General features: G+C 56.7%; 49 protein-coding genes and 1 pseudogene (2 of these 50 only partly in view). 29 read left to right on the forward strand and 21 right to left on the reverse strand.

Features of this window, described 5'->3' with window-relative positions:
- Together dacB and VFX97_08905 are read right to left on the reverse strand one after the other, a co-directional pair.
- On the reverse strand, positions 1–609 hold the 5' portion of the coding sequence (dacB, locus tag VFX97_08900) for a D-alanyl-D-alanine carboxypeptidase/D-alanyl-D-alanine-endopeptidase (protein HEX5703300.1). 987 nt of this gene lie to the left of the window's left edge; only the first 609 of its 1,596 coding nucleotides appear in the window; the start codon lies at positions 607–609; its stop codon lies off the left edge, out of view.
- A gap of 32 nt (positions 610–641) precedes the next feature.
- On the reverse strand, positions 642–1,673 hold the full coding sequence (locus VFX97_08905) for a glycosyltransferase family 9 protein (GenBank protein HEX5703301.1): 1,032 nt from the start codon (positions 1,671–1,673) through the stop codon (positions 642–644).
- 380 nt (positions 1,674–2,053) lie between these two features.
- Here VFX97_08905 and VFX97_08910 point away from each other — a divergent pair, with 380 nt between their 5' ends.
- The 3 genes from VFX97_08910 (at position 2,054) to VFX97_08920 (ending at position 5,210) form a co-directional block, all read left to right on the forward strand.
- Positions 2,054–3,007: a cation diffusion facilitator family transporter gene (locus VFX97_08910; protein ID HEX5703302.1), complete on the forward strand. Its 954-nt coding sequence runs from the start codon at positions 2,054–2,056 to the stop codon at positions 3,005–3,007.
- A gap of 169 nt (positions 3,008–3,176) precedes the next feature.
- Positions 3,177–4,454, forward strand: coding sequence for a nickel-dependent lactate racemase (gene larA / locus VFX97_08915; protein ID HEX5703303.1), 1,278 nt, complete (start codon positions 3,177–3,179; stop codon positions 4,452–4,454).
- 69 nt (positions 4,455–4,523) lie between these two features.
- Positions 4,524–5,210, forward strand: a complete 687-nt coding sequence (locus VFX97_08920; protein ID HEX5703304.1) for a hypothetical protein — start codon at positions 4,524–4,526, stop codon at positions 5,208–5,210.
- 40 nt (positions 5,211–5,250) lie between these two features.
- On the opposite strand, the gene VFX97_08925 is transcribed toward VFX97_08920, so the two are convergent.
- The 3 genes from VFX97_08925 to VFX97_08935 all read right to left on the reverse strand — a co-directional run bounded on the left by VFX97_08925 (position 5,251) and on the right by VFX97_08935 (position 7,624).
- Complete coding sequence (locus tag VFX97_08925; protein ID HEX5703305.1) at positions 5,251–5,835, reverse strand: hypothetical protein; 585 nt, start codon at positions 5,833–5,835, stop codon at positions 5,251–5,253.
- Positions 5,836–5,959: 124 nt separating this feature from the next.
- Complete coding sequence (locus tag VFX97_08930; protein ID HEX5703306.1) at positions 5,960–6,565, reverse strand: DUF3558 family protein; 606 nt, start codon at positions 6,563–6,565, stop codon at positions 5,960–5,962.
- Between the two features lie 33 nt (positions 6,566–6,598).
- Complete coding sequence (locus VFX97_08935) at positions 6,599–7,624, reverse strand: GGDEF domain-containing protein (protein HEX5703307.1); 1,026 nt, start codon at positions 7,622–7,624, stop codon at positions 6,599–6,601.
- A gap of 167 nt (positions 7,625–7,791) precedes the next feature.
- On the opposite strand from VFX97_08935, the gene ribA reads away from it, so the two are divergent.
- A complete protein-coding gene (gene ribA, locus VFX97_08940) occupies positions 7,792–8,454 on the forward strand; it encodes a GTP cyclohydrolase II (protein ID HEX5703308.1) in 663 nt (220 codons plus the stop codon).
- 5 nt (positions 8,455–8,459) lie between these two features.
- Here the strand turns inward: ribA and VFX97_08945 are convergent, their stop codons facing one another.
- The 4 genes from VFX97_08945 to VFX97_08960 form a co-directional block, all read right to left on the reverse strand.
- Entirely contained in the window at positions 8,460–10,223 is a 1,764-nt protein-coding gene (locus VFX97_08945; GenBank protein HEX5703309.1) for a VWA domain-containing protein, read from the reverse strand.
- A gap of 9 nt (positions 10,224–10,232) precedes the next feature.
- On the reverse strand, positions 10,233–11,279 hold the full coding sequence (locus VFX97_08950) for a tetratricopeptide repeat protein (GenBank protein HEX5703310.1): 1,047 nt from the start codon (positions 11,277–11,279) through the stop codon (positions 10,233–10,235).
- A 123-nt stretch (positions 11,280–11,402) separates the two neighbouring features.
- Positions 11,403–12,482, reverse strand: coding sequence for a tetratricopeptide repeat protein (locus tag VFX97_08955; GenBank protein HEX5703311.1), 1,080 nt, complete (start codon positions 12,480–12,482; stop codon positions 11,403–11,405).
- A gap of 173 nt (positions 12,483–12,655) precedes the next feature.
- Positions 12,656–15,793, reverse strand: a complete 3,138-nt coding sequence (locus tag VFX97_08960; GenBank protein HEX5703312.1) for a TonB-dependent receptor — start codon at positions 15,791–15,793, stop codon at positions 12,656–12,658.
- Positions 15,794–16,202: 409 nt separating this feature from the next.
- Between VFX97_08960 and VFX97_08965 the strand changes: the two genes are divergently transcribed.
- The 10 genes from VFX97_08965 (at position 16,203) to VFX97_09010 (ending at position 29,948) form a co-directional block, all read left to right on the forward strand.
- Positions 16,203–17,516 carry an HD domain-containing protein gene (locus VFX97_08965; GenBank protein HEX5703313.1) on the forward strand — a complete coding sequence of 438 codons (1,314 nt, stop codon included), beginning with the start codon at positions 16,203–16,205 and terminating at the stop codon, positions 17,514–17,516.
- Positions 17,497–18,405 carry an energy transducer TonB gene (locus VFX97_08970; protein HEX5703314.1) on the forward strand — a complete coding sequence of 303 codons (909 nt, stop codon included), beginning with the start codon at positions 17,497–17,499 and terminating at the stop codon, positions 18,403–18,405. Before VFX97_08965 ends, VFX97_08970 begins: the two co-directional genes overlap by 20 nt.
- 75 nt (positions 18,406–18,480) lie before the next feature.
- Positions 18,481–19,719: a CBS domain-containing protein gene (locus VFX97_08975; GenBank protein ID HEX5703315.1), complete on the forward strand. Its 1,239-nt coding sequence runs from the start codon at positions 18,481–18,483 to the stop codon at positions 19,717–19,719.
- Positions 19,720–19,840: 121 nt separating this feature from the next.
- Positions 19,841–21,154, forward strand: a complete 1,314-nt coding sequence (locus VFX97_08980; protein ID HEX5703316.1) for an Nramp family divalent metal transporter — start codon at positions 19,841–19,843, stop codon at positions 21,152–21,154.
- Positions 21,155–21,255: 101 nt separating this feature from the next.
- The gene (locus tag VFX97_08985; protein HEX5703317.1) at positions 21,256–22,683 is read left to right on the forward strand and encodes a mechanosensitive ion channel family protein; all 1,428 of its coding nucleotides are present in this window, start codon (positions 21,256–21,258) and stop codon (positions 22,681–22,683) included.
- A gap of 182 nt (positions 22,684–22,865) precedes the next feature.
- Complete coding sequence (locus VFX97_08990; protein ID HEX5703318.1) at positions 22,866–23,366, forward strand: Hsp20/alpha crystallin family protein; 501 nt, start codon at positions 22,866–22,868, stop codon at positions 23,364–23,366.
- A gap of 103 nt (positions 23,367–23,469) precedes the next feature.
- Positions 23,470–26,064, forward strand: a complete 2,595-nt coding sequence (clpB, locus tag VFX97_08995) for an ATP-dependent chaperone ClpB (protein ID HEX5703319.1) — start codon at positions 23,470–23,472, stop codon at positions 26,062–26,064.
- Positions 26,065–26,247: 183 nt separating this feature from the next.
- Positions 26,248–28,536: an ATP-dependent Clp protease ATP-binding subunit gene (locus VFX97_09000; protein ID HEX5703320.1), complete on the forward strand. Its 2,289-nt coding sequence runs from the start codon at positions 26,248–26,250 to the stop codon at positions 28,534–28,536.
- Positions 28,537–28,645: 109 nt separating this feature from the next.
- A complete protein-coding gene (locus VFX97_09005; GenBank protein HEX5703321.1) occupies positions 28,646–29,452 on the forward strand; it encodes a hypothetical protein in 807 nt (268 codons plus the stop codon).
- 64 nt (positions 29,453–29,516) lie between these two features.
- Positions 29,517–29,948: a hypothetical protein gene (locus VFX97_09010; protein ID HEX5703322.1), complete on the forward strand. Its 432-nt coding sequence runs from the start codon at positions 29,517–29,519 to the stop codon at positions 29,946–29,948.
- Here VFX97_09010 and VFX97_09015 read toward each other — a convergent pair whose 3' ends face one another.
- On the reverse strand, positions 29,949–31,880 hold the full coding sequence (locus VFX97_09015) for a response regulator (protein ID HEX5703323.1): 1,932 nt from the start codon (positions 31,878–31,880) through the stop codon (positions 29,949–29,951). It abuts the gene before it with no gap.
- Positions 31,881–32,033: 153 nt separating this feature from the next.
- Between VFX97_09015 and VFX97_09020 the strand changes: the two genes are divergently transcribed.
- Positions 32,034–32,279 (forward strand): hypothetical protein, encoded by a 246-nt coding sequence (locus VFX97_09020; protein ID HEX5703324.1) that lies wholly within the window; start codon positions 32,034–32,036, stop codon positions 32,277–32,279.
- A gap of 293 nt (positions 32,280–32,572) precedes the next feature.
- Here VFX97_09020 and VFX97_09025 read toward each other — a convergent pair whose 3' ends face one another.
- The 8 genes and pseudogenes from VFX97_09025 to ffh form a co-directional block, all read right to left on the reverse strand.
- Positions 32,573–33,745 (reverse strand): glycosyltransferase, encoded by a 1,173-nt coding sequence (locus VFX97_09025; protein HEX5703325.1) that lies wholly within the window; start codon positions 33,743–33,745, stop codon positions 32,573–32,575.
- Between the two features lie 108 nt (positions 33,746–33,853).
- Entirely contained in the window at positions 33,854–34,978 is a 1,125-nt protein-coding gene (locus VFX97_09030; GenBank protein HEX5703326.1) for a glycosyltransferase family 1 protein, read from the reverse strand.
- 185 nt (positions 34,979–35,163) lie between these two features.
- Positions 35,164–35,499: pseudogene (gene rplS / locus VFX97_09035) on the reverse strand (50S ribosomal protein L19).
- 107 nt (positions 35,500–35,606) lie between these two features.
- Positions 35,607–36,311, reverse strand: coding sequence for a tRNA (guanosine(37)-N1)-methyltransferase TrmD (gene trmD, locus VFX97_09040; protein HEX5703327.1), 705 nt, complete (start codon positions 36,309–36,311; stop codon positions 35,607–35,609).
- Between the two features lie 64 nt (positions 36,312–36,375).
- Entirely contained in the window at positions 36,376–36,930 is a 555-nt protein-coding gene (gene rimM / locus VFX97_09045; protein ID HEX5703328.1) for a ribosome maturation factor RimM, read from the reverse strand.
- 30 nt (positions 36,931–36,960) lie between these two features.
- Entirely contained in the window at positions 36,961–37,191 is a 231-nt protein-coding gene (locus tag VFX97_09050; GenBank protein HEX5703329.1) for a KH domain-containing protein, read from the reverse strand.
- A gap of 79 nt (positions 37,192–37,270) precedes the next feature.
- A complete protein-coding gene (gene rpsP, locus VFX97_09055) occupies positions 37,271–37,546 on the reverse strand; it encodes a 30S ribosomal protein S16 (protein ID HEX5703330.1) in 276 nt (91 codons plus the stop codon).
- Positions 37,547–37,605: 59 nt separating this feature from the next.
- A complete protein-coding gene (gene ffh / locus VFX97_09060; protein HEX5703331.1) occupies positions 37,606–39,066 on the reverse strand; it encodes a signal recognition particle protein in 1,461 nt (486 codons plus the stop codon).
- Positions 39,067–39,376: 310 nt separating this feature from the next.
- Here ffh and VFX97_09065 point away from each other — a divergent pair, with 310 nt between their 5' ends.
- The 7 genes from VFX97_09065 to VFX97_09095 all read left to right on the forward strand — a co-directional run bounded on the left by VFX97_09065 (position 39,377) and on the right by VFX97_09095 (position 49,136).
- Positions 39,377–42,418 carry a sigma 54-interacting transcriptional regulator gene (locus VFX97_09065; protein HEX5703332.1) on the forward strand — a complete coding sequence of 1,014 codons (3,042 nt, stop codon included), beginning with the start codon at positions 39,377–39,379 and terminating at the stop codon, positions 42,416–42,418.
- A 364-nt stretch (positions 42,419–42,782) separates the two neighbouring features.
- The gene (locus tag VFX97_09070) at positions 42,783–44,897 is read left to right on the forward strand and encodes a S8 family serine peptidase (GenBank protein HEX5703333.1); all 2,115 of its coding nucleotides are present in this window, start codon (positions 42,783–42,785) and stop codon (positions 44,895–44,897) included.
- Positions 44,898–45,136: 239 nt separating this feature from the next.
- Positions 45,137–45,775 carry a PilN domain-containing protein gene (locus VFX97_09075; GenBank protein ID HEX5703334.1) on the forward strand — a complete coding sequence of 213 codons (639 nt, stop codon included), beginning with the start codon at positions 45,137–45,139 and terminating at the stop codon, positions 45,773–45,775.
- Entirely contained in the window at positions 45,772–46,542 is a 771-nt protein-coding gene (locus VFX97_09080; GenBank protein HEX5703335.1) for a GspMb/PilO family protein, read from the forward strand. The genes VFX97_09075 and VFX97_09080 overlap by 4 nt, the downstream gene beginning before the upstream one ends.
- A 41-nt stretch (positions 46,543–46,583) precedes the next feature.
- Positions 46,584–47,465 carry a hypothetical protein gene (locus VFX97_09085; GenBank protein HEX5703336.1) on the forward strand — a complete coding sequence of 294 codons (882 nt, stop codon included), beginning with the start codon at positions 46,584–46,586 and terminating at the stop codon, positions 47,463–47,465.
- A 2-nt stretch (positions 47,466–47,467) separates the two neighbouring features.
- Positions 47,468–48,115, forward strand: a complete 648-nt coding sequence (locus VFX97_09090) for a hypothetical protein (protein HEX5703337.1) — start codon at positions 47,468–47,470, stop codon at positions 48,113–48,115.
- A 547-nt stretch (positions 48,116–48,662) separates the two neighbouring features.
- The gene (locus VFX97_09095) at positions 48,663–49,136 is read left to right on the forward strand and encodes a tRNA (cytidine(34)-2'-O)-methyltransferase (GenBank protein HEX5703338.1); all 474 of its coding nucleotides are present in this window, start codon (positions 48,663–48,665) and stop codon (positions 49,134–49,136) included.
- Here the strand turns inward: VFX97_09095 and VFX97_09100 are convergent, their stop codons facing one another.
- Positions 49,137–49,325, reverse strand: a complete 189-nt coding sequence (locus VFX97_09100) for a hypothetical protein (GenBank protein ID HEX5703339.1) — start codon at positions 49,323–49,325, stop codon at positions 49,137–49,139.
- On the opposite strand from VFX97_09100, the gene thiE reads away from it, so the two are divergent.
- From thiE to VFX97_09115, 3 genes are all read left to right on the forward strand, one after another.
- Positions 49,324–49,953: a thiamine phosphate synthase gene (thiE, locus tag VFX97_09105; protein ID HEX5703340.1), complete on the forward strand. Its 630-nt coding sequence runs from the start codon at positions 49,324–49,326 to the stop codon at positions 49,951–49,953. The genes VFX97_09100 and thiE overlap by 2 nt on opposite strands.
- 143 nt (positions 49,954–50,096) lie before the next feature.
- On the forward strand, positions 50,097–51,281 hold the full coding sequence (locus VFX97_09110) for a PilT/PilU family type 4a pilus ATPase (protein HEX5703341.1): 1,185 nt from the start codon (positions 50,097–50,099) through the stop codon (positions 51,279–51,281).
- Between the two features lie 16 nt (positions 51,282–51,297).
- Positions 51,298–52,080, forward strand: a complete 783-nt coding sequence (locus VFX97_09115) for a zinc-ribbon domain-containing protein (protein HEX5703342.1) — start codon at positions 51,298–51,300, stop codon at positions 52,078–52,080.
- On the opposite strand, the gene VFX97_09120 is transcribed toward VFX97_09115, so the two are convergent.
- Entirely contained in the window at positions 52,081–53,763 is a 1,683-nt protein-coding gene (locus VFX97_09120; GenBank protein ID HEX5703343.1) for a hypothetical protein, read from the reverse strand.
- A 73-nt stretch (positions 53,764–53,836) separates the two neighbouring features.
- Here VFX97_09120 and VFX97_09125 point away from each other — a divergent pair, with 73 nt between their 5' ends.
- Entirely contained in the window at positions 53,837–54,364 is a 528-nt protein-coding gene (locus VFX97_09125) for a hypothetical protein (protein ID HEX5703344.1), read from the forward strand.
- Here VFX97_09125 and VFX97_09130 read toward each other — a convergent pair.
- Positions 54,345–55,376 carry a hypothetical protein gene (locus tag VFX97_09130; protein ID HEX5703345.1) on the reverse strand — a complete coding sequence of 344 codons (1,032 nt, stop codon included), beginning with the start codon at positions 55,374–55,376 and terminating at the stop codon, positions 54,345–54,347. The two genes, VFX97_09125 and VFX97_09130, sit on opposite strands and share 20 nt — an antisense overlap.
- A gap of 305 nt (positions 55,377–55,681) precedes the next feature.
- Between VFX97_09130 and VFX97_09135 the strand changes: the two genes are divergently transcribed.
- The 3 genes in view from VFX97_09135 to VFX97_09145 are tightly spaced (at most 6 nt apart) and all read left to right on the forward strand, a layout consistent with a single transcriptional unit that may run on beyond the window.
- Positions 55,682–56,716 (forward strand): sulfate ABC transporter substrate-binding protein, encoded by a 1,035-nt coding sequence (locus tag VFX97_09135; GenBank protein ID HEX5703346.1) that lies wholly within the window; start codon positions 55,682–55,684, stop codon positions 56,714–56,716.
- Positions 56,717–56,722: 6 nt separating this feature from the next.
- Positions 56,723–57,580, forward strand: a complete 858-nt coding sequence (locus VFX97_09140) for an ABC transporter permease (protein ID HEX5703347.1) — start codon at positions 56,723–56,725, stop codon at positions 57,578–57,580.
- A protein-coding gene (locus VFX97_09145) for an ABC transporter ATP-binding protein (protein ID HEX5703348.1) crosses the window boundary here: on the forward strand, positions 57,577–57,671 show its beginning. Its footprint extends 1,135 nt past the window's final position; 95 of the gene's 1,230 nt are visible here — the first part of the coding sequence; its start codon is at positions 57,577–57,579; its stop codon lies off the right edge, out of view. Before VFX97_09140 ends, VFX97_09145 begins: the two co-directional genes overlap by 4 nt.

Raw genomic sequence — 57,671 nt, forward strand, 5'->3', positions numbered from 1 at the left:
GCCGTAATACCACTGGAGATCATTCCACTGCCAACCGACGGCATAATTCTCAGCGCGAAAATAGCTCTCGTCCCCGATGACACCGCCGCGCACACGACGCAGACCGCGTTCGTAAAGTTGATCGACCAGCGCCGGCAAGCCGCCTTTCGCTTTTGAATCAAAATCGGGCGCGCCGCGGCCATACAACGTCAAATCGCCATCGACTACACCATTCGCATCCATTGGCCGCACGGAGTAGACCGAGGTGCGCCAGCGATAGTCCGCGCCGAGCACGTCGAGCGCCACCGCTGTGGTAAAAATCTTCATGTTCGAAGCCGGCGTGAACCGTCGGTCGCCATCGCGCGAACTTAATACGCGACCATCCCTTGTTGACGCGATGAACACACCCCAGCGCGCTTGCGCTGAATCGCTTTCCTCAATAATGCGTTCGATTTCCTTTGTGAGGACGGAATCTGACGTTGAGACGGACGTGTTGCTTGCGGAGCCGCTTATTGCTGGTTCCGTTTTGGCAGGTTGCGGGTCGTTCGACGCCCTGGTCGCCAGCAGCCAGCCGCCGATCAGTACGGCAGTCGCCGTCAGCATCACCAGAAAACGTCGAGCGCTAATCATTCTCAAATAAATTCGAAAAGGCTGCGGTTACTTTAACTGGCGAACAAGGTCGCCATGCGGCCCGCGGAAAACAGTTCGCGCGTTGCCCCGTAAACTTCCTCGACGCCGATCGTGTGCACCCCTGAGCTGAAAATGAGGCGTTCCGCCGTCGCCAGGGGAATGTAAGCATGCCGCGTCGTTCTGCCGATCAAAACCACGATGGGAGCGCCGACCGCCGCCGCAATATGGACCGGCCCCGTATCATTCGAAACAAAAACAGCCAAGCGCGACTGGGCGGCAGCTAGTTCCCCAATGGAAAGCTTTTCGAGGAAAACACTGGTCGATGGAAATTGACGCCGCATGTCCTGAGCCACCGCGCGCTCTTCCGGCCCAATAAAGACGAGCGGCCGCACACCATCGTTTCGGATTAGAAAATCGGCCAGCCCGGCCCATCGATCGAGCGGCCAGGCTCTGCTTGGATGGCCCGCGCCGGGAAACAGTCCCACCAATGGCGTCCCCGATTCGGCCTTCGCTTTCCGCAGTAAGGTATCGATTGCAGCATAGTCCTGGGACCGCGGTTTGATTTTCGGAATGCGCGGCGTATCCGTGATTCCGAGCGGCTTCAGCACGTCCAAATATCGATCGACCAGGTGCTGATCCGGATCGTTGCGATCGATGGGTGGCTTCGGCTTGAAATTCGCGAGAAAGTCCCATGACCGCCCCGGCCGCCGTGCGAACAGCCGCTTCGACGCGCCGGAAAGAAATCCCATTAAGTTAGTTTCGGAAAAGCTGTGGAGGTCGATGACAAAGTCGAATTGTCGCCGGCGCACATCACCCACGACCTGAAAGATGCGCAAGATCGAAAGCGGCTTGAAGCCATCGCGCAGCGCCACGCGATCGACGGTGATGATTTCATCGGCATAGCCCGACAGCTCAACGATCTCTGAGCTGGGCTTGCCGGCTGCAACGGTAATTCGCGCCTCGGGAAAACGTGTGCGGATGGCACTCAACGCCGGCAGGCTCATGACGACGTCGCCGAGCTGGCCGAAATCAATGACTAGAATGCTGCGAGGATTGAAACTCATGAACGCACTTCAGATTACGGTCGTAAAACTTGATGACTCGCAAGGCTGAGGATTCTAGCATCCTGAAGGTTTTCCACGGTAAGCACGCCCGAAGCCGTATCAACATCGTAGGTCCTACTGTGTCTTTCCGTCTTAGACCCTTTGCGAAAATCAACCTGTTCTCAAAAAAGATAGTTTCACGCCAGGAGGCAAAGTCGCAAAGGATCGCACAGGGCTGACCACGAGACCCACCAACACATCGGCGTTTGCCGCTGCAAATCGATCTGCTAATCTTGTCCAGAAATGGGTGCGCTTCTAAGATACGCACGCGTCCCGCGTGCTTCTTGCTCTTGCCAAACCAACAAGCATGCCAGAGGCATGCGTACCGGGGGCTCGCTGCGGTGACTGCTCATCACCATCATCACGCTGATCATGCGCATCGTCATGGCCGCGCGCAGACAAGCCGCCGGCGACTCGCCTCGGTGACGCTGCTCACGGCGGTGTACATGGTCGCTGAAGCGGTGGGTGGCTGGTGGACCGGTTCGCTCGCTTTGATGGCCGACGCAGGCCACATGCTTGCCGACGTCGCGGCGCTGTCGCTTGCGTTGATGGCCGTGTGGTTTGGCTCGCGTCCGGCGACGCCCGTAAAGACTTTTGGATATCACCGGCTTGAAATTCTTGCGGCACTCATCAATGGCGTCGTCCTGATTCTCATTGCGCTGTTCATTTTTTACGAAGCCTACCTGCGGTGGTTTGCGCCGACCCCGGTGCAGAGCGGAGTGATGACTGCGGTCGCGGCCGGCGGCCTCGCGATCAATCTGATCTGCGCGCGGCTGCTGCATAGCGAACGTCACGATGATTTGAACATGCGGGGCGCCTGGCTCCACATCATGAGCGACGCGCTGGGTTCAGTCGGCGCAATTGTCGCCGGTGTGATCATTACTCTGTCAGGGTGGTACGCGGCGGATGCGCTCATCGGCATGCTGATTGGGCTGCTCATCGTGTGGAGTTCGTGGCACTTGATCCGCGAAGCCACGAATATCCTGCTGGAAGGAACGCCCGCGCACATTAGTCTCGCCGCTGTCGAAGACGCGATCCTGGAAACGGACGGAGTCTCAGACGTTCACGATCTGCACATCTGGACCATAACTTCCGGTCGCGAGGCGTTGAGTGCCCATGTCATTCACGCCGAGGCGATTTCACAGCCGGTGCTGTTAAAAGAGCTGCGGACCAAACTACACGATCGTTTCGGCGTCGATCACTTAACGTTGCAGATGGAAACGCCCGACTTCGAAGACGACACCTTTCACTTCTGTCACGCCGGCACCGCCTGCTTTAGATCGGAACGAGAGTGAAAAGTCCCGCGAGCGGAGCGAGCTTTGGAGCGCGGTGGCAAGCACCGGGGTCCCCACCGCGGCGGCCGCGCTGGCGTGGTCGGGGCGCGACACCGCTTTGGAATTTATGCGTCGGCCATAGGAACTGAAAGCGCCGTCGTCGCTTCGCTCTGCCGGCGCACTCCAAATTATGCCCACCATTGAATTCGGTTACGGCCGCAATGCAATCAGCTTCGACTACGACCCGGCGCGATTCGAGGTTCTCGCTCCCAAGGTTCACGCTGCGCCACTGACTGACGGCGAGATCGGCGACGCAATCGACAATCCGATTGACTCACCACCGCTCGCGGAACTAATCGACGCCGGCGACACGGTGCTAATTGTCGCGTCCGATGCCACGCGCGCCACCGGCAGCGCCCAGATAATCAATCTGCTCGTTCGGCGTCTGATTCAATTCGGAGTTTTCCCTTCCGATATCGCGGTCATTTTCGCCACCGGGATTCACCGGGCGGTGCGCGACCACGAGAAGGCCGAGTTGCTAACGCCTTTCATTGCGCAGCGCATCCGCACGATCCATCACGACGCCCAGGATCACAGGAACCTCGTTCAAATCGGATTGACGGACCACGGAACGCCTATCGAAGTGAATAGCGCACTGAAGGAGTTCTCGAAAGTGATCCTCACCGGCGCGGTTGGGTTTCACTACTTCGCGGGATTTACTGGCGGCCGCAAATCCATCTGTCCCGGCCTCGCGTCGGCGCGCACAATCGAAGCGACGCACATGCTGGCGTTGGACTTTGAACGCGGTGGGCGCCGGGCCGGGGTCGGCTCGGGTTTGTTGAAAGGCAATGCGGTGAGCGAGGAATGCGAGCGAGTCGCGGCCCTGATCAATCCAGCCTTTCTCGTTAACACCATCGTTGATGAGCGCGGCCGGCCCGAGCAAGTCTTCGCGGGAGATTGGCGAACCGCGCACGAGCGCGCGTGCGAGGCTTACACGGCGACTCACTCGCAAACGATTGCCGAGAAGCGTGATTTAGTTATCGTCAGTTGCGGCGGCGCGCCTTACGACATCAACATGATTCAGGCGCACAAAGCCCTCGACATGGCTGCCCACGCGTGCGTTGATGGCGGCACGATAGTCTTGCTGGCGGAATGTAGCGATGGATTGGGCCGGCCGGACTTTCTGAAATGGTTTGAAGCTGAAGATTCGCGCGCGCTGGAGACGCGTCTGCGCGAGCACTACGAAGTAAACGGCCAGACCGCCTGGGCTTTGCTGACGAAGACGGAACGCTTTCGCATTCATATCGTCACGGAGCTGCCGGAACCAGACGTGCGACGCATGCGCATGGTTCCCGCATCATCGATCGAGTCAGTTCTGGCTGAGATTCCCCAAACCGCGACGGGTTACCTCATGCCGCGCGGCGCTGCGCTGTTGCCGCTGGCGAATCAATCAGTGGAAAAACCTTGATGAAGTTACCCGCAAAGAGGGAGAATGCGCGAAACCTCGGGCGTGAACGCAATTTGAAAGGAGCATTTGATGAAAACTCTTTGCCTGCTTCCACTGCTCTCGATGCTGGTTCTTCCGTTTCAGAATCCGCCAACGCCGCCGCCGGACGGAAGCCCGATCGCGGTGCTCAGTTTCAAATGGTCCAGGAGCCGACAGGCTGGCGCGTCGGGCTCTGACAAGCCAGTTCCATCACGGGCGGTAACTTCAAGCGACAAGAATCTTGAACGCAATGCGCGCGCTAACGATCCCGCCGGCAAGCGCGATCCAAACGCGGACACGCTCGATGCCCGAGGGCAGGCATTGGAAGCGATCACCCAATCGGCACAGAAGAAAGAGAAAACGATTGACGGCTTTACTTATTACGTCAAACTCCATAACACCGGCAAGCAAACGGTGGACGTCGTTTTCTGGGAATATCAATTCATCGATGGGAGCAATCCCGGTAACGTCACGCGGCGCCAGTTTCTTTGCGGGGCCAAGATCAAACCTGGCAAAGACAAAGAGCTACAGGCTTTTGAAATGTCGGGCCCGGGAGAGACGGTAAGCGCTGCAAGTTCGGCAACTTCGCTTCAAGAAAAGGTGATCATCAATCGGTTAGAGTTCGACGATGGGAAAAGCTGGATGCGCAAGGATTGGAATGCCAACGAAATAAAAGCGGCCTATCAACGAGCGATGGCCACACCGTGGTCACCCAACGAGATGTGCCGGGCGCTTTGATTAAGCCCGAAGTCACGCCCTTCCGAACATCAATCCTGGGTTACGGAATCGGTTTGAGCACTATTCGCCGTTCGCGATTGCCCATCTGCAAGACGATTGGATTGTTCAGCTGGATCGGATGTTCTTCGCCATCGATGCTGATGACGAAGTTCGCCGGCGCCTGCCTTTCACCTTCGCTTGATGAGGTTGATTCGCCCGGTTTCGCGATATCGCCGGTTCGCGTCAGCAGGTTTGTCGCCACTATTCGCCAAGTGGAAGGTGAGCAACGGAGACGCAATCCAGGCGCGTCTGTCGCGGCCGATTCGCCCACTGCCAACGCATCAACTTTGAACAGCCCTTCGCCGCAGCGCACGCCTGCCGAATCGTAGAACGTCGCCCACCCCGTCAAGTAAGTGTAGAAAACGCCGCCAACGTTCTTTACGACCAGTCTGATATTTGTGACCGGCGAGTCATCTGCGCCGTTGAGCACCTGCGTCGTCAGGATTGCTTCAATCGCAGGAGTGCCGCCAGTGTCCGTAGCGGTCGCTGGTTGGTTTAGAGCCACGCGCGATTCGGCTTGCTGCGCAGCGACCGGGATTGAAATGACCAAAACGAGGGTCAGCAATAAGAGTTTTGATTTGCGCACGTAGATCTCCTTCACGATTGTGTCGCCCGCTTCGCGGGCTGAGACTTGGTCTTGGCAATCCAGGGTTGTCGCGCTTCGCGCTTACCCCGGGATACCTTCTTTCACACCTTCGGCGTGCTAAAGCCTAAAACCGTGCGAGGGCTTTCTGCGCGAGCGTCTTCGATTTCTCCAACTTGGTTTTAATGTCACTTGCGCCGCCCACGCTGATGCGCAGGATCACGTCCTTCTTGAGCACATACAGGGCGCCGGCCATTCCGCTGGCCTCCCAATAGGCGTCATCGCCAACGCCGGAAATCTTTTCCGGGGGCAATTGCTTGTCTTCGGGTTTCTTTGTGTCCCCAGCCTCGGCGTTCGTGCTCCGCCAAAACTCTTTCACAGACTTTCCGCGTTCTTTTGGAGTCGTGACGTTGAGAACCACCGAATTCGTGATTGTCGGCAGTTGGTAGTAGCACTGCGCAATGAAATACGCGCCATATTCACGCTCGGACGGAAAAGTAGTTTGCAAAGCCTCGCTTTGCACGGCCTTCAGCTCATCGCTCGTGAGCAACGCGCAGGGATCGATTCTGGATTTTAGCGCGATTGGCGATGGGGTCGCGGTAGGCGCTGAGCTGCTCGGGCTCGGCGTCGCCGAACCGGGCGGACTGGCAGCATGCGGATCCGACGACTGGCAGCCGGCCAGGGCCGCGGTGAACACCGACAGCGCAAAGGCGATTGAGAAGATTCGGGTCACAATCGCTCATTGTATACGAATAGTATTCTCGATTCAGCGTCGCGGGCGGACTAACTTCCTGGGGGGCTTGGTGCCGGGCGTGTATGCGCACACGCGATTGCGGCCGCTTCGTTTCGCACGGTAGAGGGCGGAATCTGCTTTTTCAACCAACTGGATTGGGTCGCTGGCATCGTTCGGGAACGCCGCCACCCCAATGCTGATCGTCATCCGGTGGGTTCGCGGTTCCTCGGTGCTGCCGCGACGGACCGCGGGAAATTCGTGTTGTTCGATGGCCTCGCGCACGCGCTCAGCCGCGACCATGCCCTGCGCGTAATCAGCGTCGAGCAGGAAAGCCGCGAACTCTTCACCCCCAAACCGCGCTCCGACATCCCCCGCGCGCAGTGAGCTCTTGATCACTGTTCCCATTTCTTCCAGCGTCTCGCTGCCGGCCAAATGGCCGTAGGTGTCGTTCACTTCTTTGAAGTGATCGAGATCCATCATCAGCACGCAGAACGGTTTGTTGTCAGCTTCGGCGCGCGCAGCTTCGCGACGCAACTCAGAAAAGAATGATTTGCTGGTGAGCAGTCCGGTTAGATCGTCGTGAACCAGCAGGCGATGAATCTGTTGCTGAAATTCTCGATCGATTTCGTCGAGCATTTCAAATCGAATCAGGTGATCGCCGATGACGAATTTGTCGCCGTCTTCGAGAAAGGCTTCTTCAATCGGCTTGCCGTTGAGCAAGGTGCCGTTCGTCGATCCGAGATCAATCAAGCGATAGCGAGCCTGGCCGGTCGTCTCGTCATGTTCAGTCCGGATGCGCGCGTGTAACCGGGAAGCCTGAGAATCGTTGATGCGCACATCGGCGTCGAGCGCGCGACCCAGCGTCACTTCGGTTCGCTCCAACGGAATCGGCACCGCCAGTAACTCGCCCCGCATGAACACCAGCGCGGGCCGGCGGTTGGCGTGCGAGTCGCCAAGCTTGCCGCTTTGCGTGGTGCTCAATTCGGTAAGTCCGGAATTGGGTTCGCTATTGGTTTCCATCGGTGGGCGGCTCAGTCGGGCCGCGTTCTTAGGCTTCATACGCGCCTCAGGTATCTTATCGCGCCGGTTCGTCGCGCAGCAATAGTTTGATTTGCACTAAATGCTGAGGAAAATCCCGCCTTGTCGGTCAGCAACGGGCGACACTATAATTCAAGCCAGAGATTTGAGATCAACCTGAGGTGGGCCACTGAGGCTCAAAGCTATCAATGGGATGCAACGTAACCCCTGTCGCAGTTGAACCGCTGGTTTGTCCGAACGCTCCGCCGGACCTGTCAGTCGAGCGCGTCGCCGTCGCGAACCTCCCGACTGATTGGGGCGAGTTCAACATCGCCGGCTATCGGTCGAAAACCAGCAGCGAAGAATATGTCGTCATCTTCAAAGGCGAGCTGCGGCCTGATGTTCCGGCGCTGGTGAGAATTCACTCGCAGTGTCTGACGGGCGACGTATTTGGATCGACGAAATGCGATTGCGGGCCACAACTGCACACCACCCTGCAAATGATCCAGGAAGAAGGGCGCGGCGCGCTCGTTTACCAGCAGCAGGAAGGCCGGGGCATCGGCATCATCAACAAGATTCGCGCGTACGAACTCCAGGACAAAGGCGCCGACACCGTGGAAGCTAACGAGCGGCTCGGTCTGGCCGTCGATTCGCGCGAGTATCGTCAGTGCGCCGAAGTCTTGTTCGATCTCGGCTTGTGCAAAGTGCGCGTGCTTTCAAACAATCCGGGGAAACTGAAGGCTTTGGAGGACGCCGGCATGGAGATTGTTGAGCGCGTAGCGATCGAAATCCCGGCGACGGATCGCGCGACGGCGTATCTGAGAACAAAGAAAGAGAAGATGGGCCACCTGCTGGAGCTGAAACCTCGCTAGGTCCTTCACAGCGCCGGGACCTTTATCCACTGCACGGCGCTGCCAGTCTTTCCACTTCGCGTATCTCGCAAACCGACCCGCACCTGATACAGTCCCGCGGGCAGCCACGCTTGAAAGCGATAGACCGCAGGCTCCTGCAACTCCGACGCACTTGCCGCTGAGACGCGCAGACGCCCGACAAAGCTATTCTTGGGCTTTCCTTTATCGTCATAAAAGATGCCGCCGATATCGACGTCAGCGGCCGGCTTGCCGTCGAACAAATCAAACGCCAACCCCCGGCGATCGATCTCAACGGTGGCGAGAACTCGCGTGCCCACGCCCGGCATCGGCGCCAGGCTGACCATCAACGCCGCTTTTAGTTCCCGCTGCTCGATCGGCGCGTCAATCACGACGCGCATGTCATTCTCGCGCTCAGTGATGCCCTTGTCGGCCTTTCCTTTCACAGAAAGCATCGGCAATGGCGTGGTGCGGAAATAGCCACGACGCATGCGCGCGGTGAGTTCCGGCCGGCCTTTCACCCGGATTTTGACGTCTTTGAAGCCGCGTCCCTTTTGATCATCGGTCAGCGGCCGCCAGGCAAGAATGTAATAGGTCGAATTCTCGTCCAGCACTTGCCTGACCCACTCAGCCATCGGGCGATTCGTATTGCGGAAGGCCTCGCCGCCAGTGTCCCGGGCCAGTGCGTTTAATCCATCCTGTGAGGCTGCGATGTCGCCCATCGTGGCGCCCATCGTTAGTCCTTCCGAATCGATGGGCCGATCATTCAATACATCAAGCGCTTCCGTGACGAGCCCGCGAGCGTCCAGCGTGTAAATCACAACGCCCGCCCGTCCGGCCGCGTCGGTGATCTTCTTGATTCGATCTTTTGATCCCGTCTGCGGATCGTTCAGGTAGAAGCCGTCCGAAATCAGGAACATCAATTTCCGTCCCGGGAGTTGCGCGGCTGTGCGCATCAACCCTTCGAGCATCATGAGGGTATTCTTGGTGTCCGGCGCCGTGTTCATCGTAATCTGGCGCGCGCGTTGAATAACCAGGTTACGTGCAGCCTGGGCGTCAACAAAGCAGATGACTCCACCCTGTGGATCTCTGATACAGTTTTGCTTCAACATCTCGGCCACGTAATAACTGATGGCGCTTTCGTCGCCCTCTTGAATTTTCGACGCCTGGAATTCGGACATCGGAGGCTTTTCCATGTCGAGCTTTGCGTTGGCGCGATAGTTCAGGCGTGCTACCGCCGCCTGTAAGACCGTCCGGTCGTCAGTGAACTGTTGCAAAAAACCGATTTGGCCGCTCGAAGACGTAATCGCGACCTGATCCCTGGGAAGCATGCCCTGGTTCACAAAATTCAGCAGTGATTTGCGCGTATGCACAATGCTGGTCGGTGACAGGTGCAGGTCATCCACGAAAAACATCACCGTGCGCTGGCGGGCGGACATGGCGGCGGGATTATCAGCGATGGATGGATCTGCGTCTCTGCCGCGCTCGGTATTGTAAAAAGCGACTCGCTCAAAAAAGGAAATGTCCTGCGGCTTCCCATCGATGACTAGCTCGAAATCGCTCGCGGTTAGCCCGTCAACGAAGCGCCCTTTCTTGTCGAACACCGTGACGTCTGTCTGCACCAACTCAGTGTTGACGCGGATGACGTCGTCCTGAGACGGCGACTGCGTACTCGACGGCTTTGACTGATTGAGGCCAACGATGGGAAACAAGACCGCTGCGCTCATAACTGATAGAGCAAAAGCGGCGCGGTAAATCTTTCGAAAAGTCATAGTGTTCTTCTAACTTTTGGTGCGAAGGTCTTTAATGGTGTTCTTGATTTGGTCGGCGTCTTTCGCCTTCGGCTCAAGCTGCAGATATTTTTCCAGGTGATCCGCGGCGTCCTTGTTACGCTTGGCGCTGATGTAAAGCCCGCCGAGATATTTGTGCGCGAGCGGCAGGGACTCGCCACCGTTGGCAAGCGTCAACTCCATCTCTTTCTGCGCTTCGTCGTACTTCCGGATCCTTATCAGCGTCAGCCCGAGATAGTAATGAGGATTCGGGCCCGGCATTTTCAGCACGAGCGATTGACGCAGGGCAGATTCGGCTTCGGCGAGTCGCAGATTCGCCTCGTCGGTTTTCTTTTCACCCTGCAACGCCAGGCTAATGTTGTAGAGCGCAATTCCCAGATTCAGATGCGCTGAAGCATCTTCTTTCTTCAGCTTGACCAGGGCACTGTACGTTTCGGCCGCGCGCTGCATCTGGTTAAGCAGCAAATACTGCCGTCCAAGTTCCGTCAGTGCCTGGGGAAAATCCGGATAAAGCTTCACCGCATTTGATAAAAACTCAACGGCTTTCTTGCCGTCCCCTTTAGCCACGGCATCCATGCCTTTGGTGTAGGCGTCACGTGCAGGCGATGGAATTCTCGCCAGTGCCGCGGTGTCGGCTTTGCTCTTGAGATGGATGGGGACGGTGGTGTTCCGCATACCACCTTCGAAGAACACGGCCTCGCGCGCATTCTCGTAATCCTTGCCACCCTCAACAATGACCGTATAGGAACCGGATTTCAGTCCCGTGAAACGGAATACTCCATCCTGATCGGTTTGGGTTGTTTTCCTATCTTCATTGCCTTCCAGAGTAACTCGAAAACGCTGGTCAGCCGGACGCCCTTCAGTAAAATAGACGCGGCCCTGAATCACACTACTTCCGGAACTCTCGGGCAGTCCGCGCGTGCTGCCGACGCCGCCGGGTACTTGTGCCCGCACCGCGATGCAGACGTTGAGTAAAATCAGGATGCAAAGTAGAGGCTTATGAAAATTCGCACGAACGACGGATAGAGGGAAACGCATTTCCAGAAACTCCTTTATTACCTCGCGAAATTGTCGGGGACGTATCTGAGGAGAACCGGACGTATTCTAGCAGCACCCAGCCAACGGCGAAAATTAATGGGGTAGTTTGACGGACTGCCGCAATCAACCCGCGGCCCGCCCGGGCTTGCTGCGCAGTTCGCGGATAGTGGCCGCCACGCGGGCAGCATCCGGCGCCTTCGGTTCAATTTGCAAATACTTTTCCAGCGCGTCCGCCGCGCGTTTGTAATCCTGCTTTCGCCAGTAAATCCCGCCCAGATAGTAATGCACGAGCCCAAGATTTTGCCCGCCTACCGCAATGGCACGCAGCATTTCTTTTTCGGCCTCCTCATAGCTGTGCATATTAACCAATGCGATTCCCAGATACATGTGGGCCGTGGGCGACGATTCCTTCTGACGCAGCGCCGCGCGCAACTGCGTCACGGCTTCCTGAAAATCCTGTTTGTTGAGCAGCGCAATGCCGTAGTTCAGCAGCGGCGTGAAGTTGTTGGGAGTCAGGGCCACCGCCATCCGCAGTGCTTCCACGGCGCGGTCCGGCTTGCCCACTCTCAAGTACTGGACGCCCAATTCATTCAGCGCCTGCGGGAAGTGTGGATGCTGGCCGACTGCCGTAGTCAGCAGGTCGATCGCGCGTTGACTGTCGCCTTTTCGGACCGCCTCCAGCGCGCGCTCGTAAAGTGCCTTCGCCTGAGAAGGCACCACCGCCATGCTCGCATCGAGGACGCCCGCCCTGCGCGTGGCATTTAGAGACTTTGGTTGCAGATGGATCGTAACGGTGTAGACGCGCGGCACCGTCGGCATAACCATGCGGCGGGTGCGCGCTTCGCTGTCGATGTAGACACTCTCGCGGTAAGTCTCGAATTCGTTGTTGCCCTCAACGATGACGGTATAGTTACCGGGCGAAAGTCCGCCAAAGGAAAACTCGCCCTTGGTATCGGCGAGAATGGTCAGGTCGCCGGCATTCATGTTTTCAAGCCGAACCCTCGGGCGGGAATCTGCCGAGCGTCCCGACGGATAATAGATTCGTCCCTGAATGGTATGACGGCCGTTCGTGCCGACTGTTTCGGTGCCTCCGCCGCTCTGGGCGCAGACAGACACGAAGCCCATCAAAAACAACGCGCCGCCCATGCTAAGGCGCACGATGCGAAAACTGCATGCGTGAATCCAGTTCGTTGGCGAAAACATGTCCGCACCTCCTTAAAGGCGACCGCGGTCAAGTATCAGGCAGGATCTTGCGTCAGGGTGGAAACGGGAACCGAAAATAAAGACGGGAGAAGCACGACTGGCGCGCCTCTCCCGGAAAAACTTGTCGCGCGCCGGAAGTCCGAAGAACTCCCGGCGCGTGAAAGTGAACGTTCTTAGAAACTGAACTTAACGCCGAGACGCAAGTTCGACGGGAACTGGAAGATCGTGCCCGTACCAAAGAACGGATTCGGAACCGGCGCGATGCCCGGAGCGCCACTGTTGATCAGGAACGTCTCGTCCAGGCGGATAGCCTTTTGAGTATTGAAGACGTTGAACCAATCAAGCTGCAAGCGCAACTGGCGATTTTCGCCGAACTGAATCGGGTGATAGACGCCGATATCCAGGTTGGTCGTAAACGGCGTGCGGTTCGAGCCGATTGCGCTGTCTTTGCCCGCATTGCCGGCTGGCAGCGCTGAGTTGTCCGGAACGATGGCCGTACCGCGCGGCACGCACGAGAGGCCCGGAATGCAGAAGCCTTCGTTGTCGCCATAGAGCGGGTGCGGAACCAACGCGTTGAACGGAATACCCGACTGCGCACGGAACGATGCACTAAACATCGTCTTGAAAGGCGCGCGCCAGCTGCCATCCAGTTTGAACTGGTGCGGCCGGTCATTCGGAAGACGTCCGTACAGACCATTCAGCAAGCTGACCAGGTCGAACAACGAAGTGATGTTCGGGTCAGCCTGGCCGTTGTCGTTACGGAACAGACCTTCGTAGTTACCGATCAGGCTCGAGTAGGTGTAAGAAGCGATGAACTGATAATTGTTCGAGAAACGCTTGTTAGCACTGAACTCGAGTGCGCGATAGTACCGGCGGGCGCGGCCGAACGAGCCGAAGCCAAGATCAACGGCCAGGCGGTCGGTCAGGCTTTCGCCGGGGTTGAAGATGAAGTAGTTCGTACCATCGTCAAATGAGCCGTCCTCGATGACCGATCCCTGCGCGCGGTAAATACCACGGGCGCCGATCGCGAAGTCACGAGCAACTTCGAACTCGATACCGCCGGCCACTTCATGAACCGACTGCGGCTTCAGGTCGAAATCTGCCGGTGTCGGGTGGTTGCCGAGGTTGCCGAGAAACGCCAGCACGGTTGAACCGGCCGGGGCGTTAAGACGACTGGCGTTCAGGTTATAGTCACTCTGAATGTCGCCACCTGACGCACGCACATTGATATCGAGCGGAATCGGTGACTCAACGAAGCGAGCGTAGTTGATGAACAGCTTGCCTTTGCCCTTGCCAGTGAAATCCCAGATCAGACCCACACGTGGCTGCAGGGTGTCCTTGAAGTTGTTCAGCTTGATGTAGTCAGCATCGCCAATTGAATAGGCTTGCTGCATGTCCCAACGCAGACCAAAGTTGAACTGCACATTCGGGCTGATCTTGAAGTCATCCTGAATGTAGAAGCCCTGAGTATCGGTCTTGATTTTCTCGCCCAGGGTGTTGAGACCAAAGCTGCGGGCGCGCACCACATCGAGCAACAGAACGGGATTCACCGGAGTGGCCGACACCGCGCCAAGCACGGCGGAAGTCACACCAGCAGGTCCCTGACCGGCTGCAATGATCTGGTTGAAGTTGTCCACGCGCGACTGACTCGGACAGGTAATTGTCGTTGTCGAGGTGCGGGCGCAAATCGCGAAGCGGTTCTCAACGCGGTACGGAAGGGCAGGAATGCCCGCCGCGTTCGCACCGGTGAAGAGCCGGTCTGCTCCGGTCTGGTTCGTGTGAATGCCATATTGGTTACGGGTGTATTCAAATCCGTACTTGATCGTATGGCGTCCATAGATGTTCGTGAATCTCGCTGCCGCTTCCCAACGGTTGCGATCCTGCTGAGACTCGAGACCGCCGGTACCGAAGCCAGTACGAACGAAGTTGCGCTGGACCGTACCACCGCTTCCTTCGACATATGCCTGGCGCAGGCCGCCCGCCGTCACCACAGTCGTTTCCGTTACCGGCAACACTGCTCCATTGCGCAAAACTGAAAAACGGTCAGTGGTCGCCGTTTCGTCGAACTCCGGCAGCGTGTTGGCGCGCTGGAGGTGCAGTCCAAACGAGAACTCGCCAATCCACGTCGGCGTGATGTTTGAGTTCAGGCGGAATGCGTAGTTCGAGCCACCGGTTTCAACGGTGCCGCGGAAACTTTGTGGGTTAGCACCAAAACCGCTCAAACCGAACACGAAGCCCTCGGCCTTTGTGTGGTCAGCAAACGTCGAAAAAGTGAACACGTTCGACTGATTGATGGCCCAGGTCAGCTTGCCGGAATAGAACGGCGTAGTGATCTTGTTGCTGTCTTCGACGAACAACGTTTGGCCCAGGAAAAAGTTCTTGCGCTGTTGCGGGTTGAACGCTCCGAAGAACCACAGCTTGTCTTTGATAATCGGGCCGCCGATGTCAAAGCCGGCGTCAATTTCGGAGAACCCGTTCGGCGCCGCGCCGGTGAACGGGAAGTTCGCAGTTTCGCGCACCAGACCTTTGGTCGTGAAATAAGCGAACGCGTCGCCGGTGAATCGGTTGCCACCACTCTTGGTGATGACGTTAAAGATACCGCCGGTAGAGTGTCCATACTCAGCGCCGTAGGCACCGGTCTTGATTTCGACTTCCTGCACGAACTCGAAGGGAAGGTTCGCGCCCGATCCGCCGAACGCGGGGTCGGTGGTCGTCACGCCGTCGAGAATGTAGTTGTTCTCAGGGCCGGAGGAACCGGCAACCGAAGGATCACGGTCACGTCCCGAGGCGTCACGAAGACCCGAACGTGAAACGCTCGGTGCAATCGTGTAAAGCGACTGGACGGTGCGTTGAGTCGGGAAGTTCGAGAACTGATCGCTCGAAACGTTTGTGCCGGTAGTATTGTTGGAGGTATCGACCGCCGCGCCCGATGTGTCGGTTACGGTAACCGTACCGCTCACGCCGGCGAGCTGGAGTTGAACGTCAGCCGTGGCAGTCCTGCCGAGGTTGACCTCCACGTCGCCCTTACTAAATTCCGCGAAGCCTTTGCCCGCAGCGTTTGCGTCAACCTTCACCTCGTATTTTCCAGGCGGCAGGTTGAGAACGCGAAAGCTGCCGTTGTCATCTGACACGGCCGACTGCGCGTTGATCAGGTTCGGGCTCGTCACGTTCACCGTAACGCCCGGCACTGCATTACCCTGAGGGTCGGTGACGGTGCCTTCGATCGAACCTGTCGTTTGTGTCTGTGCCATGGCGCCGACTGCAAACAGCGACAGGCACATCGCAAAAACGAACATTAAAACTTTTCTCATCGTTTGTTTCCTTTCTTGAGTGTCCCGATTAATCGGGACTTCTAGTTAACTGAATTCAAATGCACTGGCCAACCTCTTTCGAATGGGTCAGCCTAATAATTCCTGTGGTTCTGGCGGGGTCTCGGCGTTTTAACGTTGGAACTGAAATAATCTGCATCCGGACTTTCCGCAAAAGGATAGATTCCGCAGCCTTTTAAGCAATGACGATGCCATACGCCAAGGCCCGGAACAGCCTGTAAAAATCGCTGATTTGCGTGAATTTACAAGCCTTGTAAATCCGAAATTTCGGTTTTAGTCCGAAATTCGGGAAAACTGCGGGGACGGCGCTTCCCGCCGTGGGGAGGGCCGGGAATTCCGGCATGACGGGCGTGTGGTAGACTGCCCCATCCCTGAGTCCCTTGGCGAACCCTTGTCCCAGAGAATCTATCGCGATCCGGTTCACAACATCATACCTCTGCGTGCCGACACGTTAGAGGGTCATCTGATGATCCGTTTGATCGACGCGCCTGAGTTTCAAAGGCTGCGCCGCATCAAGCAACTGGGTCTCGGACTGTACACGTACCAGGGGGCCGAACACTCGCGGTTCACTCACAGCCTTGGAGCGCTGCACTTGATGACGCGGATTCTCGATCGCCTGGGCGAGAGTTATCCGATCGCGGCAGAGGATCGACTCGCGGTGCGCGCCGCCGCTCTGCTTCATGATGTCGGGCACGCGCCCTTCTCGCACGCGATGGAAAAGACGTTGGGCATCCATCATGAGGATCTGACGATCGCGGCGATCACTTCGGAAGAAACAGTAGTCAATCAGACTTTGAGTTCCCATTCAGCGGAACTGCCGCAACGCGTCGCTTCGGTCGTGAGGGGAGACTTCAAGCCGGCTGCTTTAGCGCAACTTGTCTCGTCGCAGCTGGACGTCGATCGGATGGACTATCTGTTGCGCGATTCGCTGATGACCGGGGCCAAGTACGGTCTCTACGATCTTGAATGGATTATCAATGCGCTGCAGATCGATGGGCCAGGTGATCGTGTCTACGTTGCCGCGCGCGGTGTTTACGCAGTCGAGGAATATTTGCAGGCGCGCTATTACATGTTTCGCCAGGTGTACTTTCATCGCACACTGCGTTCCGCGGAAGCCGTGTTGAGATCCGCGCTGCGCCGGGCCCTGGAACTTGTCGCCGATGGCGCACCCGTCTGGTGCGCACCCGAAGCCTCCTTTGCGAAAGTACTTCAACGCCAGCCTCTGACGATCGGTGAATACCTGCAAATTGATGACTCAGACGTCATCTTTCATCTCAAGCAATGGCAACGCGAAGCTGATCCCGTGCTCAGCGACCTAAGCCGCAGATTTGTCGAACGGAAGCTTTTCAAAGCGATCGATCTCGACATGCCTGAAGATGAACGCTCGGGTTTCATCGAAGCGGCGCGCGACGTGGTGGTGCGCGCAGGGTTCGCCGCGGATTACTACTTCATCGAAGACCGTGCGACTGACGTGCCTTACTACGGCTACTACACGGGCGAAGGCGCTGAAGAGCGCGCGCGGATTTACGTTGAAGATGGTTACGCTCATCCCAAGATTCGCGAGATCAGCGAAATCAGCGAGGCAGTGCGCGGACTTCGCCGCGGGTACGAACTGCATCGCGTCTGTTTCCCCTCGGAAGTAAAAGACGAAGTTTACCGGCTGTATCACGGAACGGCAGCGATCGATGCGAAGCAAAAGAATTAATAGTCCCACCTGGAAACATCTCGCCGTCGCTACGTTTCTCGCCTGCTCGATCTGTCCGGCCATCAACGCGCAAGTCAACGCGCGCCCGATCGAGATCGCCGTTATTGGTTTCGGCGACAGTCAAACGGCGAGAAAAGTAACCGAGCAGATCAGTGAATCATTCCGCGCAAACCAATTTCGGATCATCGACAGTGATCGGGCGAGAGCCGCGGCGATCGGTGTCGGCTACCAGGGCTCTTTGAACCTGACTCTTGAAGATGCGCGCAACCTGGCCTCGGCCATTGGTTGCGACTACTTCATCACCGGCGACGCGCAAACTCTGCGGCGATCGCCTTCGACTTCTCCTGTCTACTTTGAGTCGTACGCTTCGCTGTTTTTGGTCAGCGCACGCACCGGCAAACTGGTCTTCTGGGAACGCCAGGAATTTCGCCGGCCCATTGCAAATGAAGCCGAGCGGACACTGCTGAACGCGCTATCTGCGGCTACTACGCTGGGGCGATATCAGAGCACAATTCACCGAATTGCTGAGGAAGAACGCAATTTCCGCGCGACAGCCTTCGACCGGAGCGCTCCCGTTATCGACTTGATGCCGGATGCTGAAACCCCCAATGGCGTCCGCGCGCCGCGTCCATTTCGCCGGCCCAAACCTCCCTATCCCGACGCGGCCGCACACGATCGGGTCGAAGCTACGGTCGATGTGCTTGTGGACATCGACGCCCACGGCAAGGTGGGCCAGATCGAGATCGCGCGTTGGGCAGGTTATGGATTGGACGAGTCGGTAATCAACACGGTCAAGCAGTTAGATTTTTTTCCGGCGATGCGTGACGGTGTCGCGATTCCAATGCGCGTGCTGTTGCGTTACAACTTCCGCAAGCCACCTCTGCAATAACGCATTCTCCAGACTGAAGTCTATGGTACCGCTGCGTGTTATCATCACGCGTCACGCGGCAGCGTGAACCAATCAATGCTCTATCTGTCGCAAGTCCTGGGTCGACCTATCATCGATCTCGAAGGCGAGCGTGTCGCCACGCTCAAGGACGTAATCGTGCGTCTGGGCCAGGACGACCATCCGCCGGTTGCAGGCTTTGTCGCGCGCTATCGCCGGCGCGACTTCTTTCTCTCGCGTTGGCGGATTTCGGACTTCGGCGAGCATGGCGTAAAGCTCGATTCAGACATTCTCGATCTGCGACCGTTCATGCGACGCGAGGGCGAAGTGCTGCTCGCACGCGATGTGTTAGACAAACAATTGATCGATGTGGACGGCAAACGAGTCGTGCGCGTTAACGACGTGCAAATCATTCCCGCTGCGAACGAGTGGCGCGTAACGGGCGCGGACGTAAGCCTCGCCGGACTCTGGCGGCGGCTCGCTCCTTCATTCATGCGCCGCGGAAATCCGGTTGAAGTCATCGACTGGGCCGACGTTGGCTATCTCGCCACGGACGCCGCAACTGTTCAGTTGAAATCTTCGCGCGGCAAATTAACGCGCCTGCATCCGGTTGAAATTGCGCGCCTGGCGGCTGCCTTCTCGTATCAACAAGGCGCGGAAATCGTCGAATCGCTCGATGACGAAACGGCCGCTGAGACCCTCGAAGAAATGGCAGCCGAGCGTCAGGCTCAGATCATCGGCGACATGGATGAAGAGCGCGCGGCGGACATTCTTGAACACATGTCGCCCGACGAAGCGGCGGACGTTTTGGGCGATTTGCCGGAAGCCAAAGCGGAAGATCTTCTGCACCGCATGGACGACGAAGAACAGTCCGAGGTCGCTGAACTGTTGCCTTACGAAGACGACACGGCCGGCGGATTGATGACGACTGAGTTCGTCACTTTGCCGCGCGCCTTGACGGTCGGCGAAGCGCTCGCGCGCCTGCGCGAAATGGCTGAAACGCCAAACATGATCTATTACCTGTACGTCGTCGAGCACGAAGAGTCATGGAAATTGGTCGGTGTAATCGCGCTGCGAAGTTTGATACTGGCGAGAACGTCAGCGCCGCTCGAGCAAGTGATGAGAACAGATTTGCAGGTGGCGCATCCTGATGACAACGCTGATGAGGTCGCGCACAAAATTGCCGAATACAACCTGCTGGCGCTGCCGGTGCTGGACGAAACCGGTGACATACTCGGCATTGTTACCGTCGATGACGCGATTGAGCATCTCCTGCCGCGTGACTGGCGCGAACGCGTGCCGCGATTGCTTGGCTAGTCAGAACCACTTGCGTTAGCGCGGTCCCCACGCGGGCATCCGCGCGGGGTGCAGGTGGCGGGTGGATGAACAGTTGAAACCTTGCTAGCAGAAATCAACCAAATGACTGAGGACCCTCCGAGTGCCAGAACTACCAACCAACGTCCGAGCTGCAGGTCGCGGCATCCTGCGGCGTGGCGCTCAAGGTGTGCGGCGCACGGTAGCACGCCGGCCACGGCTATTTCTCTATCTCTCGGTTCTCGGCCCAGGGCTCATCACCGCGAACGCCGGCAATGATGCTGGCGGCATTGCGACCTTTGCGTCAGTCGGCGCCGATCACGGTTACAAGCTTCTCTGGCTACTCATTCCGCTGACCATCAGTCTGGGAATGGTTCAGGAAATGTGCGCGCGCATGGGCGCGGTGACCGGAAAAGGTCTCGCTGATTTGATCCGCGAGCGCTTTGGCGTGCGCTGGACGGCGTTGGTGATGCTCGCGCTCTTGATCGCAAACGGCGGCGTTACCGTTTCCGAGTTCGTTGGCATCGCAGCGGCGATGGAACTGTTTGGCGTGGCGCGATACATCTCGGTTCCGATTGCTGCAATAGTGATTTGGTGGCTGGTGGTGCGCGGAAACTATCAGCGTGTTGAGCGAGTCTTTCTCGCGATGACGCTTGTTTTCCTCGGGTACGTCGTGTCGGCCTTTCTCGCGCGTCCGTCGTGGGGGACTGTCGCGCGCGAAATGGTTCGTCCGTCAATTGAGGTTACGCCGCTCTATTTGTTCACGCTGGTCGCGATCATCGGCACCACGATTTCGCCCTACATGCAGGTTTTCATTCAATCCTCAGTCGTAGAGAAACGCGTGCGGCCAGAGAACTATGCGTTGACGAAAGCTGACGTCTGGGGCGGAACGATTTTCGCGATTCTGATCGTCTTTTTCATCGTGGTTTCGACTGCGGCAACGCTGCACGTCCGCGGTGAACATGTTGATTCCGCCGCCCAAGCCGCACGCGCGTTACGACCATTCGCGGGTGCCTACGCCGAACTCCTGTTTGGAATTGGATTGTTCGGGGCGTCAATGCTGGCAGCCGGAGTTGTTCCTTTGGCCACCGCTTACTCGATCACCGAAGCGTTTGGGTTTGAGAAAGGTCTCTCGAACAGTTTCCGGGAAGCGCCGATCTTCCTCGGTGTGTTCACCTTTCTGGTAGCTCTAGGTGCGCTCATCGCGATGATGCCGGGCTTGCCCATCATTTCCGTGCTCCTGGTGACCCAGGTTATCAATGGCGTGCTGCTGCCGGTGATCCTTTTCGCCCTCCTGCGCCTGGTCAACGACCGCGAATTGATGGGAAGCTATGTTAACCGTCCGCTGTACAACGTCGGCGCTTGGGCCACCGCTCTGATCGTTTCGGCCTCGTCGTTACTTCTGATTGGCATCACAATCTTCCGCTGGTTAACCTGAAAACAGCCGGAACATGAGACTTATCCTCTCGCCAACTCATTGATTTGATGGTAAAAGTACACACGCTCCATCGCAGATTCGCTACGACTAGCACACCTTAAATGGCTACTTCGCGAAAGAAGAGCGACATCCTTCTTTACCTGGTTGTGACCGCAGTTTTTGGTCTCGCCACGTTCTTATTCTGGAAGTTCTCCGGGAACCACATCGAGGGCCAGCCTGCCTTTGAGGGTTGGTGGAGGATTCCCTGGCTGGTGCTGCTCTCCGGCCTCGGCTACGCAAGTATTCGCGTTATTAATGCGCTGCTGTTCGATTTCGCTTTCCGCCTGCGGCAGGGTTATGAGGCGCCGACTCTAGTTCGTAATATCTTCACCCTCGTCGCCTTCGTCATTCTCTTCGTCGTCATTTTCAGCAAGTTGTACCAGGAAGTTAACCTGGGAGCGCTCTTCACGACCTCGGCGATCTTCGGCGTCATCATTGGTCTCGCTTTACAGGACACGCTCGGGAACTTTTTCGCCGGCATCTCACTTCATGCTGATCGTCCTTTTCAAGTGGGTGATGTAGTTGTGCTGGGCCAGCAACAGCTGACCGGCGTAGTAGAAGGCATCACCTGGCGCGCTATAAAGATTCGAACGTTCCAGAATCATATTGTCCTGGTGAGCAATAGCAGCGCGGCCAAAGAGTCGATCGAAGTCTGCCCACGTGAAAACCTGAACGCGCGACTAGTGTTCTTCAATACGCTGTACACGGATTCGCCCGCCAAGACAATTCACATTGTGCGCGAAGCGATCCGTGAAGCCGAAAATGTTTCTGTAAGAATCACTCCGATCGTCAGAATAAGAAACCTCGGAGACAACGGCATCGACTACGAAGTCAAATACTGGCTGGAAGATTACGCGAAGTATAACGACACGGACGCACTTGTCCGGCAATTGATCTGGTACGCACTGCGTCGCGCGAACATAACCTTTGCCTTCCCCACCCGCACGCTGCACGTCGAAAGACGAGGTCCGACGCCGCTGGCGACCGGACCGCAGAAAGAAGTTATCGAGAGACTCTCAGCCGTCGATATCTTCGCGCCGCTCTCAAGTGAAGAGACTGCGAAACTTGCCGGCGGAGCTATGCGCCACGTCTTTGCCCAGGGCGAACTCGTCATTCGCGCCGGAGACCAGGGCTCGTCGATGTTCGTGGTTCATAGCGGCCGGGTGCAGGTGCAGATTTCCGATGGCGGTAAGCAGAGGCCGGTGGCCGTCCTGAGCGAAGGTGCATTCTTCGGCGAAATGGCGCTTTTCACGGGGGAGCCGAGAACCGCTAACGTCGTCGCGCTTGAAGAAACCGAAGTGCTCGAAATCGGTCACGACGCTATGAAGCATCTCTTTGAAACAAACCCAGATTTGGCTGAGTCCATTAGCTGGACTATCGCTGAACGCAGGGCGGGGTTGGAAGCCAGTTCCCAACAGGCCAGCGCCGCGGCTCAAGCCGAATCTGCCGGCCTCCTCCATTCGATCAAACGCTTTTTCGGCCTCCGGTAAACTCAACCCCTTCTTGTGAGCACACGATTGTCTATTCAAACAGAGGGGAAATTGCGGCTTGGGCAGACTTGACAGCTAAAGACTCAGATATTATTATCCCTTCGTGCTCAGGCAATTGTGTCCGCTGATTTAAGGGCCTGAAAGCACGGAATTCACCGTTTTTGCAGGAGGTTTGTTACATCATGACCATCACTCGCTACGATCCATTTCGCGATTTACGAAATCTTCAAGAGGAAGTTAACCGGCTCTTCACCGGGAATGTAGGCCGCACCTTCGACGATGAAGGCATCGCGCGTGGCCAATGGAGCCCGAGCGTTGATATTTACGAGAACAAAGAGCAAATCGTGCTCGAGGCTGAGTTGCCCGGCATGAACCGTGAGGATTTTGACCTGACGGTCGAAAGTAATGTGATCACGCTTCGCGGTGAGCGGCGCTTCGAGAAGAAGGAAGACACAGACAATTATCACCGCGTTGAGCGCGCCTACGGCAGCTTCACGCGCTCGTTCACTTTGCCGAACACTGTTTCAGGCGAGGGCGCATCCGCCGATTATCGAAATGGCGTGCTCCGCGTGACTTTGCCGAAGCGCGAAGAAACGAAGGCGCGCCGGATTGAGGTGAAGGGCGAAGGCGCCTCAAGGACGATCGAAGCTAAGTCTGACAAGTCTTCGGCTGCCCAGGCGTAAGTTCGTTTAGATTAGTACTGACGGGGCGCTGGCGGTATCGTCAGTTGCCCCGTTTGCTTTCAGCATCGTCAGAATTGATAAAATCAGTCACCAGAGTTTCACTATGCGCTTAGACAAATTCACCCTTCGCGGGCAGGAAGTGATTCAATCGGCCATTGAACTGGCTGAACGAACTCAGAACCAGCAGGTTGAACCTGAACATATGCTTTGTGCGATGCTCGATCAGCCCGAGGGCATCGTGCGTCCGCTGCTCGGCAAAATCGGCGCGAACATTCAGGTTGTTAAGAATGATTGCGAAGCGGCGGTGGGGCGCTTTCCTCGCGTTCAGGGCGGACAGCAATACTTCTCTTCCCGTTTAAGCCAGGTTTTCACGGCCGCCCAAAAACAAGCCGATGAGATGAAGGACGAGTACGTTTCGACCGAACATCTGCTTTTGGCGATTGCGGATGAGAAGACCGGCGACGCCGGCAAGATTCTCCGCCAGCATGGTGTTAATCGCGATGACTTGCTCAAGGTGATCGAGCAAACACGCGGCGGCACGCGCATCACCGATCAAAATGCCGAGGCTAATTACCAGGCATTGGCGAAATACGCGCGCGATCTGACTGACCTGGCGCGACAAGGAAAGCTTGATCCGGTCATCGGACGTGACGATGAAATTCGACGCACGATCCAGGTGCTTTCCCGCCGGACAAAGAACAACCCCGTGCTCATCGGTGAGCCCGGCGTCGGCAAAACTGCGATCGTGGAAGGCCTGGCACAACGAATAGTTTCAGGCGACGTGCCGGAAACGCTCCGCAACAAGCGGCTGGTCGGTCTGGATCTCGGATCCATGCTGGCCGGCGCTAAGTACCGCGGTGAGTTTGAAGATCGCTTGAAGGCGGTCTTAAAGGAAATCGAAACGGCGCAGGGTCAGATCATTCTGTTCATCGATGAGCTGCACACTCTCGTCGGCGCGGGCGCTGCCGAAGGCGCAATCGACGCTTCCAATATGTTGAAGCCGGCCTTGGCGCGAGGAGAGTTGCGCTGCGTGGGCGCGACCACGCTCAACGAATACAAGAAGTACATTGAAAAGGACGCCGCGCTCGAGCGCCGCTTCCAGCAGGTTTATGTCGGGGAACCGACAGTCGAAGACACGATTGCAATTCTGCGCGGCTTGAAAGAACGCTACGAAGTTCATCACGGCGTCCGCATCAAGGATACGGCGATTGTGGCGGCGGCGACGCTTTCGAATCGCTATATCACCGATCGTTTTCTGCCCGACAAAGCGATTGACTTGATCGACGAAGCCGCTTCGCGGCTGCGCATTGAGATCGATTCGCTGCCCCAGGAGATCGATCAGCTTGAACGCGAAATCATGCAGCTCGAGATCGAGCGGCAGGCACTACAGCGCGAAGAAGACGACCGCTCAAAAGCGCGTCTGCGCGAGATTGAACAACGCATCGCCGACCTGAAGGAAAAATCTTCGGGCATGAAAGCCAAATGGCAGTCGGAGAAAGCCATCATCGAGCACATCCGCGGCGCCAAAGCGGAACTCGAACAGCTCAAGTTGCAGTTGGATCAGGCGCGGAACGCCGGCGACCTGGGGCGTGCCTCTGAGATTCAATACGGCCAAATCCCCGAACTGCAGCAGAAACTTGAAGCCGAGCAAGCCAAACTCGGGACACTGCAATTGGACGGCGTCACTCTGAAAGAAGAAGTTGACGAAGAGGATGTTGCCGAGGTCGTCGCAAAATGGACCGGCGTGCCGGTTACAAAGATGCTCGAAGGCGAGATGCACAAGCTTCTGGGAATGGAAGAGCGCCTTCGTCAGCGCGTGATTGGCCAGGACGAAGCACTACAAGCGGTTGCCAATGCTGTGCGACGCGCCCGCGCGGGTTTGCAGGATCCGAATCGGCCGGTCGGCTCGTTCATCTTTCTGGGACCGACGGGCGTCGGCAAAACGGAAACGGCGCGCGCCCTCGCTGAGTTTCTTTTTGACGATGAGCGCTCGATGGTGCGCCTCGACATGTCTGAGTACATGGAGAAGCACGCGGTGGCGCGAATGATCGGCGCGCCGCCGGGGTATGTCGGATACGAGGAAGGCGGTCAACTTACGGAAGCCGTTCGTCGGCGGCCTTACGCCGTGATTCTTTTTGACGAGATCGAAAAGGCGCATGCGGACGTATTCAATGTCTTGCTTCAGATTCTGGATGACGGTCGATTGACGGACTCAAAAGGCCGAACGGTTGATTTCAAGAACACCGTTCTGATCATGACTTCGAATCTGGGCTCGCGTGAGATTCAAGAGGTAAGCGACGACGAGAAGCAGGTGCGTGAGGCGGTGACGCAGGTTCTACAGGATCACTTCAAACCTGAGTTCTTGAATCGAATTGACGACATAGTGATCTTTCATCGGTTGTCGCGCGACCAGATCAGTCAAATTGTGGACGTTCAACTTGAACGACTGCGACAGATGTTGCACGAACGTAACATTTCGATCGTGCTCGACAATTCGGCGAAGGAGTTGCTGGCGCGCGAAGGATACGATCCGAGTTATGGTGCGCGGCCGCTGAAACGCGCGATTCAGACGCTGATCCAGAACCCGCTGGCCATGAAACTCTTACAGGGAGACATCCAGCCGGGCCAAACGGTGACAGTGTCAGCGCAGGATGGTGAACTGGTCTTTCATACGAACACGGCTGCCGCCGCGGCATAATGTCGCCCACGGACGACGGCTTTGTGAGAAACTGACGATGGCAAGCGAATTGCTTGCTGTTTGGCGGGAATATTCCTGTTGCACTGAAACGCAACGGCGAATATTCTCTCGGCATCAAACAATGCTTCAATTGTGCGGCGCGATTGAAGCATACGGGGATCGGAAACGAGGAATTTCGAGCACATGGTTGATCTCGGGGCATACAAAGATAAATTCGGCGATAGCGGTCAGCGAGTGCTCGAAAAGGCGCTGGGCGAATCGAGACGTCGCGACCAAAACTACATAACCGTAGAACACATCATTCACGCACTCGCGAAGGAAGAGTCGGAACTTTTTAACTCAACTATTCGGAGCCTCGCCGTGGATCCCGACGCGGTCACCGGCGCAATCGATCGCCGTCTTGATAACGCGCGCCAACACGTGGGAAAAGGATTCCGGATCGCGCCTGACACGACAGACCTTTTCAAGCGCGCGATGGAGCGGGCTCGCTCGCGCGGTCGCAAGACAATCGAATCGACAGACATCTTTGACGTACTGTCTAAGGACGACAGTCTTTTGGTAGAAGTCCTGCGCGGCCTGGGCGCCACACCCGACCTGGTTGTCGAGCGCATCAAAACTAACGTTGATGAGCGTGAGCGTCAGGAAGAACAATACCGGAAGAAGTTTGAGCTGCCCGCATATTTGAAACACTTCGGCGTGTCGCTCAATCGCATGGCGCGCCAGGATAAAATTGCGCCGACCATCGGGCGCGAAAGAGAAATTCAGCAAATCATCGAGATTCTTTGTCACCGTGAACGGGCGAACTCGCCGATGCTGGTCGGTGAGCCCGGCGTAGGCAAGACTGCAGTGATCGAAGGCCTGGCCCGGATGATTGAACTCGAACCCGAGAGAGTTCCCGCGCGCTTGCGTAACTCGCACGTAGTGCAATTGCAGATGGGCGGCATTGTGGCCGGCACCATGCTGCGGGGCATGTTCGAAGAGCGCATCAAAGGCATCATCGACGAAGTCAAAGAACGCGACAATCTGATCCTGTTCATCGACGAAGCGCACACGATCATCGGCGCCGGCGCCGCCCTCGGCACGTCTTCGGACGCCGCGAACATGTTCAAGTCGTCATTGGCAAAGGGCGAACTCCGGATCATCGGCGCGACTACGTTGACGGAGTACAAGGAGTACATCGCGGAAGACGAGGCGCTGGCGCGACGCTTCCGTCTGGTGAAAGTAGACGAGCCTTCGATCGTTGAGACACGCGAAATTCTGCTCGGCGTCCGGCCTCGTCTGGAAAGAAACTACTCAGTTCAAATTTCCGACGAAGCGATCAACACGGCCCTCGAAATGGCGCCGAAGTACATCCGGAATCTGCATCTACCGGACAAAGCGATCGGCTGGCTCGACACTGCTGCGGTTAAAGTTGAAATCAACGAACCGCACACAATGGTCGTAAAGCCCGAGCATGTGATCGACGTGATTTCGCAGGAGTCGCGGATTCCGCGCGACATGATCTTTCGCGACACGAGTGATCGGTTCGCGTTGATCGAAGCGCAGCTGGCGCAGCGAGTCATTGGCCAAAAGGACGCTATCAAAGCTGTCGCGCAGCGCCTGCGTTTGAACAAAGGACCGCTGAAAGAATCGCATTACAAACCTGACGGCGTGTTGCTGTTCCTCGGTCCGACCGGTGTCGGCAAAACAGAATTGGCCAAAGCCGTCGCCGAATTCATGTTCGGTGATGAGCAGAAGATGATTCGCCTCGACATGTCGGAATACAGCGACGGCACCATCGGCATCGAGAAACTGATCGGCATGCCGCGCGGCATTGTGGGTTCAGAGCGCGGCGGAATTCTGACTGAGCAATTGCGCGAGAATCCATATACGGTGCTGCTGCTCGACGAAGTCGAGAAAGCCAATCCGTACCTGATGAATCTGTTCCTGCAAGCTTTCGACGAAGGCTGGCTGACGGACGGTCGTGGTCGTCGCGTTTACTTATCTGACGCCATCGTGATCATGACCTCGAACCTCGGCTCAGATAGTTTCAAGAAGTTCGAAAAGCCCCTCGGCTTTGGCACCAAGACCAGCAACGACTTTCGTCAGGTAAAGAAAGATGTGATGAAAGCTGCCGAGGCGCGCTTCTCGCCTGAGTTCCGCAATCGCATCGACGAGATTATTGTCTTCTCGCCGTTGACGATGGACGAGGTGAAGCAGATCGCGCAACTCTATCTCGACAAGACGCGCCGCCAGATGAAACGGCAGGGCAAGTTATTCGAGGTCACGGAAGCGGCGGTAGAGCACGTCACGGAAAAAGGCTACAGCACGCAATACGGCGCGCGTTTCCTGAAGCGTTACATCGACGAACGCGTTAAGCTGCCGATTACAAACATGTGGAAGCAGTCGTCGCGATTCGTCGTCGATGTCGAGGACGGTGAAATCATCGCGCGCGCTGAAGACGGTTCGGTCGTTCAATCAAATGGCGACTAGGCCTTCCTGAAAACGTAAAGAAAAGAGAGCCTCAACCCTGGTGTTGAGGCTCTTTTCATTTTGTGCTGTAATCCCCCGAATCAGACTGATGGGACCAACTTCACACTTCATGTCTTACCGAAAAGTTACCGTCGCCCTATTAGCAATCCTCGTTTCCGTCACTTCGTGTCTGGCGCAATCCGACGCTGCAGTTAAGACCAGCGACGAGAAAGCCGAGCAGGTTGTTCAGAAAGCTATTAAAGCCATCGGCGGCGACGCTTACTTGAACGTTAAAACGGTCATTGGGCGGGGCTTCTACACGACATACCACGACGGTGTTTCGGGTGTGCCGCTCCGCTTCGTCGATTACATCGCGTATCCCGATCGCGAGCGGACCGAATTCATCGGCGAAGGAAACCGAATTATTCAGACCAATTATCAGAACGAGGGATGGATGTTCGATGCGGCCGGGAAATCCTTGAAAGACCAGACCGCGAAACAGGTCGAAGACTTTCGCAATGCCATGCGCACGAGCATGGAGAACCTTTTGCGCGGCTGGTGGCGCAAAGAAGGCGCTACGTTGAGCTACGTCGGCCGTCGTGAAGCTAGTTTGGGTCGCCGTAACGAAGCCGTGAAGCTGACTTATCCGGATGGCTTTTGGATCGAATACGAGTTTGCGGCCGCCGAGGGCACACCAGCGAAAGCCATTTACAAGCGCCAACAGAAAAATCCTGACACCGACGAAATGTTCGAAACAACCGAGGAGGATCGGTTTTTTAAACCGGTCGCGGTCGCCGGCGTGAGCGCGCCGTTCGTGATCGATCATTTTCGCAACGGCGTGCAAACCAGTCGCATCAATTACGAAACCATCGAATTCAACAAGCCACTGGCTGATTCATTGTTCGCAAAACCGGCGAACATCAAGGCAGTCAAATAGCAGTTCGTAATCTCACCCGCGCTTCTCGTTCAGCGAGGAACGCAATTCAAAAAGGAGACTACCAATGCCCCGAACGAATTGGCTTCGGATGATCATCGGCATTCTGATCGCCGCGCTCATCATGTTTTTCAGCGACGGGTTCTTTCATGAGCGCCTCGTCGTCGCCGATTGGACAGCGGTTTATACCGCGCTCGGCAGTCGCCCCCCTGTACATAGCACGTCTAACCTTTTGTACTTCTTCATCTTTGAGCTGGGGCGCGGGATTTTGGCGATGTCGCTCTACGTGATGTTGCGAGTGTGTTGGAAACCCGGTCCGGCGGCCGCGGCGCTGGCAGGCATCGTTATGTGGATTGCTTTTTCAGTTACCGGCCCGGCGCAGTTCATTCCGCTCGGGTTCTTTTCGCATGCCTTGTGGCTGAAGGTCGCTACATTTCATCTGGTCACGTCAATCATTGCAACGATCGCGGGGGCGGCGGTTTATAAAGAGGGTAAGTGATCAGTTATTCGGTTCGCGTTCGTCGAGGAGCCGGCCAATAGTTCCCACCAGCTTATCGACGGCTTCGGTCTTTCGCAGAAAAGCGTCAACGCCGGCACGCCAGGCTTCTTTTTCGACATCGTCAGCTGAGACCATGATGATTGGCAAGGTGCGTCGGTGGACGATGCTGCGAACCCTCAGGATAAGCTCAAGTCCGCTCAACCCGGGCAGATTGTTATCGACAATCAGCACGTCACACCGCGCACTCGTCTTTAAGATTTCCCACGCTGCCAGCCCGTCCGAGCACGACTGGACATGGAATCCACCGTTAGACAGCCTTTCGTTTACGCGTCGCGCCAGGGGTCTGTTGTCTTCGACGTGCAGGATCGCTAGCTGATCGGGATCAATCTCGGGCTCCGCGGTGGCAGTTCTTTGTTTAGTCCGCGCGGGTTGCGAAAACAAATGCCGTCGCCGCTTTCGCACCGCCGTACGGTGCCCGATCAGATCCTTGTGCCGGTTGTTGAGCAGCGACACGAGACTCTGGTGATGTTTGAAGCCCAGCATTTGCGAGGCTTTCGTTACGGAACCGGATGCTTCGCGAAGCGAGCGTTCGATCAGGTTTCTTTCGATTTTCTTGATTTCCCGGCGCAGGGAAAATCCCTCCCAAGAATCGGGCTTCGGCATAAAACTCCCGCCGGGTTTCTCCACCAGCAACGCGGCAATCACTTTACGCGCGCAGGAAATCAGGCGCTTGTGCGTCGCCGGATCCTGAGAATGCTCGAGCAACTCTACGGCCGACTGGTAGATCTCCACGAGCTGCCTGACTCCCGTTTGACTGCCAAGTTCCTCGACAATCGTCAGGTGCGCGCGACCTGAACCTTCGCGGTCGCCGACTGTTTCCGCAACAACGATCGCTCGTTGTAGCAGCAACGCGGCGCGCGCCTCGTTCCCCGTGCGGGCCGCGATAATTCCCTGGGTCGTAAGCGCCTCAGCCAGGACCGCCTGTTGTCCGCCCTTCTCGAGGACTCTGACGGCGGCCTTGATCGTCCGCTCGGCGCTCTTCAGGTTACCTTCGGCGAGAAGAGTACGCGCACGCGTCTCATCAACCTGCGCGGCGGTTCCAACGTCCTTCAGTTGCAGAAACAGATCGCGAGCACGATCCAGATGGTAGTGCGCGTCCTGATACCGCCCGATGGTGAAGTAAAGAAAGCCGAGATTGTTTTCGACACGAGCGAGATGGCGCGTGTTTCCTGCTTCTTCAAAATGAATACCGGCAGCAGCGTATTCGATGAGAGCGCGATCGATATAATCCTCGCGGTTTTCAGGCACGGCGAGTCGCCGGAAAATCATTCCGTAATGGTTATGAAAACTTCCTTTTAAAGCGGCGTCTAAACTTTGTTCTACGAGAGGAGCGGCCATCTCAGAGTACCGAATCGCCTCCTGAAGCCTTTGAGCGTAAATCTCAACCAGTCCAGCACGAATTAGCAGTATCGCTTTTAAATCGGAATCGTTGCTGCCTACCATCCTTAGCGCATCGTCGAGTGTAACCCGGGCCTCGTCGTACGCACCTTCGCGCCAATAACACAATGCAAGCTCACCACGGGATTCAGCCACGCGCTCGGTCAAGCCCTGCGCTTGAAAAATATCTGTGCTCCGCGTGATGAGGTTCTTCGCGGTCTCTTGGCTTGCCGGAGTTTGGTCTGCTCCACCTAGACAGCTTGCTAACGCGCCAATTCTGAGTAGAACTTCCGCTTTCCGATCTTCGTCAAGCCCCAGCACTCTCGGCGGCTCGTTGCGATCGGGCCAGAATGCGATGAGAGCTTCATAAGCTTCTTCGTATTCCCCAGCCTTTTCGAGCCGTTTGGCCACGCGGCAGGCAAGGTCAGCGGTTTCATTAAGTGAAAACTCGCTATTATCGCCTCGGAGCGGAGTTAGCTGCGACGTTAAGTTCATGTGAGGTGGGCCTTTGTCCATGAATGATAAAATCGTGGCGCTGCGAAGGATCTGCGCGGATTGCTGATCTCATAAGCCTTACTCAAACGGCTGAAACGCTTCGCATTGTTGTTCAACTTCGCAAAGTCAGTCAACGACCTAAGGAGAAACGAAATGACATATCTGAGAAAACTATCTCTCTCTTTGACCTTCATCTGTGTTTTGTCGGCGGCCGCTTTCGCCGGAGAAACCGGGACACCTCCGTGCGCCCCGGGTGAAACGCTCTCGCCACCGTGCCCCGGTCAGTCCGTAAATGAACCTTCGTCCCTTCCCGGAGAGACTTTGTCTCCACCGGCTGCGCCCGTGGTCGATATAACCGACCTCACGGAAGCTGTGATGTGGGCGCTGTCACTGTTCTAACCTGGGTCCCTCGCCGTTAGCGTTTGTTCCCCGCTTACGCTAACGGTTCGAAATCTAAACCAATCCCTCGATTGCCACTGATGCTCACTGGCGACGCGTCGGTAGTCTGTCTCACGTACTTGGTTCTGTCTGATAGCCATATCTGGGCAACAGCAAAAGCGGAGGCAGAATAATCCCAGGTTCAAGTTAACGCAACTTAATGGCAGGGAATTTCAGGCAAGTGATTGGCCGGCAGTGGATTACCGGCTGTCGCAATTTTCGGCGCAGCGTTTCTGAGGCTATTCCGACCGGTCTTAAGCTGAAGCCGAGCGACTGAACAGGTGCTCCTCTGTTTGCTCAGAGTGAAGTTGGGAGGTTTGTCGTTCAGGTGGTGACTGCCCAGCCATTCGCGCGAACAACTCTTCGTAGCGGTCCACGACGTAATCCCAGTCGTACTTCTGTTGCACACGCGTCTGCGCCCGGTTGCGGTATGCGTGAACCAGCGAGCCGTCGCGCAACACGCGCTGCAACTTCTCGGTTAAATCCGTCTCGTCCGTGTACGGAATTCCAGCGTCGCCAATCGCTTCCATGTTTTCTGGCGCCGCCAGCGTGAGCACGCAATTGCCAAAGCCCATCGCCTCCAACAACGCGGGGTGGGTCCCTCCGACTTCAGTCGCGTGCACGTAGCAGTAGGCGTTTTGCTGCAAAGTACGGTAGTCGCGGCCGAACACAAACCCGGTGAAAAGTATCCGTTTGTCGCCGCGCGCGCGGCGCTTCAGCTCTGCTATGTATTGATGAGCGTAAGGCGCGTCACCGACGATTAGAAGCTTGTGCGCCGTCCGCACGCGCTTGAACGCTTCGATCACGAGATGGGCGTTATTCTCAGGCTCCAGTCGCGAAACATACAGTACGTAACGGTTTGGTTCGACTCGCCAACGACGGACGAGCGGATCGGGCCGTCTTTCTACGTCGGCGCCGTATGCAATCATCGTTGAGTCCACGCCGTAACGCGTCCGGTAATAGTCCTGAATCACGCGCGCGTCCGTCACTGTCTCGTTCGGCAAAATCGTCGCGAGTCGTTCCGCCAGCAGATAGTACGTGCGTCCAATGAAGTTCCACTTCTTCCGCTTGTGCTCAAGGCCGTCCACATTGATCGCCACCGGCGTTCGCGTCCATCGCAGAATGGGAGTGAATGGCGCATTCGCGGCATTACAAATCAGCGCCGCGTCGTAACGTTGCGGCGCCGCATGAAGCGCCGAAAGAAACGTGTGCACAACGGTATCCAGATACTTGTGATGGATCGTCGGCAGGACCCGCAGCCGCACGCCCTGGAATTCGAGTTGGCGTGGACTGGTGTAGTGCGATCGGCAATAAACCGTCACCTCATGCCCGCGCGCGACGAGGCGCGTGGAGAGGTGCTCAGCAAACGTTTCGAACCCGCCGTAGCTGGCCGGAATTCCACGCGTTCCGAGAATCGCAAGACGCATAAATTAGATCAGGGCGAGTGCTACATCAAATCACAGAAGGGGCAAGCAAGTCGAGAAAAAATCCTTACTCGTCGCCATTCATTGATGCCACTCCGGGGGCAAGCCGCATTACCTCTTTGATTGACCGCGCTCATAAGCTTCCAAAGTCAGTCGCGCGGTTTGTTGCCAACTAAATCGCTTCGCCCTTTCGATGCCTTTGACGCGTAAATCATCGCGGCGGCCTGGGTTTTCAATCAGGCTTCTCAGCGCATCTGCGATGGCGGTTTCATCGAAGGGATCGACTAACAGCGCGGCATCGCCCGCCACTTCCGGCAAGCTCGTGCGATTACCCGCCAGCACGGGCGTGCCGCACTGCATTGCTTCGAGAACCGGCAAGCCAAAGCCTTCGAAATAGGACGGATAAGCAAAACATAAGGCGCCGCTGAAGAGCTCCGGGAGATTCGGCTCTGCCACATAGCCAATGAAGCGAATGTCATGCGCGCCGGCGCTCATTTCAGCCGCGCGCATCGTTTCGCCTTCCAGCCAGCCCCGCTTGCCAGCGATAACTAGTTGCGGCATCGCGAGATTCTGTCGCTGCTTCCACAGAGACGAATACGCGTTGATGAGCCGAACCAAATTCTTGCGTGGCTGGATCGATCCCAGGGCCAAAATGTAATCGCGCTCAATCGCGTGAGTCGCTCGAATCCGTCCCAGATTTGTTTCATTCGTCACCGGTCGGAAGTGAGCGGGCGCCGCCGCCGGCGTAACCGCTACGCGGTCAGGATCAATAGCGTAAGTTTCGATTACATCACGGCGAGAAAATTCCGACAGCGTGAGAATCTGTGCCGCGTTGCGCGCGGTTCGTCGAACCGTCAGGCGGAGTTGCGTCCGACTGCGACGATTAAAAGTTTCCGGCAGGTGCTCAAAAGACAAATCGTGAATCGTCGCGACCACGGCGCAGGGCGCAAGGGGCGGCGCGGTATATTGCACGTGAAGCACATCTACGGGGTTTCGCCGCAGCTCCGCTGAAAGGATTAGAGGAATCCGCACGAGCGGCGTGTGCGGCAGCGTGCGTTTTACCTCGAAGTTAGCCCAGCGGTTCTTGAACCGATCGGCCGCTGACTGTTTTGTAACGTAGAGCGTGTATTGATTGGCTTGATCGATTTCGGCGAGGGCTTCGATCAAATTGACGGCGTAGGTTTCATTGCCGGCGAGCTGGGCTCCGACGGAATGCGCGTCAATAGCGATGTGCACGATGGTTCGTGTCGGAAGCCCGACGTGGAGGGAGGGTTGTTGAGATCTCACATCTCAAATTTGAGATCTCATAAAGTGGCCCTTGCTTGCGCGCGGGCTTCCGTCACCTATTCCTTGCCTTCAGCCGCCGCGCCGCCGCCACCAACGGTAGCGGCTTCGGCGACCGCGGTCTGACGCGTGTCGCGTTCACGAATACGAGCTGCCTTGCCGCGGAGATTTCGCAGATAGTAAAGCTTGGCGCGACGCACGTGACCCCTTTTCACCACATCGATGTGATCGATGATCGTGGCGTGCAAGGGAAAGATTCTTTCGACACCCACGCCAAAGCTGGTCTTACGCACGGTGATCGTCTCGCGCGCGCCACCATGCTTACGCGCAATGCAAACGCCTTCAAAAGCCTGCAAGCGTTCTTTCGTTTCTGATTCTTTGATCCGAACGTGAACTCGGACCGTATCGCCCGGCTGAAAATCCGGAATGTTAGTTCGTAGCTGTGTATTCTCGATTGTATCTAAGCGGTTCATGATTAACTCCAAACAAATGCTGTGCTTTGTACTTAGTGCTTTGTGCTTCGATCTCTCCAGGGACGTATCGTACCGGCCCTGCCGGTCAAAGAACTAAGCACAAAGTACTAAGTACCTTCCTTTAAAAGATCCGGGCGATTGCGTTTCGTCTTGTCTCGCGCGGCTTCCTGACGCCAACGCTCGATCTCAGCATGATGGCCGGTCAACAAAACTTCCGGTGCGTGCATGCCTTCGAAGTCCGGCGGCCGCGTGTAATGCGGATAGTCGAGCAGGCCATCCGAAAACGACTCAGTCGTAGCCGACGTTTCGCTTCCCAAGGCGCCGGGTATCAATCGAACGACCGCATCGACCACGACCAGCGCGGCCGGCTCTCCGCCGGACAAGACGTAATCGCCAATCGAAACTTCATCGGTGACAAGCGCGTCCGCGACGCGTTCATCGACGCCTTCATAGCGCCCGCAAATTAAAACCAGTTGCTCTGATTTTGCGAATTCGGTCGCGGTGGACTGCGTAAACTGCTTGCCCTGCGGTGAGAGCAGCACTACGCGTTTTCCCCCCGGCACATCTGCGCGTCGTCGGGCACCGGTCAACGATTCAACGGCTGCAAAGATCGGTTCCGGCTTTAGCACCATGCCGTCGCCGCCGCCGAATGGCCGGTCGTCAACAACCTTGTGCTTGTCCGTGGTCCACGACCTGAGGTCGTGCGCCTTAATTTCAACTAAGCTCGCCGCCCTGGCGCGGCGAATAATTCCGTACTCGAACACTTCGCGAAAGTAATCCGGGAAGATCGTGATGATATCGACGCGAAGCATGACGATTGAATCATTGAATCATTTCTTCATTGACTCAATGGATCAATGAATCATTGGGTCAGTTCTAAAGTTCCAGAAGGCCCTCCGGAGGATCAATCCGAACCAGCTTCTTCTCTTTGTCAATCTCGACGACGATGTCGCTGGCCATCGGAATCAATCGGTCCCGACCAGTGTGATCAACCACCTTCAGAATCTCGACGCCTCCGGTTCGCATCACCCCGGCAATTTCGCCGACGAGCTCGCCGCCAATTGTTTCTACGCGACAGCCAATCAACTCCCATTCGTAGAAGCTGTCTTCCGGCAGTTCGATGCGTTCTTCGGCCGGAACCGCCAGCGTGTAATTGACGAGTTCCTTCGCGGCGTCAATCGTATCGAAGCCGGCGAACTTCAGCACCAGCCGCTTGCCGTGGAACCACTGTTCTTCAATTTCCAAAGATCTTCGGCTCTCGTCAGGTGAAAGCCCGATCAGCGACTTCAAATTCTCAAACCGATCCGGAAAATCCGTCAGCAGGTCCGCAACCAGCTCGCCGCGCAACCCACGCGTTTTCACGATGCGCGCGACGACAACAACGTCTTCCGAATCAGGTGGCACAGACTTTAGTCTGTGATTTGTTGCCATGGTTAATCACAGACTAAAGTCTGTGCCACTTCATTCAACCACGTCCAAAACATATCGCCGATTCTGCTTTAAGCCCGCAGCGTAAACCAGCGAACGCAGCGCGCGCACCGTTCGTCCCTGCTTACCAATGACCTTACCCATGTCGGGCTGCGCGACGCGAACCTCGATCCTGGTGGTGCCATTGCGGTCGATCTCGCGCACGTCAACAGCGTCGCCGTCATCGACGAGGGCCTTTACTACCATTTCGATCGTGTCGCGCATCGGTAATTAATTTTGTGGCACAGACTTTAATCTGAGATTTCACCGAACGAAACCACAGACTGAAGTCTGTGCCACTGAACTAGGCAGCCTCAGCCTGCGGCTCGCCCGCAGTCGCCTGGTTCTTCCCCGCTTGTTTAATCAAGCGCCGCACGGTGTCCGTCGGCTGCGCGCCCTTACTGATCCAGTACTCGACGCGATCGGCCTTGAGATTGATTTCCGCGGGCTCGCGCGTCGGATTGTACGTACCAAGATTTTCGAGGTACGCGCCGTCACGCTTCGACTGCTTTTCCTTTACTACTACGCGATAGCTGGGACGCTTCTTCGCGCCCATTCGCATTAATCTGATTGCTAACAAGTTATTTCTCCTTCACTAATCGGCGGGCAACGCCCGCCTCTAAACAATCTGAAACAGACTTACCGTCTTCGCTTCTTCTTTTTCTTCTTCTTGCGCGACGGGCCCGCCGGTAAACCCGGCATCATCGAATCGCCGCCGCCATCCATTCCCGGCATGCCGGCCATGCGACGCATCATCTTGCCGCCGACGCCGCCGCCAAACATTCCTGAGCTCGAAAGCTGCTGCATCATCCGGCGCATTTCGGTGTACTGCTTGATCAGCGAATTTACCTGCTGCACCGTTGAGCCCGATCCGCGCGCGATGCGACGCCGCCGGTTCGCGTTTAGGATCATGTGATTCGTGCGCTCCTCGCGCGTCATCGAATCAATGATCGCCTCAGTGCGGCGCATCTCTTTTTCCATCAGCGCCGACTGCTCGTCGGTCAAGTCGGGCATGCCGACTCCGCCCAGCAGCTGGTCCGGCAACAGCTTCAGAATCTTTGAGAAAGATCCGAGCTTCTTTACCTGCCTGAGTTGCGAACGAAAATCATCGAGCGTGAATTGATTCTTCTGTAGCTTCTTAAGCTGCGCCTCAGCGTCATCCTGATCGATCTTGTCCTGGACCTGTTCGATCAGCGACAGCACGTCGCCCATTCCCAGAATGCGCTGGGCAACCCGATCGGGATAGAACGGTTCAAGCGCGTCGTACTTCTCGCCCACGCCCACGAACTTAACGGGCTGTCCGATGACTTGCTTGATCGAGAGCGCCGCGCCGCCGCGTGCGTCTCCATCCATCTTCGTCAACACGACGCCGGTAATGCCGATACGCGCATGAAACTCTTCCGCTGATCTGACCGCGTCCTGACCAGTCATGGCATCGGCGACGAAAAGAATCTCGACCGGATGCGTTTCGTTCTTGATGTTGACCAGTTCCTCCATCAACTCGTCGTCGATGTGAAGTCTTCCGGCCGTGTCGATCAAGAGCGTGTCATAGCCGGTGTCGCGCGCATGCTTTAAAGCTTCACGCGTCAACTCCAGCGGATCGTTCGTCTCAGGCTTTTCAAAGATCGATTGGCCCGTCGCCTTGGCGATGACCTTCAACTGTTCGCGCGCCGCGGGCCGGTAAACGTCGGTCGACAGGAGCAGCGGCTTTCGCTGCTGATTGGCCGCCAGCCAGCGCGCAATCTTTCCGGTCGAAGTCGTCTTACCTGAACCCTGCAGGCCGACGATCATCACCGTGTTCGGCGTCGTTTTTGTGAAAACCAGCCGCGACGATTGCCCGCCCAGCAGTTCAACCAGCTCATCAAAAACAATCTTGACGACTTGTTCGGACGGCTTTAACTCGAGCCAAACCTGCTGTCCTTCGGCCTTTTCTTTGACCGAAGCGATAAAATCCTTGGCGACCTTGTAATTTACGTCGGCTTCGAGCAGCGCCAGACGGATTTCGCGCAGCGCCGCGTCAACGTGGTCTTTCGTGAGGACGCCTTCGCCGCGCAGGTTCTTCAGCGTCCGCTTGAGTTTGTCGGAAAGCGACTCGAACATACATCAGACAACAATCCCGGCAGACGCGGAAACAAGCATGATAAGTGGCGGTCTGAGGGGTGTCAAGGAATCGGCAGACTATCGATCCTGGCCCGCGTTTGTGATCACTATCGGCCTGGCGAATTTCGTGACGCCTGACGTAACTCGTGCTATTTTCAGGGCGTCTTTCGGCAAGAGTGGGCGACTCTCTCAGCGCCCGCATTGACCTGCCCCGTGGGTTCGAACGTGAAAAGTGTAAGTCATTCCTTGTTTATTGCTTCTTTCAGCAACATAAATTCGTGGCCATTACTGCGGCCAGAAGGTTCCCCTTGTGAATGACTCCAGAGAAAAGAACGCCGTGGTCGACCTCGAACGCGCCCGCACGCATCTGCGTTTGCGCGGCAAAGCATCCGCTGAAGAGCTGTACGCTGAGTTGGAATCAATTCGCGAATTGCTCGATCGCGGAATGTCCTCTGAGGCCCGCACGCGGCTGAATTCGCTTATGGCCCGAGCGGCCAACCAACCGGCGGTGCTGGCAGAAGCGCGTTGCGTTCTCTCAATTGCACTCGAAATGCTGGGCCATTTTCGCGATTCGCTCGCGGCAGTCAGCATGTACGAATCCACCGAAGCCCGCGCCAAATTGGACCCGTCACTGGGGACAAAAATCACTGTTCAGATCGCTCTGGCCCACACCAACAGCGGCGATCATCCCAAAGCCATCGGACTATTGAACACCGCTTTGCGTTCGCTGCCCGAAGAGGGCGCGGAGGTCGGGTCCGTCTACGGGGCTCTCGCGCGCGTTTATCGAAAAATCGCCGAATACAACATCGCCAGGGACTACTCCCAGCGCGCGCTGGAGAATTACCGGCAAGCGGGCGACTGGAGAGGACTGGCGGATGCGTATTCGGGGCTCGGACTGGCAGACATGTATGAGGGCCTGTACGAAGATTCTCTGGAGAAATTTGAGCAGGCGGCCAAGCTTGTTGGCGACCATCCCGCTAGTTACGTGCTCGGCCGGATCTACATAAACATGGCGGGCGGTTGCTGGTTCTTGAAGCGCCCACATGACGGAATTCGCTACCTCGAAAAAGGAATCGCTTACCTCGAGCGCACTGATCACAAGACCAGCGCGGCAGACGGCTACAACAACCTCGGCATCAATCTTGTGCTGATTGGCCAATGGGATCGCGGACAGCAGGCGCTTGAGCGCGCGCTCGCCCTCGCGACCGAGGTTGACGAGAACTATGCGCGCATTCCGATGATCCTTGATTCGCTCGGCGAGCTTCGCATGTTGCGTGGCGATCTCGACGAAGCAAAAGGTTATCTCGATCGCGCGGTCGAACTGGCCAAGGAACATGCGAACAAATGGTACGAAGGCCAGGCCCTGCGGACCTTGAGCAAGTGCTACCTCGCGATGGGGCAAACCAGCGATGCGCTGGCGAGTGCGAAAAGCGCTCTGGAAACTGCGAGAAATATCACTGACCGTAATGCCATCTGTGAGTCACAGTTAATCGTGGCGGAAGCCTCTCTCGCGCTCGGCGATCTCGAAACCTGCAGCGCTAACCTAAAAAAGGTCGGTGAACAAATTACCGATTCGACGGCGGACCTGTTGCTGGCCGGTGAGGCGCAAAGACTGCATGGCCTCGAAGAGATGTTGCGGAACGATCCGGAAATGGCGGCGCAGCATTTCGGCCGCAGTGTTTCGATCTTCGACTTGTTGGGAGACCGTTACCGCGCAGCGCGCGCGCATTATGAGCTCGGAAGAGCTTACGCACTGGGCCATCCGGACCGCGCCGCGGAACAGTTAGCGCGGGCGGTTAATACGTTTCGAGAACTTGGCGCTCGCCTTGATCTCGACCGAGCTGAAACCGCGACGCGCGACCTGGAGAAGTCCACGCCCGCCACGCGCCAGGAGCATTCAGCGCTGTCACAACTGCTGACCTTGCGTCTGACCGAGGCCGTGGCTTCGCGCGCGCTGTTGCTCCGCGAGTTGGCGGCAGTCATCAATCAGGAAACCAACGCAAAACGAATCGTAATCCTCGAGCCCGAGGAAGAGGGACGTCAGCGTGTCGTAGTCGCTCATGGGCTTGAAAACAATGCGGCAACTGCGCTGGCTGATGATTATGCGTCGGTTGAGACGGACGCGGCGCAAGTCGCGTTTATTAAGAAACACGACGTCGCGCTTATCACGCTCAAGTCGAACGATGCCTTGCCGGCCACGCTTTTGATTTCGCCTGCGAATCGCGCGCAACTTCCCGGCAGCGTTTCGCTCGATCCACTTTTGCGCGTAGTGGAATTAGGAATGGATGTGTGCGCTTTGCGCTCGCGCACCTCTTTAAGCCAGCGTTCAGACGATGGCAACACCTTAAGCGGCGCGAGCCTCATGCCCGGCTTCATTCATTCCAGCCCAGCCATGACCCGCCTGGTCGAAGAAGTGCACAAGATTCGATCGTCAGACGTGACGGTTTTGGTAACAGGTGAATCGGGCACCGGCAAAGAGTTGGTCGCGCGGGCGATTCACGCGCTCTCTTCGCGCCGGGACAAGATTTTCGTGCCCTTCAATTGCACGGCGGTGCCGAAAGAACTTTCAGAGGGATATCTGTTCGGCTACCGGCGCGGGGCGTTCACCGGAGCAGTAAAAGACTCCGACGGCGTGATTCGCACCGCCGCAGGTGGAACGTTGTTTCTGGATGAAATCGGCGATTTGCCCCTCGACGTGCAGCCAAAGCTTCTGCGGTTTTTGCAGGAAGGTGAGATTCAGCCACTTGGCGAACAGCGGCCAATCAAAGTTGATGTCCGGATCATCGCGGCTACGAATACCGATCTCGAAGAGATGGTTGCGGACGGCCGTTTTCGCGAAGACCTTTACTACCGGTTGAATGTCATTCGGCTGCGGGTGCCGCCCTTGCGTGAAAGGCGCTCCGAGATTCCCACCATCGTCAATTACTACGTGAATCACTATTCAGCAAAGTTTGGACGAAGAGACATTCACATCGCTCCTCAAGCTGTCGATCTGCTGATGGTCGCGGATTGGCCAGGCAATGTTCGTCAATTGTGCAACGAAGTGCAGCGGGTGGTGGCCCGGTCGGAAGACGGCACTTTGATCACCGCGGAACAACTCTCGCCAGAACTTAGCCGCATGCGCACTGTCGCGACGCCGGCGGGCGCGGCCGCGTTCGGCCAGAACTCCTCAGTCACTGTCCCGGCAAACGCGACGCTCGGCGAAGCTCTCGCCGAAGTCGAGCGCAAGATGATTCGAGAAGCTCTCGACAAACACCGTGGCAACATCTCTCGCGCCGCTCGCGAACTGGGTCTCACACGCCGTGGCCTATATCTAAAGATTGACCGTCTTCAGATGACGGCCAGTGCCTAATCCGCATCCTTCTCCGAGAAACTGAGAAACGTGGACGTGTGGACGTGTGGACGTGTGGACGTGTGGACGTGAATACCAAGTAAACAGCGGATATCTGCTATCCAGCTCCTCCAGATCTTCCGATTAACTAGGCTTTCCGCCAATTATCACTAATTAGTGGCGAAGAACGATAGAGTTGGATACTTACTTGCCAACTCTCGTTCTGCAAACGCAATTTCCGCTGCCAATTAAGATTGGGGGCTATCCCTTTTAAATAGTTAATTTACGGCGCGGACCGACCGGCATTAAACAGTGGCACAGGCATTGAAATAGGACGGGCATGACCAAGGTGATTTCAGACAAAGCAGTTGCCCGGAGGCCAGTCATGAAGACCCGCGTTGCCATCGTTATCATTATTAGTATCATCGCCGCGTCCGTCGCGCCGATTGCCACTTTTGCCGCCCCGAAAAACGGCAAAGGTCAGACCGAGAAGCGTCGCAAGCTCTCTGCTGAGCTCGAAGCTGTAACGAATTCATCGACCGTTAAGCGCGTTATTATCCAGACAAAGGGTGCCCCGTCAGCCGCGCATGATAATGCGATTCAATCAAAGGGTGGCCGCCGACATGGTTCCTTCGACAGTTTTCAACTGGTGGTCGCCGACGTTCCGGGAACTTCACTGACGGAACTCGCCTCCCGCGAGGACATCAGCTACATCTCGGACGATAAACCGGTTCGGGCGCATGCAGCTTTGGTGACGGAATCGACCGGCGCCGCTCAGGCCCAGGCGGGAGCGCCCGGCGCACCGGCAGTGGATGGCAAAGGCGTGACGATTGCCATTCTCGATTCCGGTATTAGCTCTAATCATCCTGACTTTGTCGCAAACAACAAATCGCAGGTCGTAGCATCAGTCGATTTCACTGGCAGCACCGTAGCGGGCGATACGTATGGTCATGGTACCGGCGTAGCCGGAATGGCGGCCGGAAACGGCACCGCTTCCAGCGGCTATGAAGGCAACTACGTCGGTTCAGCTCCCGGAGCAAATCTCGTCGACGTTCGCGTGCTGGATGGCGCCGGCATCGGCCGGACCAGTAACGTCATCTCCGGCCTGAACTGGGTCATTCAAAACCGTAATCGCCTCAACATTCGCGTAGTAAACATGAGCCTGGGTGCCGCACCGGAAGAATCGTTTCATGTCGACCCGCTTTGCAAGGCAGTTGAAGCCGCGGTTTTGGCGAACCTCGTGGTGGTGGTCAGCGCCGGCAATCGCGGACGCACAGAAGAGATCGTTGGCCAGAATGCGGATGGCTCGCCGATTTACCGGTTGGCCTTTGGCGGCATCAACAGCCCGGGCAACAGCCCGTACGCGATCACCGTAGGCGCCACCGATACGAATGGAACGGTCAAGCGTTCGGACGACACAGTCGCCTCGTTCTCATCCAAGGGACCCACAGCTTTTGATCGTCAGGTCAAGCCGGACATCGTGGCGCCCGGCCGTCGCGTCATCGCGCCGATGTCGCAAGAATGGAACGCGGCACTGCCGATTCAGTTTCCTGAAAAGATCGTTCAGCGGACTTCCTCAAGCGCGCCTGCCAATGTTTATTACACTTATTCGGGAACTTCGTTCGCCGCGCCGGTCATCTCCGGTACTGTCGCCCTGATGTTGGAGGCCAATAAGTCGCTGACGCCGGCGATGGTGAAAGCGATTCTCACGCGCACTGCCCAGCAACTGTCCGGCTATCCAAACAAGCCGCAATCGGTTTTCAGCCAGGGTGCGGGACTGGTAAACGCGGCGGCGGCGGTCGAGATGAGCCGCGCGTTTGTGCCTAATGCTCGCCAACTCAAAGCCGGCGACCAGGTATTCAGTCGTAACACCAGCCTCAGCACGCTGAAGCGGTCCTGGATCATCGGTGGCGAGCGGGTCGGTTCAAGCGATCGAGTCCTCTACGCGAACGGTGTTCTTTTTTCAGAACGCCCGCTGCTGACTAAGGGTGTGGTGCTCGGCGACGGTATTTACCTTGCTGACGGTGTTATCTACGCGGACGGGATCATCGTCGGTGACGGTCTGGTGCTCGGCGATGGCCACCTGCTAAGCGACGGCGTGGTGCTGGGCGACGGCGCAGTCCTCGGCGATTCAATCGTGCGAGGTGCCGGCATCATCATCGCCGACGCGTGGTTCCTAAACCAGACGCTGAGTCTCGCCAACGGTAAAGGCGTCGTTCTTGGCGATGGCCACTTACTGAGTGACGGCCTGGTGCTCGGCGACGGCCACCTGCTAAGCGACGCCGTGGTGCTGGGCGACGGCGTGGTCCTCGGTGATGGTCACTTGCTGAGTGATGGCGTCGTTCTTGGCGATGGCCACTTGCTGAGTGATGGCGTCGTTCTTGGTGACGGCCACCTGCTGAGCGACGGTCACCTGCTCAGTGACGGCCACCTGCTGAGCGACGGCCACCTGCTGAGTGACGGCCACCTGCTGAGTGACGGTGTGGTGCTCGGCGACTAACAAACGCGCCAAACGCATCGCAGATTGTGCGGCCTCGTTCAGAGATTCTGGGCGAGGCCGCTTTTTCGTCGGTTTTTGGCCCCCCCAAGTTCCCAGTGAGCCGAGGCGTTATTTCTGAACTTCTGGGGTTGAAGTTCGTGTAAATCTACGCTGAAGCGCGTTGACGAGGCTCCGGCGATCTCCGTAATGAGTTTGCGCCGATTTACGCGCGGCGTGTATCCTTTTCGTGAAAGTTTGTTGTGGTAACTAAGCTAAACCTCTCGAGTACCCCTTTTCGCAACCGCGCGTTGCCGTGGACAGTGACCGCGATCGTGACGCTGTTCTCAGTCATCGCGCTGGTCTTCATCGCCAAATGGACTTTTGACACCAACGCCCAGGCTCAGGTCGCCGGGCGTGACGTGGCGCAGTTGCGCCAACAGGCTGACGCGCTAAACAAACGCGCTGAAGAGATCATGAGCAGGCTCTCTCCTGAGCAGCAACGGGCGCTGAAATCGACACACACACTCATAGACCGAAAGCTGTTCTCGTGGTCGCGTCTGTTTGCCGATCTCGAAAGCGCCCTGCCCGGGAGCGTGCGCGTCACGCGAATTACCGTGAAGGGCGTGCGCACTCAGGACGCTCGCCTCGTCACCAATCTTGAGTTGGTCGTCGCCAGCAAGAACGCCGCGACGGTCACGCAGATGATTGAAGAGATGGAGCGCCAGGGCATCTTTCATGCGGAACTGGTTTCGCAGAATTCTGAGCGTGGCCGAGGCGAGTCAGGGCAGGAATACGAGATGAATGTTTTCTACGCGCCGCGTGCTGGTGTCACCATCACGCCGAGCGAGCAAAACAAACGCCCCGTGGACACGGCGGGCGAAGGAGCCGGTACGCGATGAGCCAGGAACAACCAATGCCGAATCCGGCCGTCGCAGGTCGCCCGCGACGTCAAATTAGCATCGCGAAGCTGAAGACCACGCCGGGCCTGAGCTTAATCGGGTTGCCCGAACTGATCGGGTTGGCCGGTGCGGTGCTGATCGCCATCCTGACAATCTTCGCTTACTTCTATTTTTATTTACCGTCGCAATCGCGTCTCACAACCTTGCAACTTGAACGCGATCAATTGCAGGGATTCCTGCGCACATCGCAAAGCCATCTTCAGCAGAACACTACGGTGCGCCAGCAAGTCGACAGGATCACCGGCAGCATGGACGACTTTGAAAGGAATTGGCTCGCTAATCCGTCAACAGGTCGCATGTCGCTGTACACGACCGTGAACGATCTGATTAAGAGTAACGGACTGCGAAATACTGCCGGCCCAACTTACACGCCGCTCGAGCCCATCGGTTCGAAGGCCCAGGTGCAGCCGAATACCAGTGCTGAAAAGCAGACCAACGCAAAGTGGCAAACGATCTATCCCGGCATTGCCGTCAGCGTTACCGTTGAAGGGCCATACCAGCGCGTGCGGCGCTTTATCCGAGAGATTGAAAGCAGCCGGCAGTTTTTGATTGTTAATGAGGTCGAGCTTGAAAGCGTGACGCAATCAGGAGTTGCCAGCGAACCCTTGACTGCAGGTGGGGCGACCGGCGGCCGCGCGACTTTAGTGAGCCTGCGGCTGGAGATGGCTACGTACTTTCACCGGCCTGAGGTAGTTGGTGCGCAATAGCCGGCGCATCGAATTACATTAGCACGCGTTCAATAAGCAAGATGCAACTCTTCGATCCAAATAATCCCAACGAGAAGAAGAAGATGATCGCCGCGGCGGTTCTCGGCGTGGTGGCGCTTATCGTGCTTGGCTACCTGATTTTCGGCGGGGGATCGACGAAGCCGACGATTCGCGTCACCGCTTCACCGACACCAACTCCCGGACGCGGACCGAATAGACCTCCGCCGCCAGAGGAAGAAGACATCTCCGTGTATCGAGAGATCGGTTACAGCGGCACCCCAGTCGGGGCGCCAGAAGCCGATCGGAACATTTTTGCTTATTACGTGCCGCCACCTCCTGCGGTAAAGCCTACGCCCACACCGACGCCGGCGCCCACACCACCGCTAACCGTTTCGAACCTTTCGCCGGCGAGCGTTTTCGCCCGCACCGGTGATTTCAGTTTGCAGGTCACCGGCGACAAATTTGTGGCGGGCGTCAGAATTGTCATTGATGGGCGAGCGATGGCCACCCGCATCATTAGCGCGCAACAAGTCGCCACGACCGTGACCGCGGATATGATCGCTAACCCAGGCAGTCGCAGGGTCGAAGTGCGCACCGCCGACGGCGCGTTGTATTCAAACGTGATCAATCTGAACGTGACCGCTTCCCCAGTGCCTAACTTCACCTACATCGGTCTGATCGGCAAACCGCGTGGCAACGACATTGCTGTGCTTCAGGACAAGAACAACAAAGAGCTCGTGAATGTACAACGGGGTGATCTGGTGGGCGGTCGATTTCGTCTCACCAGCATCTCTGACAAAGAGCTTAAACTCATCGACGTCAACCTGAAGATCCCGCACACGCTGGCTTTCACACCGGACACGAGCACGGGTGGCCGGCCTCCGGTGCGCCGCCCAGTAGTTGACGACGAGCCGCAGTTGTAGTTATGCGAACTGATAAAGCATTTAAGAGTTGTGACGACTGCCAACGCGGTTACGCTCTCGTGTCACTGCTGGCCTTGATGTCATTGCTGGCGTTGTTTGCGCTCGCTGTCGCTCCGCGCATCCAACAACAAACGCAGCGCGAGTGGGAGAAGGAAGCTTTGTTCCGCGGTGATCAGGTGTCAGAAGCGATCCGCGCATACTATCGTTCGCGCGGCGCGCAGGGCGTGAACGCGCTTCCGACCTCGATGGATCAATTGCTTGAAGGCGTGCAGATTCCAGGTCGCACCAAGCGTCTGCAAATCCTGCGTCAGTCAGCCGCCCGCGACCCCCTTTCTTCAGACGGCGAATGGCAGCTGATCAGCCCAACTTCTCAGGATTTTCGAGGATTTGTTCAGTCTTTAACGCTCTACGCGGGCGGCATTCCACCAGTCCCTCGTCAGGAGTTTAGCGGGCTCGCCAGTCTTGTCCCGCGGATGGGAAGTGTGTTGGATGTGGAATCAGGGGGAACCGCTCCGGGTCTTGGGGGCACATCGTCTGGCGCGTCCGGTCCTTTCATCGGCGTTGCAAGCAGTAGTCAAAGAGACTCTGTGATTTCTTTCTTCGGCATCGAGCGACATGATGAATGGATCTTCACACCAATGTTCCGCTGATCTCAAACACGTAGTTCATCTTCACCTCACGCCAGGAAATTTTTCTTCTTCGCGCTTCTCACAGACTGCTACGTCGCATCCCTTGCGATGTGATCTGCACCTCCTCCTGACAACAACACACCACGTCGAGTGCGCGCATTCATGCAGCGCGCGCGGCAAAATAATTTTCTGCAGTTGTAATAAATTGTTGACAAGCATGCGAATTAAGTTTATATAGCAACATGTTGTGCGCCGTTTTCTCTAGACCACAAGAGTTACAGCAACGCAGCATCTTGTGGTCACAACCTGAAGACTAAGAAGGAGAAACGACAATTATGGCAACTAAGAAGAAGGCCGCGAAAAAAGGCGGCAAGAAAAAAGGCGCCAAGAAGGCCGCCAAGAAGAGATAGTTCGTTAACTCAGGAAACAACATCGACCACGTTCACGTGGCGCACACCAAGTGAGGCCCTAGCGGCCCTTAGAAAAAGGAACGGCGAATGTTTTAACCCGCCGTTCCTATTATTTTGTGCGGGCCCCGGTCAGCCGCGTGAGACGTCGCGTTGAAAACATGATTACAGTCGCACTCGTCGAGCCTGAGATTCCCCAGAACACCGGCAACATCGCGCGACTGTGCGCCGCTACAAATACGCCTCTGCACATCGTCGGCGTGCCGGGCTTTCGTCTTGATGATCGCGCCGTCCGCCGGGCCGGCTTAGACTATTGGCCTGAAGTTAACCTTTCGCGTCACCGCGATCTCAATGAGTTACAAAGCTATGTGGAACCGGCGCGTCTCGTTTTCTTCACCACCAAGGCCAATTTGCCTTATTTTGATTGGCGTTTTCAGCCTCAGGACTGCCTCGTTTTTGGCTCTGAAAGTAGAGGACTGCCGGAGCACATTCTGCGCGCGAATTGGGATGAGTGCGTGACGATTCCAATGCTGAATCCAAAGGTGAGGAGCCTCAACCTCGCGAATGCGGTGGCGATTGTTTTGTACGAGGCGTTGAAGCAAACCGGCGCTTTCATTCCCGCGCGGGGCAATTGATTACTCTTCTTCTTCACGCTCGTCTTCCAGATCCTCGTCTTCCTCCTCAGGTTTGTAAATCCGGTAGCCGGTCGAATCGTCGTAATAGTATTCAGAGGAATCGTCAGGTTCTTGCTCCAGGCGTGGTGCCTCCAGGGGTTCTTTGAACCTCACAGAATCAATCATGCTGTCGTAAGATTCGAAGTACATGCGACTGACGCTACCGAAGATCTATCCCATCACCGATCGAAAACTTTCCGGACTGAGCCATGCTGAACAAGTGCGGCGGCTGATCGATGGTGGCGCGACGCTGGTTCAACTGCGCGAAAAGCACCTGTCGCCGATCGATTTCCTTCGCGACGCGGAAGCCGCTTCCAAAGTTGCCGGCAACAATCGCGTCACCTTGATTATCAACGATCGCGTTGACATCGCAATGGCAATTAACGCTGGCGGCATCCACCTGGGACAAGACGACATGCCAGTCGAAGCCGCGCGTCGTTTAGTTCGAAACGATACGTTGATTGGCTTTTCCACTCACACTCAGCAACAGGCGGAAACAGCTGTGCGGTCGGCCATCGACTACCTCGCGTTCGGACCCGTTTTCAGGACCAGCACCAAACCGGATCACGACCCGGTAGTAGGACTGAAGCAGCTGCGCGCGGTCAGGAACATTGCCGCAGATTTTCCACTCGTAGCCATCGGAGGAATTTCCGCTGCTAACGTCCAGGCCGTCCTCGAAGCCGGCGCAGATTCGGTCGCGGTCATCTCCGCAGTTGTTGGCGAACGGTCAAAGATCGAGCAAAACATGCGAAGCCTGCTTGAGCTAGCCGGCGTTTGACCTGAAATTGGCCTCAAATATTTTTTTCTTGCGTTTTCGCCGAGGCATCAGCGAGAATGGATCGCCGCGCAAAACAGCGGCCAATTCCGACCTCCCTCCTTTTGAGCCCTTACTAAAGCCTCAGTCCTGGAGCCTGTCTCTGCATGAGTTTCTTCGATTTACCACCAATTATCGAGCGTATGTTGTTGGTCTCAGACAAGATCAGCGACCTCAATTTCTCTGTCGGCCAGCTACCGCAGGTCGAAATTAACGGCAAGCTGACGCCCGTCCAACCGCTGGGATTGCAGAAACTCACGCCTTACCAAACTGAAATTATCGCCATGACTCTGCTTCAGGAAAACGCTGAGGCGGCTGAACGCCTGGTGCAAACGGGCACGGCGGATTTGAGTTACTCACTCCCTTCGCGCGCGCGGTTCCGTTGCAATATTTTCCAGCAACGCGGCGTTTACTCGATCGTCATGCGCGTCATTCCCACCGATATTCCCACGCTTAGCGAGTTGCATCTGCCACAGCAACTCTCCGAAATCTCCGACCTGCGCAATGGCCTGGTCCTGATCACAGGTCCGACCGGATCAGGAAAAAGTTCCACGCTCGCCGCGGTCATCGACGTCATTAACGAGACCAAGCACTATCACGTGGTCGCCATCGAGGATCCCATCGAGTACCTGCACACGCACAAGAACTCGACCATCAATCAACGCGAAGTAGGTCACGACACGAAAGATTTTCCTTCGGCATTGCGTGCGGCTTTGCGCCAGGCGCCGAAAGTGATTCTGATCGGCGAAATGCGCGACTATGAAACTACTGAGATCGCGCTCGAAGCAGCCGAAACCGGCCACTTGGTTCTCTCCACCTTGCACACGATCGACGCGTCGAAAACGATCGATCGCATCATCGGACTTTATCCCAAGAATGAAGAGCCTGTTATTCGTACGCGACTAGCGCAGACCTTTCGCTACATCGTTTCGCAGCGTCTGATTCCGCGTGCCGATCTTCGCGGCCGCATTGCCGCCGTCGAAATTCTGCGTTCGACACCGCGTACCCGCGAATACATCGAAAACGGCGAGACGCAAGGCAAGTCTCTGCTTGAGGCGATGCGCGACGGGAAACTGGAGGGCATGCAGGATTTCGATTCTGTGATTAAAGATTTGGTTGAGCGCGGAACCGTCAGCCTTGAAGATGGTCTGGCGTTCGCGACGAACCAGAACAACCTGTTACTGGCACTGAAAGGATTGACGTCGTCCGACGACTTTATTCGCTCTCAGGATGATACTTTTGTGCCTGAGCAATCTTCGCTGACATCCTCAATTATCAGCCTCACCGATTAACTAACTCAAAACACCGATGCTCGTTATCTGCTCAAATTGCAACACGCGACTGCAACTCGACGAAAGTAAGATTCCGTCGAACGTTTCGAAAGCCCGTTGCCCAAAGTGTCAGGGCACTGTTGAGATCAGAGTCTCTTCTGCGGACTCCGATCAACACGTTTCGCTTCCGGCGGACATGACACCGCCATCGCCAACTATATCAGCGTTCGAGAAGCCGCCTGCCGCGGCGCCTTTCAAACCGGCGGAAGTCGCGTCCGACGCCAGTCAGTCCGCACCAAATGGCTTCTCCGAGTTCGCCAAGGTGCTCACTGATTTACTGCGTGACAAGGACTCCGTCGCTGCCAAGACCGCCGGTCCAAAGCGTCCGGCGTGGGATCGTCGAAAAGCGCTGGTTTGCACCGACACACCGCAGCGGCAAGCGGTCGCGGAAGGATTGGCGACTTTGGATTTTGAAGTTTACGTCGCGGAAAACACGGCCGAAGCGCTCGGTCGCATGCGTGAAGATCGAATGGATGTGCTGGTGCTCGAAGCAGCGTTCGATCCCGTCGAGCAAGGCTTTGCATTCGTGATGCGCGAAATCAAACTGATGCGGCCGGCCGAACGTCGGCGCCTGTTTTTCGTTTTCATCACTCCAAACGCGCGCACCATGGACTTGCATGCGGGCTTTCTTAACAACGCGAACCTGGTGGTGAACCCGGCGGACATCGATCGCATGCCGGATGCTGTCGAGGTTTCGCTGCGCCATTACAACGAACTCTATCGCGAGTTCAATCGCGCCCTCGACGTCGCTCCAATCTAGCTACGGCTTCGAACCTAATCCGATCATGAAAGCACGCAGTAATGCGTGCTTTTGCATTTTTTTGAGATAGTGTGACTCGTCCCTGCTGTGTTTCGCAGAGAGGACGCGCGCGGCGAGTTCCCTGTCAGCAGCGCTCCATTGCCTGAGGCCGGGATCCATCGCCAGCACGAGTGGCAGATCGCTGTCGCTGATCAGCGCTTTTACGTTGAGCGCGCGACGAACAAGATCAATTGAGTGCGCCCGAATCCTCTTCGGATCGCTGCCGGACTCCCGCGCCATTCGGCGCTGTAAGGCGAGCCCAATGTTGCGCGCTTCGAAGCGATCCCATTCGCCGGTTTTCTTCGTTGCCGCCGGAGTTTCGAACAACATGTAGCCGGAGGCGAGCTTCCGCAACGTGCGGGCTGACGTCCGGTACTTTCGATCGTTCGCCACCTTTCGCTCTTCCGCTTGCGTCAATTTCAGAATCTCCGGTCGCACGGGCCGAAAACCCAGCTTGCGATAAAACCAGAACGCGCCGGATTCGATGCCCTCTTCGTTCTCGTGACCAATCTGGTAAGGTTCGATCGAGAAAATGGTGACCCCGAGTAGCTGGCGCATCAAACGCAGGATCCGCGCGTACAGCCAAGCCGTCTCGCCTTCACGGAACGTGTAATAGAGATTAAAGCCGCTCTCCATTCGTTCGAACAGGGATAAACCTTCGAAGTACGCGACGGGCACTCCGTTCTTGAAGATGATTGCGGCGTGATAAGCCCGCAGCGGCAGTCGATGCTCAGGCGGCACGCCAACGACGAAGGCCTCGGTTCCGCGACCAAGCTCTGCCTTCACGATGCGCGTCGCGTCTCCATATGTGAACCCGTGCAATTCGCGATAGCGCGCGGCTGATGTCTCGCGCGCCAGATCGAGAACTTTTTCGCCTTCGCGCCGCGAAAGTTTCTTTACTGGAATTGGCGGCGAAGAGAGTTCCGCGTCCAGCGAAACGTCGCGTCGCTGAATCAACTGCTCGGAATGGAAGAAAATGGTCCGCGGGGGCAGTCGCATCCCCGTGCGCGAAGCGCCGGACGGAAACTTCCACGTGACGTGCAGCTTAAGCGAATCGTACAGTTCGGCCTTCTCTCTTTCAGAGAGGTCGAGCGATTCGAATCGATCGATCAGCCAGACAAATTCATTCCGCCGGCCGGTGGCCGCGCGTATCCATTCACGAAGCGGCACGTGTGCCTCAACCATCGCATCATCTGCCAGCAGCGGCAGGAACCGCGGAAGAATCGCGGCCCACTGCTCTTCGTTCTCCATCCACTCCCAATCGATCGACAGTTGGCGGGGATACTTCCGCGCCAGCCAACGCGCGAGCGCATAACTGAAGTTGCTCGTCACACTCGTGCCGGCAATTCCCGACACCTCCGGCGCGTCGAGCGGCAACAGATCGGCATCCTGCGTCTCTAACGTGGCGACCCGTTGCGGCACGGACTTTAAGAGGCGCTCTACTTTTGCCAGAACCGCTTTGCTTTGCGGATAAGCAGCAAGAAAAAGGAGAGCCTCATGCAGCCGTACAAGCTCATCCGCGTCAGCGATTTTCGCGTTCGCGAGTCTGGTCAGTGCGTCCATCAACTCGCTGTTCTTGATAAAGCCGTACGACCGCCTCGCTGCGTCCAGCTTGTCGAGTAATTGATTGAGTGTCACTGGCATTTCCGAGTCGCGGGAACAATCTTCAGCAGGCCGAGTCTAAATCAGAAACGTAGCACTCGCCGGTTCGACGACGATGAAGAATCGAATCAAACTCTGCTTGCAAGTCACGTGGGTCACAGCGGTGTTTGTCGTGCTCGCTATGAGTTTCAACTTTTGCGCGGCGACAGACCACGCCTGTTTTGAGGCGGTCGACAGAATGTTTTTGATGATGATGGTGCTCTCGTTTCCTGCCGGCATTATCGGCCTGGGCGTCGCCTCGTTTTTCCTATGGCCGCTACTAAGCGTCGACCAGCTTTATGACAACAGTATATTTTGGTTGGCAATGGCGGGGGCTGGTTATTTGCAGTGGTTTGTAATTCTCCCGCGAGTGTTCACCAAACGGAAATTCACCACCCTTAATCTCAGAGAAACAAAGACAGGTCTCGGAGAAACAAAGACAGATTTCGAAGAACCAAAGAAAGTTGTCCAGGTGACGCCCAGGGAAGTCCCACGCCTAACACGCACGCAAAGACAAATCAGACGTATCCGAGCTTACGACAAACTCGGCCGCACGCCATTAGAGCGAGCGTTACGCTCCCGTTCTACAGATGCTTCCGCATGAACGTCGCGATCTTCCACGCATCGATCGCTTTCCAGGGCATTTCGGCGGTCGTGTAGTGGCCGCAGGACAGCCAGACGACATCGAGATCGATACCGCGTTGGCGCACTTCATTGATGACTTCACGCGAAAGATCCGCGGGAAATGTAAGGTCGTATTTCGCCGCGATGAAGCGCATCGCTCGCGGCTTCATTCCGACCAGCCGCTGAATGAAAGGTATCGGACTAATCGGCCGCCAAAACTCGCGCAGTTCTTCCAACGTCAGCTCGCTTTCAATTCCCTGCCGCACATGCTTGGTTGAGATTCCCTGCCACACCACGTCGGCAAAGTATCCTGAGACGTGATTGAAAGTCCCGACGTTGATGTCCGGGTCGTGTGCGAATGCGAGAAAAGCCGTGCACGATCCGATGCTCGTGCCCAGGATTCCGATCCGTTCAAAGCCCTGCAACTTCAGCCAGCGCACGGCCGCGCGCGTGTCCAGCACCGCCTGCCGCATCGACTGGATCGTGCGTCCGATATTTGAGCTGACCAGATGCTCCGCACGTTCGATGTCCGCAGGCTTTCGTTCCTGGTGATAAGGAAGCGTCAGGCGCAGCGCAGTCATACCGAGTCCGTTAAAAATGCGGCACGCTTCCACGTGACTGTCCGGTTGCGCGTTCCACTGCGGCAGCACCACGACGGCCGCGCGCGGTTTGTTCTTTCGTTCGCGCTTTGGTGTAAACACCCGCGCATGCACCGTGTTGTTTTCTATAGACGGGGTCTTAACTACGCTCGTCCAGGTCAGGTGATCTCCTTCGAGATGCCAATCGGTAATCTCGGGTAGCGCATAGAACTCTTCGCTGCGCGCCATCGCTCGGGCTGAATACTCGCGCAGAACGTTTCGGGGGTCGTCCCCGTTCACGTGATCGGTAATGAACTCGAGCCCCCACGCAAACGGCCGCACCACGCGATTATCGTCGCGTTTTGTGTGCGCAATCTCGCGCGCGCGCATCCATCTTCCGAAAAAATCGGGCATCTCTCAGAATCGCTCGAATTCGCTTGCAGAATCGAGTCAGTCATCCTAAAGTTTCAGGCCAAGCAAAATCAAGCAATGCAGTTTTGATGGCTAGTTCAGTTTGATGGATATCATTCTCGCCGTCGCTTCAGCGCGGCGATCAGATTGGCGGGCACCGCAGGGGCCGTTTAAAACGGTTTCCATTGTATGACCGCCGGTTTGCCACCGCCCTAAAGGCGCGGTGTGAATGAGAAAATGCAAGCTGACCAGTCTCTACAAAGAAGAACTTGGCTCCCGAAACGTCCCCAACGTTTCAAAGGAAGAAGATGGCCAACAAACATTCTACGGTAGCGATTGCGCTTGTCGTCCTCTTTCTGCTCGGCATCGGTAGTTGTCTGCCGAAACCACCATCGCAAAGCGGGGGCGGCGGCGTGAACATAACTCTCTACGGCTTTTCGATCATGAAAGAGTCGCTAGAGAAATCAATCTATCCGGCTTTCTCCGCGAAATGGAAGAGCGAGCACGGAGTTGATGTCCGTTTCACTTCGTCGTTCGCCGGGTCGGAAACCGTCACAAATCAAATCCTGCAGGGCGTCAAGGCGCAGGTGGCCATCCTTTCGATCGAGCGCGACGCGCAACGGCTGAAGTACGGCAACGCGGTGACTTCCGACTGGCGCGCCCTGCCGCAGAAAGGGATCGTCAACAAGACGCCGTTTGTGATTCTGGTGCGCAAGGGAAATCCGAAAGGCATCCACGATTTTGCCGACCTCGCGAAGCCGGGCATCAAATTGATTCATCCCGATCCCGAAAGTTCAGGCGGCGCGCAGTGGTCGATCCTCGCCATCTACGGCTCTGAACTGATCAAGACTGAGAAGCAATCCGGCACTGCCGATCGCGCGCGTGCTTTGCAAACGCTGCAAGCCATCTGGCGAAATGTCGTTTCAACTCCAAGTTCCGCGCGTGAGGCGCGCGCGACGTTTGAGCAGGGTTACGGCGACGCCCTGGTGACTTATGAACTGGAAGGGCTTTTGCTGAAGGATGCCGACGGCGCGTTTGAAATCATCGTGCCTGAGGCGACCATCTTCAGCGAACATCCGATCGTCATCGTCGACCGTAATGTTTCGCCCGCCGACCGTCCCGTGATCGAAGCGTTCGTGCGTTTCCTGTGGACCGACGAAGCGCAGCGCGCCTTTGTGAAAAACCATTTTCGGCCGGCCACGAATGACGCCCTGACGCAGGAAAATAAGGAACTCGCAACCATCAAATATCCGTTCACAGTTGACTATTTCGGTGGTTGGGAACGCGCGTATCCGGAAGTGATCGAATCCGTTTTTAAACATCAGGTGCAGAAGAGAAAGTAAACACCCGTGGCCAGGATCCGCTCATTTCGACACGTCCGCGGCTTCGATGTCGCGCGTCCCACCAGCATCGGCGTGATGCTGGCCCTCATGATGCCGCTCGTGATCCTGCCGATGCTTTCCATCTTCATCGTCGGGATGAGAAAAGGCTTCGGCTTTTTCTGGTCTTCGCTGATGGCGCCCGAGGCGGTCTATGCGTTGAAGCTGTCACTTATCACAAGTTTTTGGGCGACCGTCTTCAACGTGGTCTTCGGTCTGCTCGCGGCGTACGTCCTTTCGCGTTATGACTTTTGGGGACGCAACGCGGTCATCGTCACGATCTCTCTGCCGACCGCGATCCCGACGGCCGTTGCCGGATTCGCTCTGCTGGCGCTGTGGGGACCGCAGGGGACTCTTGGACGTTTTCTGTTTCCGCCTGAAGGCAAGCAGTTGATGTTCACTACTTACGCGATCATCCTGGCAAATATCTTCGTCACTTTTCCCCTGGCTTTCGGCGTGATTAAGCCCGTGTTCGACACGATGAGCCGCTCGCTGGAAGAAGCCTCGGCCACGATTGGCGCGACCCGCTGGCAAACGTTCTGGCACGTGACTCTGCCGAGCCTGCGTGGGGCGATCGTCTCGGGGGCGCTCTTAACTTTTGCGCGGGCTGTCGGTGAATTCGGTTCGACGATTCTCGTATCAGGAAATCTGGCGGGGATGACGCAGACCGCACCGCTCTACATCTATGCAAAGTACAATTCGGGCGAGGCCGGCGCTCTGGAAGCAGCTAACGCGATTGCGATCGTTCTGGCCCTCTTGTCGTTCGTGATTTTTAGCGTGCTCTTTTTTGCGCGCGACTGGTTAGAGCTCGAGGCGCAGGAAGCATGAAACCGCAGATGAAATTGATTCCCGACGATCCGCACACTTCGTGGGCGCCTGAGCGTACCGAGAGAACTGGGGTGGCTGCGAGTGTGCGCGG

The organism is Pyrinomonadaceae bacterium, from assembly GCA_036277115.1.
In the GTDB taxonomy this organism is placed as follows: domain Bacteria; phylum Acidobacteriota; class Blastocatellia; order Pyrinomonadales; family Pyrinomonadaceae; genus UBA11740.

Excerpts from the sequence above, each read along its gene's own strand:
- VFX97_08975 (HEX5703315.1), top strand. The coding sequence starts at position 18,481 with ATGCTCTATCTGTCGCAAGTCCTGGGTCGACCTATCATCGATCTCGAA.
- VFX97_09115 (HEX5703342.1), top strand. The coding sequence starts at position 51,298 with ATGCTCGTTATCTGCTCAAATTGCAACACGCGACTGCAACTCGACGAA.
- VFX97_09100 (HEX5703339.1), bottom strand. The coding sequence starts at position 49,325 with ATGTACTTCGAATCTTACGACAGCATGATTGATTCTGTGAGGTTCAAA.
- trmD (HEX5703327.1), bottom strand. The coding sequence starts at position 36,311 with ATGCTTCGCGTCGATATCATCACGATCTTCCCGGATTACTTTCGCGAA.
- VFX97_08945 (HEX5703309.1), bottom strand. The coding sequence starts at position 10,223 with ATGACTTTTCGAAAGATTTACCGCGCCGCTTTTGCTCTATCAGTTATG.
- VFX97_08960 (HEX5703312.1), bottom strand. The coding sequence starts at position 15,793 with ATGAGAAAAGTTTTAATGTTCGTTTTTGCGATGTGCCTGTCGCTGTTT.
- VFX97_09135 (HEX5703346.1), top strand. The coding sequence starts at position 55,682 with ATGGCCAACAAACATTCTACGGTAGCGATTGCGCTTGTCGTCCTCTTT.
- VFX97_08985 (HEX5703317.1), top strand. The coding sequence starts at position 21,256 with ATGGCTACTTCGCGAAAGAAGAGCGACATCCTTCTTTACCTGGTTGTG.
- VFX97_09125 (HEX5703344.1), top strand. The coding sequence starts at position 53,837 with ATGAAGAATCGAATCAAACTCTGCTTGCAAGTCACGTGGGTCACAGCG.
- VFX97_09025 (HEX5703325.1), bottom strand. The coding sequence starts at position 33,745 with ATGCGTCTTGCGATTCTCGGAACGCGTGGAATTCCGGCCAGCTACGGC.
- larA (HEX5703303.1), top strand. The coding sequence starts at position 3,177 with ATGCCCACCATTGAATTCGGTTACGGCCGCAATGCAATCAGCTTCGAC.
- VFX97_09020 (HEX5703324.1), top strand. The coding sequence starts at position 32,034 with ATGACATATCTGAGAAAACTATCTCTCTCTTTGACCTTCATCTGTGTT.
- VFX97_09010 (HEX5703322.1), top strand. The coding sequence starts at position 29,517 with ATGCCCCGAACGAATTGGCTTCGGATGATCATCGGCATTCTGATCGCC.
- VFX97_08905 (HEX5703301.1), bottom strand. The coding sequence starts at position 1,673 with ATGAGTTTCAATCCTCGCAGCATTCTAGTCATTGATTTCGGCCAGCTC.
- VFX97_08990 (HEX5703318.1), top strand. The coding sequence starts at position 22,866 with ATGACCATCACTCGCTACGATCCATTTCGCGATTTACGAAATCTTCAA.
- VFX97_09050 (HEX5703329.1), bottom strand. The coding sequence starts at position 37,191 with ATGCGCGACACGATCGAAATGGTAGTAAAGGCCCTCGTCGATGACGGC.
- VFX97_08935 (HEX5703307.1), bottom strand. The coding sequence starts at position 7,624 with ATGAAGCCTAAGAACGCGGCCCGACTGAGCCGCCCACCGATGGAAACC.
- VFX97_08920 (HEX5703304.1), top strand. The coding sequence starts at position 4,524 with ATGAAAACTCTTTGCCTGCTTCCACTGCTCTCGATGCTGGTTCTTCCG.
- VFX97_09090 (HEX5703337.1), top strand. The coding sequence starts at position 47,468 with ATGCGAACTGATAAAGCATTTAAGAGTTGTGACGACTGCCAACGCGGT.
- VFX97_09080 (HEX5703335.1), top strand. The coding sequence starts at position 45,772 with ATGAGCCAGGAACAACCAATGCCGAATCCGGCCGTCGCAGGTCGCCCG.
- VFX97_09130 (HEX5703345.1), bottom strand. The coding sequence starts at position 55,376 with ATGCCCGATTTTTTCGGAAGATGGATGCGCGCGCGCGAGATTGCGCAC.
- VFX97_09015 (HEX5703323.1), bottom strand. The coding sequence starts at position 31,880 with ATGAACTTAACGTCGCAGCTAACTCCGCTCCGAGGCGATAATAGCGAG.
- VFX97_08955 (HEX5703311.1), bottom strand. The coding sequence starts at position 12,482 with ATGTTTTCGCCAACGAACTGGATTCACGCATGCAGTTTTCGCATCGTG.
- VFX97_08950 (HEX5703310.1), bottom strand. The coding sequence starts at position 11,279 with ATGCGTTTCCCTCTATCCGTCGTTCGTGCGAATTTTCATAAGCCTCTA.
- VFX97_09070 (HEX5703333.1), top strand. The coding sequence starts at position 42,783 with ATGAAGACCCGCGTTGCCATCGTTATCATTATTAGTATCATCGCCGCG.
- ribA (HEX5703308.1), top strand. The coding sequence starts at position 7,792 with ATGGGATGCAACGTAACCCCTGTCGCAGTTGAACCGCTGGTTTGTCCG.
- clpB (HEX5703319.1), top strand. The coding sequence starts at position 23,470 with ATGCGCTTAGACAAATTCACCCTTCGCGGGCAGGAAGTGATTCAATCG.
- VFX97_09085 (HEX5703336.1), top strand. The coding sequence starts at position 46,584 with ATGCAACTCTTCGATCCAAATAATCCCAACGAGAAGAAGAAGATGATC.
- rimM (HEX5703328.1), bottom strand. The coding sequence starts at position 36,930 with ATGGCAACAAATCACAGACTAAAGTCTGTGCCACCTGATTCGGAAGAC.
- VFX97_09095 (HEX5703338.1), top strand. The coding sequence starts at position 48,663 with ATGATTACAGTCGCACTCGTCGAGCCTGAGATTCCCCAGAACACCGGC.
- VFX97_09005 (HEX5703321.1), top strand. The coding sequence starts at position 28,646 with ATGTCTTACCGAAAAGTTACCGTCGCCCTATTAGCAATCCTCGTTTCC.
- VFX97_09000 (HEX5703320.1), top strand. The coding sequence starts at position 26,248 with ATGGTTGATCTCGGGGCATACAAAGATAAATTCGGCGATAGCGGTCAG.
- ffh (HEX5703331.1), bottom strand. The coding sequence starts at position 39,066 with ATGTTCGAGTCGCTTTCCGACAAACTCAAGCGGACGCTGAAGAACCTG.
- VFX97_08970 (HEX5703314.1), top strand. The coding sequence starts at position 17,497 with ATGCGAAGCAAAAGAATTAATAGTCCCACCTGGAAACATCTCGCCGTC.
- VFX97_09120 (HEX5703343.1), bottom strand. The coding sequence starts at position 53,763 with ATGCCAGTGACACTCAATCAATTACTCGACAAGCTGGACGCAGCGAGG.
- VFX97_09110 (HEX5703341.1), top strand. The coding sequence starts at position 50,097 with ATGAGTTTCTTCGATTTACCACCAATTATCGAGCGTATGTTGTTGGTC.
- thiE (HEX5703340.1), top strand. The coding sequence starts at position 49,324 with ATGCGACTGACGCTACCGAAGATCTATCCCATCACCGATCGAAAACTT.